This is a genomic window from Granulicatella sp. 20925_1_45, assembly GCF_041433555.1.
Classification (GTDB): domain Bacteria; phylum Bacillota; class Bacilli; order Lactobacillales; family Aerococcaceae; genus Granulicatella.
In genome coordinates this window covers 1-57,671 of the sequence record NZ_JAPWBR010000009.1, presented here as the reverse complement: position 1 = coordinate 57,671, position 57,671 = coordinate 1, and the positions used below count along the sequence as shown (strand labels likewise).

Genomic DNA, 57,671 nt, shown 5'->3' with positions numbered 1-57,671 from the left:
TTATTCGCTTTATTTGTTGTAACGGTTCTTCCTTACACACCACTAGCAGGACCATTAAAACTAGCACCGCTAAACGGACTATACTTCCTCGCATTAATTCTTATTATTGCAGGATACATGTTCTTAGTAACGATTGTTAAAAAAGCGTATATTAAAAAATATAATGAATGGCTATAATGCAAAAAGAGCTATCTTAACAGTTTGTTAGGATAGCTTTTGTTTTTAGGAATGTGCTATTCTACAAGAAGAAACTTGCATGAGGTGAGAGCATGGAGAAAATTTTATATACAACAACGGCCGTTAACGAAGACGGACTAACAGGTGTAGCGTACACTAAAGGAAATGGAGACAAAGACTTTAGCACACAGATTTCTTCGCCAAGAAGTGCAGAAGCTGGGACGAACCCAGAACAATTATTTGCCTTAGCCTATGCCACTTGCTTAAATGCTTCGATTGAATTTGTAGAAAAACGCATGAAATTAGAGCATAAGAGCAAGGTAGAAGTGAAGATTGATTTGACATTGGATTCAGAGGGAGAAGGCTATCTATTCCATCCATCCGTTTTTGTTGCGATGCCAGGTAGAGACGAAGCATTAGCCCGCGAAATTCTAGAGGCAGCAGAGCGTCAATGCCCCGTTCATAAATTATTAAAAGGAGTTACAGTTCCTCCCGTGGAACTTTCAACAGCCAATGAGTAATGTATTGTTAAGAGTAGCAACAGTAGAAGATGCAACATCTATTCAAGCCATTTATGCCCCCTATGTAGAAACGACAGCTATCACCTTTGAAGAAGTGGTCCCTAGCGTGGAAGAGTTTGAAGGACGTATCCAGAAAACATTAGAGAACTTTCCGTATCTGGTGTTAGAAGAGGACGGAGAAGTCGTCGGATATGCGTATGCTGGACGATTCTCAGCACGTGCCGCCTTTGATTGGTCGACCGAAGTTAGTATTTATATTAGCTTAAATCATCAAAGAAAAGGCTATGGTAAACTGTTATATGCCGCTTTAGAAGAAAAATTACTAGAGTTAGGCTATCAAAACATTTATGCTTGTGTAGCCGTTCCTGAAGTCGAAGATGAGTACTTAACGATGAATAGTGTAAACTATCATATATATTTAGGCTTTGAAGAATGCGGACACTTCAAAAAATGTGGCTGCAAATTCAATCGTTGGTACGATATTGTATGGCTTCAAAAACACGGAGCTACAACGATTCCAACAAAACGGCCAGATCAATTTACAGAATTATAAAGTGAAGACCCCATCAGCAAAATTTGTTGATGGGATCTTTTTTAGGTTGGCATTACCAAATATGGTAATTACCATATTTGGTAATGCTCATAAAAGATAATTATCATATATGATAATTTTGACTTATTTGAATTCATTCAGCTTTTGCTTAAAGAACACCCAGCAACATTTCGTCGATTCAGGATTCATCCGCAAGTGCTCGATTAATTGATAGGTTGGATGCCATCTGCGCAGTTGATCTGATGAGAAGTGCTCGAGAAATTCGGAGAATGGATGATCATATGGTTCTTTTGGCAGACCGCTGCAGAAGATGGAGAAGAGGCCTAGTAATTTACCAAAGGCATTTCCGAGTTCGCCTTTAGTCCAGTGAATATGACGAAGTAGCCCATCCATATGCGTCGAAGGAACTTTATGCAAGCACTCATTAGAGCGGACATTCCACTCGTGCGAGAGTTCAATGGATGGGAAGGCACCATTGAACCAGTCTTCCTCGATTTCCATTTCGATGTAGCATTTGAGAATTTCTTGCAAAGGCTGTGGACTCTCGATGCTGTTGTTTAACTTATTCGTTCTAAAATAGTGATATAGCAACTCTTCTTGAATTTGATTTACAAACTTCTCGTCAGTTAGTTTATCCGGATAAATGGTTTTAATAATGGTTTTGGAAATCGTTTGGGATAAAATCGGTAGAAGTGTACAAAATTCTAAAATAGAATGGTGCAAGTGAAGCTGTTCGAAATCGGATTTTTGCATAATCACAAAAGAATGGGTGTATTCCTGAAGAAAGACTTTGCCGAGTTGCTTTAAGCATTGATGCAGCGCAGTCATAAAATCAGTGAATACACCCAAGTTTAAGTAAGTTGTCTGTTCATTATGGAAATGACTAGGAAATGGATTTGGACCAAAGTTAATGTAGAAGTCTTGTTTTGGCAAAACGGAAGACGCAAGAGTAATCAGCTCCTCTAAAACGAGCAGCGTCTCTTCTTTTGATAAATGTAAATAGTGCACAGGAATATACGTTTGCGGGAATGACTCTAGGTAATCATTATAAAGGCGCAAGAAAGAATCTTTGCTCTCCTTGATGAGCGTGTAATAGAACTCAGTAATTTGTGGGCCAAACGAGAAGGCTAAAACGTCTTTGTAGGAGACGGTAGGTTGGTTGAGGAGTTTCTGGTAATGTAAGTGGAAATAATCTCTCAAGCTATCGAGATGAGGAATGAGATCGATGATGCTGTCGCCGCGCATGCCTTTAATCCACAGCGAGGTCAGCGCGTGGCATTCTTCGGAAAACGGTTTGTTGAAACAGCGTAGGGCGTTTTGATGACGCAAATAATAGCGACGCAGCTTCTGGAATTCTTTCTGCTGGTCATAGGACAGGGCTTGCGGGAAATCTTCAAAGTGGTGGATTAAGAAAGTGGACTCGGAAGTGCCGAGCAAGTATTCGATAATCTCTTCAAAAGACTTGTTGTACGGATTTGGATTCTGGCTGAAGAGATTGTTGTAGTAATTCTGTTGCTGCTGTTGTTCCTCAAGCAGCTGAATCTGTTTGACCAATAAGCTTAAATCTTGAGTATAGCGTTCCATTATAATACACTCTCCCAATAATGTATTTGTTACATTAATTGTAACGCTTTCATAAAGATGCGTCAATATACATTTTTATCTATTTTTTATGGAATTTAAGAAATAGGAAAGACGCTTGACTAAACTTGTAGAGTTGACCATAATAAAGAAAGTTAACGAGGAAGGAGAGGTTTCATGTCCAAGAAAACAAAAGCAACCATTGCGATTACACTAGCGATTGCAGTCATGGTTTTAATTTTTATTAGTTCAAGTATGCCTTACAAGGATCAGTCACTTGTATCTACGATTCAAAAAGGACTGCCGATGCAACCTTTTTCGGAATTATTATCCAAAATCAAATTTGAATATGCAGGACAAACCATCAGTATTCCTTCTTTAGGATATGCGCAGTTTATCGAATTTTTTATTCGTAAAGCCGCTCATTTCTTAGCTTACTTCTTCATTGGATATCAATGGACGAGAGGGTTAAGTGTTCACGTTCGTAAAAAAGGATGGCCGCAGTTCTTGGCATTCTTTATTGCAGTGCTATATGCGATGACCGATGAATTCCACCAAGGAGTCACTCCAGGACGTACACCGCTCATCCAAGATGTCTTTGTAGATGCTGTAGGTGCTGCAGTGGGTGTAGGGCTAGGAACCTTGAAAAAAATTAGATAATAAACTTAAAACGTTGAAGAGATTTTCTTCAGCGTTTTTTTGTTGTCCAAAAGACTCCTTTTCATTTTTTATCGTAGTTCTTTATGACTAGTCAAAGAGTGGGGGAAGAACGATGGAAATGAATGAATTAGCAACGGAAGTGTTCACGCAAGCCATTAAACACCAATTAGATGATATTCATTTATTACCGGTTGGAGAGGAGTATGTATTTTATTTAAGAGATGTCAATGGGTTAAAAGAGTTGAGAAGAATTTCAGATGAAGTAGCTTTGCAATTTATTTCGTACTTAAAGTATCAAGCGGGAATGGATGTCGGAGAGAGACGAAGACCGCAGAGTGGTTCCTTAACTTTTGAGATTTCAAAGGACCAGATGATTGAACTGAGATTATCAGTGATTACGAATTTTAAGCAGAAGGAATCCATGGTTATCCGGCTCTTGCATCGGTCTAAAAAAGAAAAGGCGTCGATTCGGTCGATGACTTATTTCCCAAAGGACTGGGCGCTCTTACAACAATTCCTACGCTATAAAAGCGGATTGATTTTATTTTCCGGACCGGTCAGTTCTGGGAAGACGAGTACGATGTATGCTTTGCTCAGAGGACGTATGCAAGAAAAGACGCTTCAAGTGATTACGATGGAAGACCCAGTGGAGTATCATGAGCCGATGTTTTTACAGACGGAGATTAACGAGAAGGCTGGAATTACGTACGAATTACTCATTAAGAGTTGCCTGCGTCATCACCCAGACATTTTACTCATCGGTGAAATCCGAGACGAAATGACGGCAAAGATGGCGATACGTGCAGCCTTAACAGGGCACTTAATTCTAGCGACCGTTCACGCCAAAGACTGTAATGGAGTGGTAGCAAGGCTCTTGGAACTGGGAGTTAGTAAGACAATGCTCGAGCAAACCATTATCGCGATTTGTTCACAACGCCTTCTCCCTCGGTATTGTGGACTATGTGGTAAGGAATGTGAACTTCATTGTAATCATTTAACAAACGGAGAAAAGCGAGGAACGATTTTTGAAATTGAAACTCATGAGAAGTTAGCGCATTTCTTTAAAACGAATCAATTCGGGACTGATGAAGAAAGAGTACATCCTTTTAATAAGGTATTGAGGAAGGCTTATGCATTGGGATACATTACGGACAAAACTTACGAAACCTATCAAATTATCTAAGAAATGGAAGGGGCCTGTTCAAAGTCGCTTCCTCATTCAGCTTGCTCATTTACTTCAGGAAGGGTTCAGCTTGGATGAGGCGCTCAAATTTCTAGAATATTTATTCGAAGGAGAGAAGAAAGACCTCGAACAAATGCGGGATACGCTTGGAGAAGGGCGGCGGTTTGATGAGTGCTTGAAACGGGTCGGGTACTCAGAAACGAACACCTCACAAATTTATTTATCCATGCAGTTTGGTAGCTTCGAGAATGCTTGTGCATCGATTGGAGAGTTTTTAACCAGGAAGCAAAAACAACAAAAGAAAATGCAGCAGATGATGATGTATCCTGCGTTTCTTTTTACGTTTGTTATCGGGATGGTGCTCTGTATCCGAATGCTGTTACTCGACCAACTTTCCAGCATGGTACAAGAAGAACAACTCAAGCAGTCTGGCTTCCTTTATTGGATATGGCTTGGGTTTCAAAATTTACCACAGCTGGCGTTAGGATTTCTAATAGTGCTCCTAATCATTATTTTTGCAGTTCGCTTGTATTGGAAGAGAAAGAGCACCTATGATCAGTTTCGCATGTTGATTTCACTGCCGGTCATTGGAAAGAGTGCGCAGCAATACGTGACGTTTTTGTATGCACGAGAGTTCTCGTATTTTCTCGGAAATGGGCAGTCGCTATTGTCGATGGTGTCCGAACTCAAAAAAGAAGGAACAAGCGCATTGTCGAAGATGATTGCGCAGAAACTAGAAGAACAGCTGATTCAAGGAGAATCTTTTTCTACGGCGCTTGAGAAGATGAAGCTATTCCGGCAGGAGTTTATCTGGCTGGTATTAGAAGGAGAAAAGACAAGGCAATTAGACGTGCAACTACAAGTATACGCCGACCAAATGCTCGACGAATTTACCCAAGGCATCGAAAAGAAAATCAAGTGGATTCAACCGTTACTACTTATGGGGATTGGATTCCTCATCGTTTCCATGTATCTGATCTTATTACTACCGACACTAACGATGATTGGAGGAAATTAAAATGAAAATGAAAACAAAGAAAAAAGGCTTCACGTTAATCGAATTACTCGTGTGCCTCTTTATTATTGGCTTGATGATGCTGCTACTTATTCCAAATATTGCACACCAACGAGAAGAAGCAAAGAAAAAATCGGATGCTGCTATTGTGCATATAATCGAGAACCAAAAGCAAGCGTATATGTTGGATAAGAATACAAATACTGCTCCAACAGTGGATGAATTGCTTAACCAAAAGTATATTGATAAAAACCAACTAGATGCCTATAACAAAGCAGATAAAACTGCAGTTGAAAATAATTAACATTAATTATGAAAAAAAGAGCATTTACGCTTGTTGAATGCTTAATTGCGCTCGCCATTGCTTGCTTCTTACTGATACTTACTCCGCCTTTGATTAGTCATTCCTATGTAAATTGGAAGGAAGAAGTATTTCTAAGAGAGTTTGAGCAAGTGATGGATACGGCGCAGATTACAGCTATTTCAACGGGACAAGGTTCGTTTGTAACGGTCTCAGGTGGTATCGTTGAATTAAATTGTCATGGGGCTAGAGAATTGGATAAGAAGATTCGCTTTCCGGATACGATGAAAAGTTATTCTGTTCAAACGTATGGTTTTAAACCCTATAGTGGGAATGTTAATCAGTTCTCATCCGTGACTTTTGATGGACGAAATCGCAGGTACACTTATGTTTTTCAATTAGGGGAGGCTAAGTATCATGTTGAAATTACCGAAAAGTAGAGGGTATGTATTGCTGGAAGCTTTAATCGGTCTGATGGTTTTGACCGTTATTGTGTCTTTAATCAGCTTTATGATGGGACAGCTGTATCATAGGCAACAACTTAAAGGCTGCTTTTTGGATGCTGCGGCTACTCAGTTAATGGATTTACAAGCGAGTGCTACTTATCCTGTGGCTGTTAACAAATTGCCAAGCGAAGAGTTTCAAAAGATGAAAAAAGTGACATTTGAAAAAGTAAATACAGCAGCCTCTCCAACAGTGGTGACGGTCTCTTGCGGAGAGCATGAGGAGGTGTTTCAAATCAATGCGATTACCGAGAAAAAAGTCCGGATTTCTACTCATTGAACACCTAATTGCGCTCGTGATTATCTCGATTAGTTTAGTAGCGTTTATGGGACTTTCTACGGCGTTTCTAAAAATCAAGGACCGGCTCAATGTTCCTGACGATATTAAATGGCATGTCGCCGTTCAGCAAATGAATTTTAATTATGCTGGCTTTAGGCTGACATCGTTTAATGGTTATGATCCTTATACCGCACATTTTGAAAATATGACATCTGAGAAAACAGAAGTGATTACACTCGTTTCTAGTTGGAAAGATGGCGGGAAGATTTATAAAGGAGCAGGAGGAAGTGGAGGACACCAACCATTTCTTTATGGCATTCGAAGGCTATCTATCAAAAGAAACGGGAGCAGGTTACTGATTTCGACAACGCTCAACCAAGGAAGTACTTTTCGCTTAAATTTCGCGCCAAAGAATCGAGCCATTTATGTCAAAGTGAAAGAGGCTAAGGAAAAGAAAAATGAAAAACCTTAAAAGAAAAGGAACGCTACTATTTCAGTTTCTGGCGTTACTTGCGATTGCCAGTTTCCTTATTATCGCACTACTCAAAATTCATGCCCACAACACTCTTGAATATCGCCTTCTGGAAGATGGGTATCGAATGGACATATTGCTTGAGATTGCGAGTCAGACTGTACGGCAAAAACTGTCTTTTAATGGGGACGAGATGACTTTTCCGGATACCATTCAATTTTCTAGTGGCACGGTGAGAGTAGAATGGAACGAGAAAGCACATCAATTCACCCTAAAAGCGCACCTTCCAAATGGTCACTCAAAGGAAGATACACTATATATTCAGTTTGTAAAATAGGCTAAACACTACATAGCGACTTCTTTTTGTTTTTTTCATTTTCAAGATATGGTATACTTTTCAATGAGAAAATGAAAAGATGGTGAAATAATGACACAAACAATCGGAGAAATTTTAAAAAGTGCAAGGCAATTAAAAGGCTACACTCTTGATGACTTGCAACAAATTACAAAAATTCAAAAACGTTATTTAATCGCAATTGAAGATAATGACTTCGACTTGATGCCAGGTGCGTTTTATACACGCGCATTCATCAAACAAATTGCTGATACAGTTGGATTAGATGGAGCAGCTTTATTAGAAGAGCATGCATCTGAAATTCCGCAGGCTGTTGTGAAGACAACTCCTTCTACAACATATACGACTACTTCAAGTAATCGTTCACGTTTAAATAAAAACAAGAGTAAATGGTCTTCAGTATCCAATACTCTTAAAAATTACTTCCCAACTATTTTATTGGGAATGTTCATCGTAGCGATTATTTTTGCAATCGGGCAAGCTGTATTTAGCAACCGTGCGCAACGCAATACGCCTGTAACGACACAAGCTACAACGCAAACAGCTGTTGCAGCAGAAACAACTGTTGCTACAACGACAACTGCAGCTCCAGAAGTGACAAGCGTTACTTATTCATATGCGAACGGAAATGCATTGTACTATATTGCGAATGTAAGTAAATTCCCATTAGATGTGAAAGTACTTAATGAAGCAAGAAATGCTTTATGGGCACAAATTTCAGCGGATGGTAAAGTGGTGGCAGACGGAGTTCCAGCAACAAATCAAACAGTGACTGGTTCAATTCCTGAAGGAACAACAACGATCCGTATGGACTTTGGATATACTCCATTAGGTACGATTACAGTTGGTGGTGTTGAACTAACAATTCCTGAAGGTTCAACAGCAACACGTATTTATATCACGATTCAATAGGAGAATTGCGATGAATTTACCAAATAAATTAACCGTATTGCGAATTTTCATGATTCCGGTGTTTATCATCCTCATGTGTTTTCCAAGTGAAGCGCTCGGTGTGATGAGTCTTGTAGGCTCTCAAATCAGTGTAGTTCATTTCTTGGCGATGATTATTTTCGCAGTAGCTAGTTTTACAGATTATCTTGATGGATATTTAGCACGCAAATACAAATTAGTGACAAACTTTGGGAAGTTCGCTGATCCTTTAGCAGATAAAATGCTAGTGATGACCGCATTCATTATGCTCGTGTCATTTAACTTAGCTCCTGCTTGGGTTGTGAGTATCATTGTTTGTCGTGAATTAGCAGTAACAGGGCTTAGACTATTACTGGTGACAGATGGCGAAGTCATGGCAGCTGCTTGGCCTGGGAAAGTAAAAACCGCTACTCAAATGTTGGCAATTATTTTCCTATTAACAGATGATTTGTTTTTTAAGGCCATTGGAATTCCAATCGGACAAATCTTACTTTATAGTTGTTTAGTATTTACAATCTATTCAGGTTTGGATTATTTTGTAAAGAATCGACATGTATTTGCGGATTCATTTACTAAAACAGAATAACAAACAAAGCCTGAAACAGTTGTTTTGGGCTTTTTATTTTTCGAAAAAGAGTGTAAGGAAGGCGAAATTATGAATGCTGAAATCATTGCAGTTGGTACAGAGTTACTAATGGGGCAAATTGTGAACACGAATAGTGCATACCTAGCCCAAGAATTAGCAAAAAATTCAATTCCAACATACTATCAACAAGTGGTTGGGGATAATGAAGAAAGAATGTATGAAGCGATTGAATTAGCCGCTTCAAGAAGTGAGTTGATTATTTTATCTGGAGGTCTTGGACCAACGACAGATGATATTACGAAACAAGTACTGGCGCGATTTTTAAATGTGCCACTTGTCGAAGATGAGGCAGCTCTTCAAAAAGTGATCGATTTTCACGTGCGTTCTCATCGCGACATGAGTGAAAATAATCGTAGACAGGCACTCGCATTCGAGGGCGGTACTGTTTTTGAAAATCATAATGGACTTGCAGTTGGTTGTGGTTTTGAAAAAGATGGCCGACAATTCATTGTTCTCCCTGGACCACCAAATGAATTAAAAATGATGATGCAAAAAGAAGTATTACCTTTCTTAAGAAAAAAAGTGGGCAAAGTGGATTTATTCGAATCTCGTTACTTACGATTCTTTGGAATTGGAGAATCACGCTTAGTGACTATCCTAGAAGATTTAATCGAGGGACAAACAAATCCAACGATTGCACCATATGCCGGTAAATTCGAAGTCATGTTTCGTTTAACGGCGAATGGGGAAACAGAAGAAGAGTGCAGGGACCTTCTTGACGGAATGGAACTACTCATCCAATCGCAAGTGGGAGAATTCTTCTATGGATATGGGGACCACAATTCATTACAAGAAGTGACCGTTGAGTTATTAAAAGAATCCGGACTCACGATTGCCTGTGCTGAAAGTTTAACAGGAGGATTGTTCGCAGCAAGTGTCGTGGCGTTCGAAGGAAGCTCCGCCTATTTCCAAGGAGGAACAGTTGCTTATCAACGAGAAGCGAAAGAAACGCAACTAGGAATTGACAGCACTTTACTCGATCAATACGGAATGGTGAGTGCAGAATGTGCTAAAGCGATGGCCGAACAAGCAAGACTCCATTATCAAAGTGATTTGGGAATTTCATTTACAGGAGTCGCTGGACCAAGTGAAATGGAAGGAAAAGAAGTCGGAACGATTTTCGTGGCATTAGCGTCTCAAACAGATGTAGAAGTGTTAGAATTACACCTTGCACGTACTCGTAACGACAACCGTGAATTCGCGGTACAACATGGTTGGAATTTACTTAGAAAATATTTATTAAAACAAGCTCGAATAAAATAAGAACAAATGTTCGCATATTGCTTGCGCATGGAATAGAACATAGTGTACAATATGTTTGACTTAAAATTCGTGGAGGAATTAAAACATGGCAGAAAATGAAAATCGTCAAAGAGCATTGGAAGATGCGCTAAAGAAAATTGAAAAGAGCTACGGTAAAGGTGCCGTAATGAAATTAGGAGAAAAAGTAGATACACAAATTCAAACAGTATCTTCAGGGTCTCTTGCATTAGACATCGCATTAGGTGTAGGTGGATTCCCACGTGGACGTATTATCGAAGTATACGGACCAGAATCTTCAGGTAAAACAACAGTGGCATTGCACGCTGTTGCGGAAGTTCAAAAACGTGGTGGAGTGGCAGCGTTTATCGATGCTGAGCATGCTCTAGATCCAGAATACGCAAAAGCTTTAGGCGTAAACATTGATGAATTATTATTATCTCAACCAGATACAGGGGAACAAGGATTAGGAATTGCAGATGCTTTAGTATCATCAGGAGCCGTTGACATTGTAATCGTCGACTCAGTAGCTGCGTTAGTTCCACGTGCCGAAATCGATGGCGACATGGGACAATCACACGTAGGTCTTCAAGCTCGTTTAATGTCTCAAGCATTACGTAAATTATCAGGTTCTATTAACAAAACAAAAACAATCGCAATCTTTATCAACCAAATCCGTGAAAAAGTGGGCGTTATGTTCGGAAACCCTGAAACAACACCTGGTGGACGTGCGTTGAAATTCTATGCGACTGTTCGTTTAGAAGTACGTCGTGCTGATCAAATTAAACAAGGTACTGAAATCTTAGGGAACCAAACTAAAATCAAAGTTGTTAAAAATAAAGTGGCTCCACCATTTAAAACAGCTGTTGTGGATATTATGTACGGAGAAGGAATTTCTCAACTTGGGGAATTACTTGACATGGCAGCAGACCTCGACTTCGTGAAGAAGAGTGGTGCATGGTACGCTTATAACGATGAGAAGATTGGTCAAGGTCGTGAAAATGCTAAAGCATACTTGGCAGACCATCCAGAAGTCGTTGCCGACTTGAATCAAAAAGTTCGTGCTCACTATGGCATTGGAGTAGCAGCTCCTGTCGAAGTGGAAGAAGAAGGACAAACAACTTTATTAGACTAATCAATCAAAAGAATCGAGCGCTTCAGCTCGGTTCTTTTTGTATGCAATTATGACCAACTGCTTAAGGTTTCATAAGATTGCTAGCATTTTACATTAAAATAATGTACTCTTATGGTTGGTATAATTTAAGAAAGAGGATTTTTCAATATATGTTTAAAAGAAAGCCTTATGTAGGCCTGAGTGATAAAATTCGAAATCAGAAAAATTCGCAACAAATTCTTTTGGAAAGTTCATCTTGGTTAACGATTGGGAATATCGTCTCAAGATTACTTGGAGCACTATATATCATCCCTTGGGGAATGTGGATGGGTGCCGATAGGGATAATGCGAACTACTTATATTTTATCGCCTATAATATTTATGCTTTAGTATTACAAATATCAACGGCAGGGATTCCTGTTGCGATTTCTAAAATCGTAGCGGATAACCAAGCAAGAAGAGACTATAAAACGAGTTGGCGCTTGTTCAAAGGAACGATGCTCTTTATGACATTCCTTGGAGTGGTCTTTGCGGCGGGAATGTATTTTGCAGCGCCACTTTTTGCAAAAGGAGCTACTCCTGAAGAAGTCGCGGACAGTATTATGGTCATTCGTTCGCTAACGCCTGCGGTACTCATTATTCCACCGCTTAGCTTAATGCGTGGATACTATCAAGGATATAATGAGATGGCGGCTTCTGCGAAATCTCAATTATGGGAGCAAGTCGTCCGTATCTTGTACATGTTAGGGTTAACGTATTTTGTGATGCGTGTCATCCACGGCGGATTCGTCGTCGCTGTAGCGCATTCTACGTTTGCGGCCTTTGTCGGTGCGGTCATCGCATTCTTATACTTAGCTTATAAGATGTTCCGTGACCATAAAGGGATGATGGAATTAATGGAAGAAGGGCGTCCTGAACGTCCACTAAGTTTCTGGAAAATTATTTTCGAAGTCATGCGTGAGGCGTTACCTTTCGTGTTAGTGACTTCAAGTATTCAAATCATCAGCTTGATTGACCAAGAAACCTTCCAACGTCTGGTTCCAATCTTTACGAACTTCTCGTTTGAAGAAGGGAAAGAATTGATTACTTTATTTGGATTTAATGCGAATAAGGTGATTATGATTGTCATTTCGCTTGCGATGAGTATTTCAACAGCGGCATTGCCACTACTTGCGGCTCATTATTCAGTGAATGACCGTGAAGAAGTGAAACGCGTGATTGCCAATAACCTCGGATTATTTGCTTACATCATGATTCCAGCTTCTGTAGGGATGGCGATTGTCTCAGAACCAATTTATAATGTGTTCTATTCACCAGACCCAACAGGAACGTATTTATTAATGGTTTCAAGTATCATGTGTGTGTTTTTAGGATTATTCGTAACGTTCACGTACATCCTGCAATCGATGGAACAACATATCATTGCGATTAAAGCATTAGGATTTACAGTGCTTATTAAATTGCTATGGCAACCAATGATGATTTACTTCCTAGGTGGAGCAGGTCCGTTAATTGCCAGCTCAGTAGCATTTTTTGTCGCAACACTTTATATGTGTCGTCACGTACTTCAATTAACACGATTCGATTTGAATTACGTATTGAAGAAATTCGGACAAGTACTTCTTGCTTCCCTTGCGATGGCGATTACTTCGGCACTCACTTTATACACGATTAAACATGTAATGCCAATCGGTGGCAAAGTCCGTGCACTTATTGCAGTTGTTGCTGTAGGTTTTGTCGGAGTTGTGACTTACGGATTAATTACCTTAAAGAATCGATTAGCTGATGAAATGCTTGGCGCACGCGTTGGTGGCATTCGTCGTAAATTGAGGATGAAATAATGAGATTAGATAAATGTTTAGCAGATTGTGGCCTTGGAACTCGTTCCGAGGTCAAATCTTTATTAAAGGCCAAAAGAATTACCGTCAACGGTAAAGTCGTCACCAATGGGAAAGTTCAAGTGAATCCTGAAACGGATGACATAATGTTTGATGGTGAAAAAATTCAGTATGAAGAGTTCGTCTATATGATGATGAATAAGCCTAAAGGAGTCGTTAGTGCCACAGAAGATAATCTTCATAAGACGGTTCTGGATTTAATCGATCCAGTTTATTTTAAAAAAGGAGTCTTCCCAGTTGGGCGTTTGGATATCGATACGCACGGTTTATTACTTTTGACAAATGATGGAGAATTGGCGCATCGACTTCTTTCACCGAAGAAACACGTCACAAAAATCTATCAGGCAAGAGTCGTAGGGGTGATGACAGCAGAAGATGTCACTGCTTTTGAGAAGGGCATCGTATTATCGGATGGAACGGAGTGTATGCCAGCGCGTCTGGATATTCTGAGCACTACGCAGGATGAATCGGTTGTTCAGATTCACCTGAAAGAAGGGAAATTCCACCAGGTGAAACGAATGGTCAAAGCCTGTGGGAAAACCGTTGTCGATTTGCAACGGCTCACGATGGGGCCACTCAAGTTAGATGAGAGCCTCACGTTAGGAGAGAGCAGACCTTTAACCGAAGAAGAATTAGAATCATTAATGATTCATGAATAACGAAAGCTTAGGAGAAATCCTAGGCTTTTATTTGTTATAGAAAGGGTTTAACCGCTTTTCATCCTTTTCTAAAAATGGTAAGATAAGACTATTGAATCTACTTGATAGAGATTGGAGCGATTGGATGACAATTGATTGGAAAAAAGAAGTAGAACTTCGTAAAGAAGATCTATTAAAAGATTTATTCACATTATTACGTATCGACAGTGTACGTGATGATTCTAAAGCAACAGAGGATGCACCAGTAGGACCTGGACCTAAAGAAGCACTTGAAGCATTCTTAGCAATCGGTGAACGTGATGGTTTTACAACAAAACAAGTTGGAAACTTAGCAGGACACATTGAATTTGCACCAAATCCAGACTACAAAGAAACTCTTGGTGTATTAGGTCACGTGGACGTTGTTCCAGTGGGTACTGGATGGGATACAGATCCTTTCGAACCACAAATTATTAATGATCGTATTTATGCGCGTGGTTCAAGCGATGACAAAGGACCAAGTATGGCAGCATACTACGCATTAAAAATCATCAAAGAATTAGGATTACCAGTTTCAAAACGTGTTCGTTTCATTATCGGAACAGACGAAGAATCAGGTTGGAAATGTATGGACCGTTACTTCCAAACAGAAGAAATGCCGGACTTTGGTTTCTCACCAGACGCAACATTCCCAATCATCAATGGTGAAAAAGGAATTCTTTCATTACACTATGATATTCCTGCTGGCGTTGCTGAAGGCGACTACCAATTATTAAGCTTCGATGCAGGCTTACGTGAAAACATGGTTCCTCAAGATGCCCATGCGGAAATCGTTGTTCCAAATGCGGACGAAGTGGTTGACCGCTTCTTGGCATATGTTGCTGCAAATCCTGTTGAAGGTAGTGCTCAAGTATTAGACGGCAAAGTTATCTTAGACGTTGTTGGTAAATCAGCACACGGATCGACTCCACATAAAGGAATAAACGCAGGGACACACTTAGCGAAATTCTTAAACCAATTCAACTTCAAAGGCAATGCGAAGAAGTACTTAGCCTTTGCTGCTGAAGTATTACATGAAGATACTGATGGTAAAAACTTAAAAGTGGACTACAATCATGAAGTGATGGGACCATTAACAGCGAATGCAGGAATCTTCACTTACACTCCAGAATTAGGTGGGGTAGCTGTAGTGAACTTCCGTTATCCATTAGGCGTTACTGCAGAAGGTCTTGAAATTAAGACAGAAGTTGTCGCTTCAGGTTATGGATTCACAGTTGCTCACGGTAAAGCACAAGTTCCTCACTATGTATCTCCAGAAGATGAGTTAGTGTCAACATTGTTAGACGTATATCACCGTCAAACAGGCTTACCAGCTCACGAACAATCTATCGGTGGTGGAACATACGGACGTATCTTTGAACGTGGTGTAGCGTATGGTGCGCTCTTCCCAGATTCAATCGATACAATGCACCAAGCAAATGAATTCTTCGCATTAGAAGATTTATTCAGATCAGCTGCAATTTATGCAGAAGCGATTTACGAATTAATTAAATAAAAGCGTAAGTGATTAGGAGAACGGATTTCCGTTCTCCTTTTTCTTTTAAGATGATGTTTATAAACAGATGTATCTTGCCTTATGAATGTCAAAGATACTTTTTTCTAGAGAAAAACTAAGAAGTTATAACAATTTCGGATATTTATCTACAAAAATGGAGTTTATTCAGGATTCCAATCGGTTCAGTTATTGCTTTTTTTTACAAATATCCTATACTGAAGTTAATAATGAATATGAATGATAGTTGAGAGTATAAGAATAACTCATAAATTTGATTAGAATCTTGTTGGTTAGGAAGTGGAATGATGGATTATATGAAGAAAATTTTGGAGTGGTTACCACGCAAATACTTAGTACTAATTGCTATTGGTATGTCTTTAACGGCTTTAGACGGTATTATTATTCCTTCCTTTATCTCAGGCTTAATAGATGTTTCATCCACTCAAAAAGTTGAGGATTTAGTAAAAATTTCAATCGTAGGTATTCTTAGTTATTTACTTATTCGACTTGGATTATTTATATGGGAAGATTCTCAACAAAGAATGATAAAACAATTAACATTAACGCTTAAAGAAAAAATCATTACAGCATTCTTTTACGGAAAGTTTAACCAACAGGAAGTAGAGTCAATAGTGCTTAGTGAATTAAAACTATTAGAGGAACAGGGAATCAAGTCTATCATGGGATTTTTCTATTGCCTCGTATTTGCGTTGGTTACCTTGTTGTATGTATCAGCCATAGATTTAAAGTTAGCAGCACTCTTTATTACGTTATCGTTCTTACCGATATTAGTTCCAAAACTATTTGCTAAATCTATTCGAAAGCATTCAAAGAGATGGGCTGAAGTGAACCAATTAAGTATCTTGCAACAACAAGAATATTTGAAAAGTAAGCCAATCATTAAAAACTTTTTTGTAGAAAAAATCTTCTTGAATAAGTTGATGGGAACATTGAATCAAACAGAAGAAGCCTATTTTCAAATGAATCATGTTCGATTTGCATCGAAGTTATTAGCAAATTTACTTTCAGGATTAAGTTCATTTGTGCCGTTAGCTATTGGGGTATATTTAGTTATTATTGGTGAGACTAAATTAGCCACCGTTATTGCAATTTATTTAGCTAGCGATCGTATTGTTACACCTTTACTCAATGCAATAGATTACTATCAAAGATTTAATTCAATCATTCCTGTAATTGAAAGAGTAGAAAAGTATACAGAGTTTGAATGTGATAATTCTGAAAGTAAATCTAGTATTAGTACAATATTTCCGATTGAGTTACAACAGTGTAATGTTCAAATTGAAAAAATGACTATATTAGACAAAATTGATTTAGAGATTAATGAGAATGATAGAGTACTGATTATGGGACCATCAGGCTCTGGAAAATCTACACTCTTGGAATTAATATACGGACTCTATGTATCTAAAGATGGAGTTCAAAAGTATAATGGAATTCAGAGACAATTAGTTTCAGGAGATGATTTAAAGAAACACATGGGATTCTTTACTCAGGAATCAAGGATTTTCTATGAGTCGTTAAAATTTAATATTTCTCTAGGAGAAGATTATTCTGATAGTGAAGTGACGTCTGTTCTTCAAAAAGTAGGGCTAGGTTACCTAGTCGATAGAATAGGGCTACATAATGCAGAAGTAAATCTTGATGAATCACTTTCTGGAGGAGAAAAAGCTAGAATCTGTCTAGCACGTCTATTACTTAGAAAATACCAATTGCTGTTATTAGATGAGTTTTCATCTGCTATTGATGAGGATACAACGATGATGATTAGGGAACTTCTCATTAAGGATAAAATTCCATTTGTAGAGATAGCGCATAGAGTACCAAAAGTTATCGATTTGTACAATAAACGCTATACTTTGGAGTCTGGTCGATTAAGACACTAATCATTTAGTAAAAAATCACTCAGAAACCTTGAAGTTTTTTGCTAAATCGCTATAAAACGTGCTATACTACTAATGATATTATGTGTGAAAACTGTAAATATATATATTTGGAGGCTATAGCATGGGATTTGTAATCTTTCTATTGCTAATTGTGGTACTTGGTGCCGCAGGTTATGCAACAGCAATATTCATGACAAAGAAACAAACTAAAGTAATTGAAGAATTATCAGAGAAAAAGGATAAGTTAATGGCAGTGCCAATTGCGGACACGTTCTATACTTTGAAAAACTTGAATTTAACAGGGCAAACAAAGAGAACGTACGAAACATGGCAAGCAACATGGCAAACAATCACACGATTCCGATTCCCTGAAATCGAAGCTGCATTAGTAAGTGCAGAACAATATATCCAAAAATTAAACTTCATCAAAGGAAATCAAGTGACACAACAAGCTGAAAACTTGATTGAAGAAACAAAAGCTGAAGTGGATAAAATTTACTCAGCATTACAAAAATTATTGGATAGTGAAAAACAAAACCGCGCACAGCTAGACTTATTACAAGAACGCTATGCTTCAATGCGCAAAGACTTATTAGCACATAGTTTCTCATTCGGCGAAGCGCTAGAAACGTTAGAAAAACGTTTAGCTTATTTAGAATTAGACTTCGCGAAATTTAATACATTAACAAACGAAGGCGACCACTTAGAAGCCAAAGAAGTACTTGGACGTATCGAAAACGAAATGAAAGAATTTGAGTCAATCGTTGAACAAGTTCCTCAATTATTAAAAGAAATCGAAACTGAGTACAACGAACAAGTAGAAGACTTGAAACAAGGATATGCTCGCATGGTCGAAGAGCATTACCAATTCTCTAAAATTTCAATTCCTGAAGAAATTGAAAAGATTGAAAAAACAATTGAAGTGGCACGCGGACATATCGCTGCTACAGAATTAGAAGAAGCTCGTCAACAATTAGATAAAGTAGCTCGTGAAATCGACCAACTTTACGATGTGATGGAAGCTGAAATTGAGGCACGTGAATTTGTATACCGTAACAAAGCTCAAGTTGAAAAACGCTTGAACCAAGTATTACAAAGCAACCGTTATGTGAATATCGAAGTTGACCGTGTTTCTCAAAACTATATCTTGTCAAATAACGAATTCGTTCGTGTACAAGAGTTTGCTGAGCAATTAGAAAAAGAACAAGAAGCCGTTCAATACTACAGCAAGGCGATGGAAAATCATCAAGTTCCTTACTCAGTAGTGAAAGAACATTACGAACTCGTTCTTGATAAATTAAACAGCATTGATGAAGATCAAACTGATTTAGTTAATACTTTATCTGACTTACGTAGCCAAGAAAAAGCGATTCGTGACGGATTAGATGTCTTCGAATTAGACTTACGTAATATGAAACGTACGATTGAGAAATACCACTTACCAGGTCTTCCAAAAGAGTACTTAGAATTGTTCTTTGCAACAAGTAACCGTATTGAACAATTATGGCAAAAGATGAACCGTGTGAAATTAGATATGACTGAAATTAACGCGGCGAACAACGTGATCGAAGAAGATGTTGAAAAATTAGATATCTTCACAGAACAAATCGTTGATAATGCGCAATTAACAGAGTACATGATTCAACATGCGAACCGTTACCGTTTATCACATCCTGAAATCGAAACAGCGATTGGTCGTGCACTCGACCTATTCAACCACACATTCAAATACGATGAATCATTACAAATTATTGAGTCAGCGTTAGAACAAGTGGAACCAGGTGCTGGTAACCGTGTTCGTCAAAACTACCAAGCAGAAAAGAATAATAGCATATTCTTCTAATAGATAAATGATTAAGCCACGTGGGTGAAAACTCACGTGGCTTTTTTGTATTCTTTTGAATCATCGTATCATAATCAAGTTTTATGTGTGGAAAATCTATATTTTTACGATTCTTCCAGACGTATACTAAAGATACAAATTGAAGGAGGGATTTTATGGATTTTGTATTATGGGGAAGCGTATTTTTAGCAGGCTTATTCTCGTTTTTTTCTCCGTGCGTGCTACCGCTGTTTCCAGTCTATTTTGGTGTTTTGATGAGTGAACAGGACGGACCTCACCTGAAGATTGGGAAATTAGAGATATATTGGAAGCCAATGATTCGAACGGTCATCTTTATTGCAGGCATTTCAACAGTCTTTTTCTTCTTAGGGTTTGCGGCAACTGCATTAGGAAGTCTGATTTACAATCCTTGGTTTAATATCACACTGGGAGTAGTGATTGTGCTATTGGGATTGCACCAAATGGAACTGTGCCATTTACTATTTTTACAAAAACAAAAAACAGTTCAGTTTGAAATCAAAGATAAAAAATCGCTTTGGAGTAGTTACTTATTAGGACTCAGCTTCAGCTTCGGATGGACACCTTGTGTGGGACCAGTACTAAGTGCGGTCCTAACGCTTATCTCCACGCAACAAGCCAGTATCACTTATGGTATTTTCTTACTTTGCTTATATATATTAGGATTGGCCATTCCGTTTTTAATCTTATCAGCTGCTTCAACCGTAGCATTTAAATGGTTTAACCTTGCAAAAAAACGATTATTATTACTTAAAAAAATCGGAGGACTCGTGATTGTTTTGATGGGAGCATCGATTATCTTTTCCCAACTATCACAAGTTTTCCATTAAAAATTAGGAGGAATGAAAATGAAAACAAAATTGATGATTGCATTATTTAGTACATTGCTTTTAGGAGCTTGTCAAAATTCACAAATGGGCATGGATAATAAAGACATGAAAGAAACCACTGAAATGATGAGCTCGATGAGTGGTGAAAAAATGGATAAAATGGATAACATGAGTTCAAAAGATGAGAAGATGGATAACATGAGTTCAAAAGATGAGAAGATGGACAAAAAGATGGGAGAAATGGACGATATGACACAGGCTACCTTTACAACATTAGAGGGGAAAGAAGTTTCATTAGCGGATTATAAAGGGAAAAAAGTTTATTTGAAGTTTTGGGCTTCATGGTGCCCAATTTGTCTATCTGGACTAGCGGACATTACACAACTTTCTGAAATGCCACCAAAAGATTCAGTGATTCTTACTGTCATTGCACCTGGTGTGAACCGCGAGAAATCTTTAGAGGACTTCAAAAAATGGTTTGACGGGGTAGACTACCATTCATTACCAGTACTCGTAGATAAAGACGGTCAATTCTTGAAGAAACTCGGAGTCGTTGGATACCCAACTTCAGCATTTATCGATGCTAATGGAAAAGTTGTCAGAGTTCAACCAGGACACGTTTCTAATGACGATATCGTAAAAACGCTAGAAAGCCTATAAGAAAGGAGAGTTCTCTATGGATAAAAAATTAGTGGTGACACTCTTTGCCGTAGTCATCATTCTTTTAGGAGTGCTTTATTTTGCCAAAGGAGGTACCCTTGCAAAGGATTCAAAAGCTGATGAAATCTCCAATAAGGTAACCAAACTAATGGAAACAGATAGCACTACAAGTGAAATGAAAAAGGAAGGTGAACATATGAAAGAGATATATTTAGCAGGCGGATGTTTTTGGGGATTAGAAGAATACTTTTCTAGAATTAATGGTGTTATTGATGTTGTGAGTGGATACGCGAATGGAAAGGTTGAAACGACCAATTATAAGCTCATTCATGATACAGACCATGCGGAAACGATTCATGTTACTTATGATGCTGATAAGATTTCACTTCGCGAGTTATTGTTGTATTACTTTAGAGTCATTGATCCATTTTCTGTGAATAAACAAGGAAATGATACTGGAAGACAATATCGTACGGGTATTTATTATGTTGATGAGGCAGATAGCGCCATTATTCAACAAGTCATGAAGGAAAAAGAAGAATCTTTTGGTAAGAAATTAGCCGTTGAGACGGAACCTTTGAAAAATTTCGTTATAGCAGAGGATTATCATCAAGATTACTTGAAGAAGAATCCAAATGGATATTGCCACATTGACGTTAAAAAGGCGAGTGACCCTGTAATTGATGCCAGTCTTTATCCACTACCTGACGAAGAGACTCTAAAAGCAACACTTACGAAGGAACAATACGCAGTTACTCGTGAAAATAAAACGGAAAGAGCTTTTTCAAATGAATACTGGGATAATCATGAACAAGGGATTTATGTAGATGTAGTAACCGGAGAACCGCTCTTTTCTTCAAAAGATAAATTTGATTCTGGCTGCGGCTGGCCAAGTTTTTCAAAACCAATTTCTTCGGAAGTTGTGACCTATCATGAGGATAATAGTTTTAATATGAAACGTGTTGAAGTTCGAAGTAGGGTAGCCAATTCACACCTTGGACATGTTTTTGAAGATGGTCCAAAAGAAAAAGGTGGACTTCGTTTTTGTATCAATAGTGCTTCCATCAAATTCATCCCACTCAATGAGATGGAAGCAAAGGGATATGGCTATTTAGTCGATTTCGTCAAATAACCACTCAGTGCTTCTCTAAGTTAATCTCCTTTAGAGAAGCACTTTTTTTGAGTAAAAATAGATTTAAAACCGTTATGAATAGAAGTATAATAGAGAAAGGAGGGGAATAAGATGTATTCAATCTTAATAGTTGAAGATGAACCAATTATTCGTAGAGGGATTGCATCCTTAATTGATTTTGAATCGCTGGGAATTTCAACGGTTCAGGAAGTAGAAAATGGGGAGCAAGCACTGGAAAAAATACGAGAAGAAGCGCCGGATATTTTACTGACAGATATTAATATGCCGAAAATGGATGGCATTACTCTTGCGCAATTGGTGAGGTCAGAATATCCGCAAATGAGAATTATCTTCTTAACGGGGTATGATTATGTAGATTATTTACTATCTGCAGTGAAAATTGGAGTAGAAGATTATATTTTAAAGCCAGTGACGAAATCAGAAATCGAAGCTTTATTGGTGAAAGTTGTAGCCAAGCTCAACGAAGAAAAGCGCCAACGGGAACTATTGGCATTAGCAAGTGAAGAGGACGCCTCTTCGGGAACTCTTCATTTCGAGAAGCTGATTTTAGAGCGATTATCAAATCCAAATTTAGCGCTAGGTGAACTTGCAAAGCAATTAGGATTCAGTACGAACTACCTTAGCCTTTTAATCAAAAAAGAACTTGGAATGTCCTTTCAAGAGTATGTGACCCAGCAACGGATTCAAAGAGCAAAGCGTCTCTTATTATCAACCGACATGAAGATTTATGAGGTGGCATTATCTGTTGGAATAGAAGATATGAACTATTTCTCTTATCGATTCAAGTCGATTGTCGGCGTTTCCCCTAAAAGTTTTAGAAGTGGGGCAAAAATATGAAAAAACAGTCTCTTGCAACAAGATTATTTGCCTATTTAAGTATCATGCTTTTTGCCATGGTAGTTTTAATTGGAAGCTTCTATTTTATAAAAAGTAGCGAGGTTTTTCATCGTGAAGTAGAAGACCATACCATTCATGAGATTGATACAAGTTCCAAATATATCGAACAGTACGTTTCGAATTTAAAATCTACTTCAAGATCTTTATCACAGTCGCAGGCAATAAAGGACTTTGCCAGTCAAACATCAGCTGAAAATGAAGCGGCAATCCATGAATGGCTTGAGACAATGCTGAAGAGTCATCCGGATTTTGTATCGATACGATTGGTGACGAAAGATGGAAGATTAGTTACGACCGGGATGGAAGAGGAAATGGTGACTTCAGCGGATATGATGGCCCAAAAATGGTATCAAGATGCTCTAGAGCACTCGAATGTTCCAATCATTCAGTCTATCAAGAATCAAAATAATCAAATCGTAATTTCTATTAGTCAGGAAGTTAAAAGCAACGCAGGAGAAAATCTTGGCGTTATACGCTTAGATGTGGATTATCACGAACTAGAAAAATATGTGAAAGAACTTTCTCTAGGGGAAAATGGGTATGCTTTTGTCATCCAAAAGGACGGTACACTTATTTATCATCCGGATTCGGAGGCTTTCGAGTCAGTTGATAAGCAAATGTCGGTACAAGAAATATCCAATAGTCCGATGGATTCAATGGTGTCTGATGATTTTTTTGTTCATAAAAGCCCTATTGAAAATAGCGATTGGATCTTAGTAGGTGTTAGCTCATTTAGTCGGTTTAAAGAAGACTCAGTAAAACTACTTGGGATTGTCAGTGTTGTTGGAGTGCTTAGCTTACTTATTTGTATGTTGGGTATTTTTACATTGATACGTTATCAATTACTACCTGTTAAAAGACTAGGACAAGTGATGAGACGAGTAGAAGAAGGCGACACGACTATTCGAGCAGAACAAAAAGGAGCTCAAGAATTCCAAGCGCTAGCAGGTACCTTTAATCAGATGCTCGAGAGAATCGAGACTTTAATGAAGGAAGAAAAAGAGCAAGAAGCATTGACCCGCATCTATGAATTAAAGGCGTTAACGAGTCAAATTAATCCGCACTTCTTGTATAATACGCTGGATACCATTATTTGGATGGCAGAGTTTCAAGACCATCAAAAGGTAGTAGACATTACCAAGGCGCTCTCTAATTACTTTAGACTTTCCTTGAATGCTGGAGAAGAGATAGTGACCTTACGCCAAGAAATCGAGCATGTCCGTCAATATCTGTTTATTCAAAAGGAACGATATGGAGACAAATTGGAATATGAGATTGACGAACCTGATGATATTCCTGATATCAAGCTTCCAAAAATCGTTCTGCAGCCACTCGTAGAAAATGCAATCTATCATGGAATTAAAGAGTCAGAACGCCCTGGGAAAATTACGATTACTGTGTCTAAAAGAGATACTTTTATAGATATTTGTATTGCGGATAATGGGGTAGGAATAAAAGAAAATACAACGAGCACCAAAGAACTCGGTGGTGTTGGTATTAAGAATATCCAAGAACGATTGACGCTCTTTTTCGGAGAAGCTTTCTCGATGGAAATTGAATCTGAGCCCAACGCATATACGAAAGTGTATTTACACCTTCCTTTAAAAGAAGAAGGACACGCGAATAGTTGACAAAACAAGGCGCTTTTCGTATACTTCTAAAGGTAAGCAATCGGATTGAGATTTTACATATTAGAGAGGCTTGTCTGGTGAAAATAGCCATCAAAATCGTGCTCCCGATTGAAAACTTTGTAGAAATACAAACGCCCTTCCAGCGTTATCGGAATTAGAGATGAATGAACAGCTGTTTCATTGTAAGCAAGGTGGTACCGCGGTAGGACGCCCTTGCAGCAATGGGGCAGTTTTTTTATTTACAAAAAGAAGGAGAATGAAGATGAAAAAATTATCAAGTAGCGAAATTCGTCAAATGTACCTTGATTTCTTCCAAGAAAAAGGACATAAGGTTCAACCAAGTGCGAGCTTAATTCCTGTAAACGATCCAACATTACTATGGATTAACTCGGGGGTTGCGACACTTAAGAAATACTTCGATGGAACGGAAACACCAGAAGTTCCACGTATTACAAATGCTCAAAAGAGTATTCGTACAAACGATATCGAAAACGTAGGGCATACAGCTCGTCACCATACATTATTCGAAATGATGGGGAACTTCTCAATCGGGGACTACTTCAAAGAAGAAGTGATTCCATGGGCATGGGAATTCCTAACAAGTGAAAAATGGTTAGGACTTGATCCAAATCGTCTATACGTTACTTACTATCCAGAAGATCCAGAAACAAAAACATTATGGATGGATAAAGTTGGTCTTCCAGAAGATCATATCATTCCAGTAGAAGATAACTTCTGGGATATCGGTGCTGGTCCATGTGGTCCGGATACTGAGATTTTCTACGACCGTGGAGAAAAATATAATAACTTAGCAGAAGATGATCCAGAAAACTATCCTGGAGGAGAAAACGAACGTTACTTAGAAATTTGGAACTTAGTATTCTCTCAATTCAACCATATGCCAGACGGAACTTATCCACCATTACCACATAAGAACGTCGATACGGGGATGGGTCTTGAACGTGTAGTTTCTGTTATCCAAGATACACCAACAAACTTCGAAACAGACTTATTTATGCCAATTATTAAGCAATTAGAAAGCTTAAGCGCTGGTAAGAAATACAATGAATCTAAAGAAACTGATGTATCATTCAAAGTTATCGCTGACCACATTCGTGCGGTAAGCTTTGCAATTGGGGATGGCGCGCTTCCTTCAAACGAAGGTCGTGGATATATCATCCGTCGTTTAATCCGTCGTTCAGTAATGCACGGACAACGTTTAGGAATTCAAGGATCATTCTTAACTAAATTAGTTCCAACGGTTGCTCAAATTATGCACAGCTACTATCCAGAAGTAACTGAAAACATGGAATTCATTCAAAAAGTGATTGCCAACGAAGAGGATCGTTTCCAAGAAACAATTCACGATGGTTTAGCAATCTTAGAAACTATTTTTGCGGATATGAAAGAAGCAAACGAAACAACTCTTTCTGGCGAAAATGCGTTCAAACTATATGATACTTATGGATTCCCATATGAATTAACATTAGAATACGCAAGTGACAATGGTTTCACTGTCGATGAAGAAGGTTTCCAAGCAGAAATGCAAGCACAAAAAGACCGTGCGCGTGCTGCTCGTAATACAGAAACATCAATGAACGTACAATCTGCAGTATTACGTGATATCACTGTAGAGAGTGAATTCGTTGGATATGCTTCAACAACTGAAGAAGGCGTGTTAAAAGCGATTGTTGTAGATGATGAATTAGTTGAATCTGCACATAAAGATGCGCATGCGCAATTAGTATTCGACCGTACACCTTTCTACGCTGAAATGGGTGGACAATTAGCCGACCACGGTACAATCCAAGATGCCAGCGGTACAGTTGTAGCGAATGTCTTACAAGTGAAGAAAGCTCCTAACGGACAACCATTACACACGGTTGAAGTGTTAGGCGACTTACAAGTAAACGCAACTTACACATTAGTGGTTGATGCATCTGAACGTGCGAAAATCATTAAAAACCATACAGCAACTCACTTATTACACCAAGCATTAAAAGATGTTCTAGGAACTCACGCAAACCAAGCAGGTTCTCTTGTAACACCAACTGGTTTACGTTTCGACTTCAGTCACTTCGGACAAGTTACTGCTGAAGAATTAGCTGAAATGGAACGTATCGTTAATGAGAAAATCTGGGCTGGTTTAAAAGTGTTTACGATTGAAACGACATTAGAAGATGCGAAGAGCCGTGGAGCAATGGCCCTCTTTGGTGAAAAATACGGCAACTTAGTTCGTATGGTGAACATTGGGGACTGGTCAATCGAACTTTGCGGTGGTATCCACGTTGGAAACACTCAAGACATCGGATTATTCAAGATTGTTTCTGAATCAGGTATCGGTGCTGGCGTTCGTCGTATCGAGGCTGTTACAAGTAAAGAAGCATTTGACTTATTAAGCCATCACGAAAACTTATTAAAACAAGTAGCTGGCGAAGTAAAAGCTGTTCAATTGGATACTGTTGTAGAACGCGTTGCAACTTTAGGCCAAGAGTTGAAAGAAGCAAACGGCGAAATTGCAAAACTAAAAGCGAAAATCATGAAAGCTGAAGTCGCAGATGTCTTCAATAACGTAGAAGAAGTGAACGGAACTTCATTCATCACTGTAGCTCTTGAAAACAAAGAGATGGATGAATTACGTCAATTAGCAGATACATGGAGACAAAAAGGTGCCAGCGATATCTTTGTAGTAGGTACAGCTTCACATGATAAAGCAAATCTTTTAGTAGCCGTATCGAAAGACGCAAATGCAAAAGGATTAAAAGCAGGCGATATCATTAAGGCGATTGCTCCAGCTATCCAAGGTGGAGGCGGAGGCCGTCCTGATATGGCGCAAGCAGGTGGTAAGAACCCTGCAGGTATTCCACAAGCATTCGAATTGCTAAAAGAATATTTAGCTAAATAATGATAGAAATGATGAAACCTCCCTTAGACTCCTGAGTGAGTTTTAAGGAAGGTTTTTGTTTTATAAGCAAAGGAAAGGCTTTCTAAATATTAAGAATCGGTAAGTATCGATTGTAGTTTCGCCCAAAATCTTGTAAAATGAGTATATATATTGAAATGAGGTGTCGCTATGAGTTCAATAGATGAAACAGTCCTATTTAAATTTAATGAAAAGGACGAAAAAACCGTTCAAGAAACATTAACCATCGTTTATGATGCGTTGAATGAGAAGGGATATAGTTCGATTAATCAAATCGTAGGATATTTGTTATCTGGAGACCCAGCTTATATTCCAAGACATCGTGATGCACGTAACCTAATTCGTCGCCACGAAAGAGATGAGATTTTGGAAGAACTCATTAGACATTATATCCGCTCAACAGGAAGAGATGCCTAGTATGAGGTTAATGGGATTAGATGTCGGAAGTAAAACTGTGGGCGTCGCCGTTAGTGATTTAATGGGATGGACTGCTCAAGGGGTTGAAACGATTCCGATTAATGAGAATGCTTCAGAGTTTGGGTTCAAACGTGTTGTCGAGTTAGTAGAAGAGTATGGTGTTGAAAAAATCGTCATCGGTCTTCCAAAAAATATGAATAATACGGAAGGACCACGTGTAGAAGCGTCCCGTCGTTATGGTGCAAGCCTAGAAAAACGACTCGAAATTCCAATCGTCTTTCATGATGAAAGACTGACGACGATGCAGGCTGAACGCATGCTTGTCGAAGAGGGTAATGTTTCAAGAAAGAAACGCAAACAAGTCATTGATATGCTAGCTGCAGTCATGATTTTGCAAAACTATTTAGATTTAAATGGAAATCAATAACAAAGGAAAGAGGAAAGAAAATGACAGAACATCACGATCACGATCATGAACATGATCACTTAGAAGGCCACGAAGGTCACGAACATATTACAATCATCGACGAAGAAGGAAATGAAATTTTACACGAAGTATTATTCACTTTCGAATCAGATGATTTCAACAAATCATATGTATTATGCTACCCAGCAGGAATTCCTGAAGGAGAAGAAGTAGAATTACAAGCATTCTCATATGTTGAAGGCGAAGATGGTACTGACGGCCAATTAAACCCAATCGAAACAGAAGCTGAATGGGATATGGTTGAAGAAGTATTAAACACATTCTTAGCTGAAGAAGATTTATAATCAACAATGTAGCTTGGGGGAAACCTCAAGCTTTTTTTGTTATAATAGCACTCTTTATGATAGACTTTCTTCATTTTTCAATAAGAATGAGGTATAATAACTACAACTATGGGTATCATTTGATGCCAATTTAAGGGGGAAGACAATGTCTCAAGAAGAACATAAAAAACATTCCTTAATTTCTGATACGGATACGAAACGCGATATTCGTAAAAAGGAAACTTCTATTATCAAAAAGATAATGAAATATTTTATGATTGCACTTTTAGTAATTGTCCTAGTAGGGGGATTCTTTACTTGGAATTACATTAAAGGAGAAACACAACCAGTTGATACAGCTCAAACAGAACTTGTTTCATTTGAAATTGAACAAGGCGCATCTGTCAAAGAAGTATCAAAAGCACTTGAAAAAGAAGGAATTATCCGTAATTCGAAACTCTTTAACTTCTATTTGAAATTCAAAAACGTTTCTGGATTTAAATCAGGATTGTACCATGTTTCTAAAAGTATGACGCTCGACGAAATTATTGCGGAACTTTCTGGTCAAGGAAAAGATAAAGATCAAAACGCGACTAAAGTTCTGATTCGTGAAGGGGAACAATTAACAGAAATTGCGAAAGAAGTTGAGAAATCTACAAAATACTCTGCCGAAGATTTCATGGCAAAAGTTCAAGACGAAGACTTCTTACGTTATTTAGTTCAAAAATTCCCGAAATTATTGACTCAATCATATAACGGTTACCAAGTAAAATATGTGCTTGAAGGATACTTATTCCCAGCGACATACGATATGAATGACTCAAAAACACTTCAAATGCTAATTACTGAAATGGTTGCTAAAACAGATGAAGTCATGTCGAAATACTACGATAAGATTTTAGCAAGTGACTATACTTTACAAGAAATTATGGCGTTAGCTTCTTTAATTGAAAAAGAAGGAACGAAATTAGAAGATCGTAAAAAGATTTCTAGTGTATTCCATAACCGTATTAAAGAGAATATGAAGCTTCAAACAGACGTATCTGTTCAATATGCTTTAGGCGAACATAAAGAAGCTCTTTCTTTAGAAGATTTAGAAGTAGATTCTCCATATAACTTATATCAAAACTATGGCGTAGGGCCTGGACCTTATAACAGTCCAAGTGAAGATGCAATCGTTGCAGCTATGGAACCAGCTGAAACAGACTACTTATACTTCCTAGCAGATATTAAGACAAAAGAAATCTATTATGCGAAGACGTATGAGGAACATTTAGAGTTAAAAGCTAAGTATATTGATAATAAGGAGTAGGTCATGGAAAAGAAAAAGCCAATCGTCATTGGAGTTACAGGTGGTTCTGGGAGTGGGAAAACAAGTGTGAGTCGTAAAATTTTGGCGAACTTCCCAGATTTAACGATTTGTAAGATTGATCAAGATTACTATTATAAAGATCAAAGTCATATGCCGTTTGAAGAACGGTTAAAAACAAACTATGACCATCCATTTGCATTCGATACAGATTTATTAATTGAACATATGAATAAATTAATCAATTTTGAATCGATTGAAGAACCAGTATATGATTACGAAAATCATACAAGAAGTGATAAAACCATCCATCAAGAACCAAAAGATGTCATCTTAATTGAAGGGATTTTAATTCTTGAAGATGAACGGTTACGTGATTTAATGGACATCAAGGTGTATGTGGATACAGACGATGATATTCGTATTATTCGCCGTATTAAACGCGACATGGTAGAACGTGGTAGAACGCTCGATTCCATCATCAACCAATATATGTCCGTTGTAAAACCGATGCATCACCAATTTATTGAACCAACGAAAAAATTTGCGGATATTATTATCCCAGAAGGTGGTTCAAATACAGTTGCGATTGACTTAATGACTACGAAAATTGCTTCAATTTTATCTCATTTAAATTAAATTGTTAACCCCTAGGAAAGCTTATCCTAGGGGATTTTTATGGAATAAAATTTTAAAATCGAATTAAATTTCAAATTAAGACTTGCAATCTCGGTTATAAAATGTTAAAGTTTTAGCATTGTAGATTTAGATAATCTAAAAAAACGATATAGGGGAGAATCGTATGACTGAAAAAGTATTTCCAATGACGCTTGAAGGGAAAGCAAAACTTGAAGCAGAATTAGAAGAATTAAAAGTCGTTAAACGTAAAGAAATCGTAGAGCGTATCAAAATTGCTCGTAGTTACGGTGACTTATCTGAAAACTCTGAATATGAATCAGCTAAAGATGAACAAGCTTTCGTGGAAGGACGTATTTCAACGTTAGAAAAAATGATTCGTTTTGCGGAAATCATCGATGATAACAATGTAGAAAAAGATGTTGTTTCACTAGGAAGAAAAATTACGTTTATCGAATTACCAGATGGAGATGAAGAAACTTACACAATCGTGGGTAGTGCTGAAGCAAACCCGGTTGAAGGTAAAATTTCAAATGACTCTCCAATTGCCAAAGGAATTATTGGTAAAAAACTAAATGAAGAAGTGGTGATTCCAACACCAGGCGGAGAAATGAAGATCAGAATTATTGATATTCAATCTGCGTAATTGATTCATTTGAAATAGAGAAGAGCTAGGAAATGTCCTAGCTCTTTTTTGTTGGATTTCATCCTTAAGTCTGATGGACGAGTTTTGAATTCATGATAGGATTGAACGTGAGAAGATGGTATACTAATACCTGTAATGGAGGTGAGAAGATGAAGAAAATTAAACTAGTACTAATTATTTTATTAATTGGGGTTATTGTATCTGCTTTAGAGATTACATCTAGAATAGGCCTATTCATCTTCTTTTCAATTGGTGTCGTGATTACTCTATCTAGTTTTGTTATTTTTAAACACATTAAATTTTTAAGAAATAGTGGAATGTGCTTTGGAGCATTATTTATTCTCTTACCATTACTTTCGACTTCTGGAATTTGGCTTGGAATGATTGGAGCATTGCTAATAGTACTATTTGATAAAAATGATTTCTCGATTTCTTCCATTTCGGGCTTATTTTCAAAGAGACAGAAGCAAGAGTATATTTTTGTAGATTCGCGTGAAGACACTCCTGAACCTGGCTCAATACATCGTTATGACTGGCTTGGTTCTCAAGTGATAGGAGACGAGCCATACGAATGGAATGACATTAATGCAGGACAATTTGCAGGAGATACGATTATCGATTTAGGGAATACCATTCTACCTGCTAAAGAGAATGTAATCGTGATCCGAAAAGGATTTGGTCGTGTTCGAATTCTTGTTCCGTATGGTGTTGGGGTGATGATTCATCATCATGGCTTTGGTGGACAAGTTGAATTTGAGAATCAAACCTATACACTAAGTAATGAATCGATTCAACTGTATAGTGCAGGTTATAATCGCAGTACGAAACGGGTTAAGATTTATACAACCATCGTCGCTGGGAAGGTTGAGGTGATTGAAGCATGAAGCAACGCCTCTTAAAAAGCTGGATGCTCTATTCAGCAGTGTATAGCTTTGTTAGTACCATTTTCCTATTCCTATTCCGAAAATGGATTCGCTATGAATTAGTAGAGACGCTTAGTATTCAAGAGATTCTTGGGACGATGACGTTGTTTTTGTTATTAATCTTATTACTTGGTTTGATGACAGCTGGTGCAATGATGATTTTGAATCGTCAAGCAGAACGTAAAATGGGTGAGCAATTACTAATGATTCAAAGAGCAAAGTATTCATTAGTAAAAGAAGAACAACAACCCAACTGGATTAATGAAGCAACTGTTGTAGATTTAAATGTCTTTTATGAACAGACAGCGGCTATTTCAGAACGCTTAGAAAACTTATCGCTCGAATTGCAACAATTAGGTAGTAAACCACAGTTCTTAGGGACTGAAACGAAAGAGCAGGTCATTGAACAAGAAAGACGCCGTATCGCTCGTGAATTACATGATTCTGTAAGCCAACAGTTGTTTGCAGCAATGATGATGATTTCTGCGTTAAATGAACGTGCAGACAAGTTCGATGAGAAAGAACAAAAGCAACTGAAGATGATTGAACATGTACTCTCACAAGCGCAAGCGGAGATGAGAGCATTGCTTCTACACTTAAGACCGATTTCACTGGAAAATAAATCATTGAAAGCAGGTATTGAAGGATTACTCGTCGAATTGCAAACGAAAGTACAGATGAAGATTCATTGGGATATCGAAGACGTCCAACTACCAGAAGGGGTCGAGGATCATCTCTTTAGAATCGCACAGGAACTTCTATCGAATACATTGCGTCATTCGCACGCAACCACATTAGAAGTATACTTACGTCAAACAGACTCCAATGTTCTCTTTAAAATAGAAGATAATGGAGTTGGATTTAATACGGAGGAAATTCTTCCAGGAAGCTATGGAATTAATAATATGAAAGAAAGAGTGCAAGGACTCGGTGGACAAGTGAAAATTGTCAGCTTCCCAAATCAAGGGACGACAATTGAAATTAAGATTCCGCTCAGTCGTAACATGGAGGGTGAATAATGATACATGTATTACTAGTAGACGATCATGAGATGGTACGACTTGGTGTGTCTTCTTATCTATCGATGCAAGATGATATTGAAGTGATTGATGAAGCTAAGAATGGTCGTGAAGGTGTTGAGAAAGCACTCGAATTAAAACCAGATATCATTCTAATGGACCTTGTGATGCCAGAGATGGATGGGATTGAAGCGACAAAAGAAATTCTTGAAAAGTGGCCGCAAGCAAAAATCATCATCCTAACAAGCTTTATTGATGATGAGAAAGTCTTTCCTGCTATTAACGCCGGAGCAAAGAGCTATATCTTAAAAACAGCTTCTGCTTCTCAAATAGCAAAAGCCATTCGAGATACATATCAAGGGGATGGGGTATTTGAACCTCAAGTAACGGATAAACTCGTGAACCGTATCCAAATGAAGCAGCAACATTTCTTGCATGAAGATTTAACACAACGTGAATTAGAAGTGTTACTCTTAATCGCTCAAGGAAAATCGAATCAGGAAATCGCTGACGAGTTGTTTATCACATTAAAGACAGTGAAAACGCACGTCTCAAATATTCTCTCGAAATTAGAAGTAGAAGATAGAACGCAAGCAACGATTTACGCGTTCAAACATCAATTGATTAAAATGTAACGAAAAGCCATTCTTGTTCTTGCAAGAGTGGCTTTTTTGATGAAAGTAATTTCGATAAAGGCCTGAGGGAGTCGTATTTTCTACCTTATTCTGAAAGTAGTTACTAAAAATAGAGGTAATATTGAAAATGTTTTCTGAAGTAGATATACTAAAAATGTAAGGGTTTTACTAAAAATAGAAGGAGGCTGTTTATGAGATTACAAGGTCAATTAATTGTATCATGCCAAGCATTGCCGCATGAACCATTACATAGTGATTATATTATGGCTCGTATGGCAGTTGCTGCACAGGAAGGAGGAGCGAAAGGAATTCGTGCCAATTCAGTGATTGACATCAAAGCGATCAAAGAAGCTGTCGACTTACCAGTTATTGGAATTATTAAACGTGATTATGATGATGCCGACGTCTTTATTACCGCTACGATGAAAGAAATTGACGAATTGATGACGGTGAAACCAGAGATTATTGCTCTCGATGCCACTACATCTACTCGTCCAAATGGACAAACACTTGATGATTTCTATCATGAAATCAGAGCAAAATATCCAGAACAATTACTGATGGCAGACTGTTCAACGGTAGAAGAAATGATTCATGCTGATGAACTCGGCTTTGATTTTATTGGAAGTACTTTAGTAGGGTATACAAAACAAAGTAAAGGTCACAAAATTGAAGAAAATGATTTTGAAATATTGAGAACAGTGTTAGCACGAATCAAACACCCACTTATTGCAGAAGGCAATATCGATACACCTGAAAAGGTAAAACGTGTGCTTGAGTTAGGTGCGTATAGTGTCGTTGTAGGTTCAGCGATTACTCGTCCACAACTCATCACGAAAAAATTTGTTGATGCGATTCAACAAGTAGGAAAAGATTAAACATTACTGATTTATAGTTTAAGGGGGAAAACCACATGTTTAAATTTTTACAAAAAATTGGGAAGGCCTTTATGTTGCCGATTGCCATTTTACCGGCAGCAGGTTTGTTATTAGGGATTGGTGGAGCTTTATCCAACCCGGTAACGGTGGCAACATATCCTGTATTAAATAACGATGTATTACAAGCAATCTTTAAAGTAATGAGCCAAGCAGGGGAAGTTATCTTTGCAAACCTTTCACTTCTTCTCTGTGTGGCTTATGTATCGGTTTAGCAAAACGTGACAAAGGGACTGCAGCACTTGCTGGGGTAACTGGTTACTTAGTAATGACTGCGACAATTAAAGCTCTTGTAGGATTATACATGGGTAAAGATGCTTCAATTGATACTGGGGTTATCGGAGCTGTCGTAATTGGTGCAATCGCTGTTTGGTTACATAACCGCTACAACAATATCCAATTACCACAAGTTCTTGGATTCTTCGGTGGTAGCCGTTTTGTTCCAATCGTAACTTCATTTGCATCTATCTTTGTTGGGGCTATCTTCTTCGTAGTATGGCCACCATTCCAACAATTACTAGTTTCAACTGGTGGATATATTTCACAAGCGGGTCCTATTGGTACATTCTTATATGGATTCTTAATGCGTTTATGTGGTGCAGTCGGATTACACCATATGATTTATCCAATGTTCTGGTATACAGAATTAGGTGGAGTGGAAGTCGTAGCTGGTCAAACAATTGCTGGGGCTCAAAAAATCTTCTTTGCTCAATTGGCAGATCCTAACCACGTAGGTCTATTCACTGAAGGAACTCGTTTCTTCGCTGGTCGTTTCTCAACAATGATGTTCGGTCTTCCAGCAGCCTGCTTAGCAATGTATCACTGTGTACCAAAAGCTCGTCGTAAAAAATACGCAGGTTTATTCTTAGGGGTTGCCTTAACTTCATTCATCACTGGTATTACAGAACCAATCGAATTCATGTTCTTATTCGTAAGCCCAGTATTATATGTTATTCATGCATTCCTTGATGGGGTAAGCTTCTTCATCGCAGATATTCTAAATATTTCTATTGGTAATACATTCTCAGGCGGGGTTATCGACTTCACATTATTCGGTATCTTGCAAGGTAACGATAAGACAAACTGGTTATTAGAAATTCCATTTGGACTTATCTGGAGTGGTCTATACTATGTCGTATTCAGATGGTTCATCACTCAATTCAATGTAGCAACTCCAGGACGTATTGAAGATGATATGTTATCAGATGACAAACCAGTTGTTGAAACACGCGACAGCTTGAAACAAGACAGTGTTCGTATTATTGAAGCTCTAGGTGGAGCAGAAAATATTGAAGATGTGGATGCTTGTATCACTCGTCTACGTGTATCTGTAAAAGAGGTCGACAAAGTTAATAAAGCGACATTGAAAGATATCGGAGCTGTAGATGTTCTAGAAGTTAAAGGTGGTATTCAAGCCATTTACGGTGCGAAAGCAATTCTTTACAAGAACAATATTAATGAAATTTTAGGTGTAGACGATTAGTCGTTTAAACTCACTCAAAAGATGGACTAGTCTTAACGATTAGTCCATCTTTTATTTTTTGAAAAAAGGCAAAATCTTTCCCGGAACCTGTGCTATAATGAAAGTAGTAATGCAAAGGGGAAAAGCAGATGTTGTCATTTGAGAAAAAAGTAGCACCGATGATTGAATCGATTTATGATACGTTGACACCGATTGAAAAAACGATTGCGAAATATTTCTTGAGTGTGATTCCGGAAAATGAATCGTTATCCGCACAAGAAGTATCTAAAAGATTATTCGTATCGATTCCGTCCTTAACACGATTTGCTCAAAAGTGTGGCTATAAAGGATATCGACAGTTTATTTATGACTATCAAAAAGGGAAACAAGAAGAGACAAACTTGCATAATGATTTAACCAAAATTGTGTTGGACGATTATGCAGACCTCTTAACGAAATCCTTCTCACTCATCAATGAAGCACAGCTGATTCATGTGTGTGATATGCTCAGTAAGGCTAAGCGCGTGTATATCTACGGACAAGGAAGTTCCGGGTTAGCAGCCCTGGAGATGAAGTTCAGATTTATGCGACTCGGGATGATTTGTGAGGCGATTACGGATTTACATACGATGCTGATGAACCGCGTATTAGTCGATGAAGATTGCCTAGTGATTGGAATAACGGTGTCGGCCAACGAAAGTGTTGTGAATGCCGTGAATATCGCCAAACTTCAAGGAGCGAAAACCGTTCTGATTACCTCTAAGAAGAGCGAAGAGTTGCAACAGGATTGTGACGAATTAGTGCTCATCGCGATGAAGAATGCCTTAGAGCAAGGAACGGCCATTACACCGCAATTCCCAGTTCTTGTCATTGTCGATATTTTATATAGTTACTACAAGGAAATCGATAAGGAACGCAAACGCTCGATTTTCTCAAATACATTACATGCCATTCAACCAGAATAAGGAGACGATAAAATGTTTGGATTTTTTAAAAAGAATCAAGTAGAAAAAGAAGTGCCAGTATTTGCACTAGCAGGAGGAGAAATTGTTCCCATTACACAAGTGAATGATCCAGTCTTTGCAGGCAAAATGATGGGTGACGGATTTGCGGTTATTCCAGCAAGTGGTGTGATTACTTCTCCAGTAAAAGGGGAAGTCGTAAATGTATTCCTAACACTTCACGCTGTAGGCATTCAAACTGCTGGCGGATTAGAAGTGCTTGTTCATATGGGAATCGATACGGTTGAATTAAAAGGCGGGCCTTTTGAAACGACAGTAACGGTTGGCCAAAAGGTGGATGAAAATACAGTATTATCGACTGTGGACTTAGAAGCACTAAAAGAAGCTGGTAAAGATACTGCAATGATGGTGCTCTTTACGAATATGGATAAAGTGGAATCTATTGCGGTAGCTACAGAAGGCTTAGTAGAAGGTAAAGCAGAAGTAGGGAAAGTAACATTAAAAGCTTAATCAAAAAAAAGAATCTCCGCTCGGATTTGAGCGGAGATTTTCATTTGGTTTAGAAAATACGACTGCGGTATAAACTAACTACTTTTCCTAAAATCGTACAGTTCGGTAAGATGATAGGGTCCATTGTGTCGTTTTCTGGCTCTAGGCGCACATGGTCGCTTTCAAGATAGAATCTCTTACAAGTTGCAGTGTCTTCTTCAGTCATCGCAATGACGATTTCACCATTTGAGGCAGTTGATTGTTTACGGACAATGACAGAATCGCCATCGAAGATCCCAGCATTAATCATACTGTCCCCTTTAATACGAAGCATGAATAAATCATCTGCATCGTTTTGTAAGTCTGGTGGGATAGGGAAGAAGTCACTTGCTTCTTCTACAGCGAGAATTGGTTCACCGGCTGTTACCACACCAAGCATTGGAATCGCCGTTGATTTAGCGCCGATTGCTTTGAGTCCAGCCATTGTTAATTCAATGGCACGTGGTTTACTTGGGTCACGTTGAATTAAGCCGTTTTTCTCAAGTCTTGATAAGTGACCATGAACGGTTGAAGTCGAAGAAAGCTGAACGGCGTTACAAATTTCACGCACTGTTGGCGGATAACCGTGCTCTTGAACTTCTTTATAAATAAACTGTAATACATCTAATTGTCTAGAATCTTTTAAATTTGTCATCGGAACATCTCCTTCTTTGAGACTAGTGTAACACACTTTGTAAACAGAAATCAAACAAACGTTCGTATGTAATTCAGATTTTTAGGAAAAAATGTCGTCTCGTGCTACACTAGGAGACGAAGCCAAGGAAAGGAATGACAAAAATGTTATCAGAAGAAAAATTAAACCGTATTAATGAATTAGCGAAAAAGAAAAAAGAAGGAAAATTAACTCCAACGGAAGAAAAAGAACAACAACTTTTACGTCAAGAGTATTTGGAAGCTTTTCGTGGAGGCATGCGTAACCACATCGAAGGATTAAAATTCGTCGATGAAGAAGGAAATGACGTGACTCCAGATAAACTAAAAGCGATTCAAAAAGAAAAAGGATTGCATAACCGAGACGCAGAATAGATGAGAGAAGGCTGAAAATTTCAGCCTTTTTTTGTTACAAAAAATATGTGGAACCCGTGAAGGAAATATGTATTTTGCAAGGGTTTACTATGTTTTATTTATCATAAAAATAACGGTTGCAAAAGCAGTCTTGGATTAGTAAAATAGAAGAGTAAGTTCCGATTAAGGAAAAAATATTTAAGGAGTGATTGTATGTTTGATAAAACCGATCAACTAGCAGTGAATACAATTCGTACATTGAGTATGGATGCGATTCAAGCTGCGAATTCAGGACACCCTGGTCTTCCAATGGGTGCTGCACCAATGGCTTATGTACTTTGGTCTAAATATTTGAAAGTTAACCCAAAACGTTCTAATTGGGTGGATCGCGATCGCTTTGTATTATCAGCAGGTCATGGATCTGCAATGTTATATGCCTTATTACATTTATCAGGCTATGACTTATCGATTGAAGATGTGAAAAATTTCCGCCAACTTGGAAGTAAAACACCTGGACACCCAGAAGTACATGACACTGATGGGGTAGATGCAACAACGGGTCCTCTTGGACAAGGGTTTGCAAATGCTGTTGGGATGGCCATGGCTGAAGCGCACCTTGCTGCGAAATTCAATCGTGAAGGATACCCAGTCGTTGACCACCACACTTATGTCTTATGTGGGGACGGGGACTTAATGGAAGGTATTTCTTACGAAGCAGCATCTTTAGCTGGAACGTTGAAATTAAATAAATTAATCGTGTTATACGATTCGAACGATATTTGTTTAGATGGACCTTTAAATAAAGTATTCACTGAAGATGTGAAGAAACGCTTCAAAGGGTTAGGTTGGAACTATATTCGCGTTGAAGATGGAAACGACTTAGATGAAATCGCTGAAGCTATCGAAGAAGCACAATGCCAAAAAGAAAAACCAACAATTATCGAAGTAAAAACTGTTATTGGTTACGGTGCTCCAAACCAAGGAACTAATAAAGTTCACGGGGCTCCTTTAGGACCTGACGGCATTGCTGCAACGAAAGCAAACTACGGATGGGAATATGGCCCATTTGAAGTGCCAGAAGAAGTGCAACACCGTTTCGATAAATTATTAGTGCAAACAGGCGAAATTGACTACAACGAATGGAAAACTTTATTCGAAGGCTATAGACAAGCATATCCAGAGCTTGCAAAAGAATTCGAAGATAGCTTTGCAGAAAACATTAAAGTAGACTTAGAAAAAGTATTACCTTCATATGAATTTGGTAGCCCAGCAATGGCTTCTCGTGTGACAAGCCAAGCTGCAATTCAAGAATTAGGAAAACATATTCCATTCTTCTGGGGTGGATCTGCGGACCTTTCTTCATCAAACAATACAATGAATAAAGCAGATACAGACTTCTCGCATGAAAATTACGGTGGAAGAAATATCTGGTTTGGGGTTCGTGAGTTTGCGATGGGAGCAGCCATGAACGGTATGTTACTCCATGGTGGTAACCGTGCTTATGGAGGTACATTCTTCGTATTTGCAGATTACTTAAAAGCAGCAATGCGTGTTGCGGCAATCTCTCATTTACCAGCAATCTATGTTTATACACATGACTCAATTGCGGTTGGGGAAGATGGACCGACGCATGAACCAATCGAACAATTAGCAGCGTTCCGTGCAACTCCAAACTTAAACGTGATTCGTCCTGCTGATGGTAACGAAGTATCTGCTGCGTGGAAAGTAGCTGTAGAAGCAAAAAACCGTCCATCAGTATTAGTTTTCTCACGCCAAAACTTACCAGTTCTTGAACACTCACAGGAATTAGCTTATGAAGGTGTGAAACGTGGGGCATATGTGGTTAGCCCACAAAAATGCGATACTCCAGAAGGTATTTTGATTGCGACAGGTTCTGAAGTAGCGCTTGCCATTGAAGCGCAAAAAGTTCTTGCAGAAGAAGGGATTGATGTATCTGTTGTATCAATGCCTTCAATGAATTTATTCGAAGAACAACCAAAAGTATACCGTGAAGCAGTATTACCAAGCGATGTTCGTAAACGTGTAGCCGTTGAAATGGGCGCAAGTTTCGGATGGGGTCAATACGTTGGTTTAGATGGTGCAACTGTGACAATCGACCGCTTTGGATTATCTGGCAACGGAAACAAAGTAATGGAAACATTAGGATTCACTGTAGAAAATGTAGTGAATACATTTAAATCTTTATAAAAATAAGTTAAAATATGAGATTGAAGGCCTGGGTATATCAGGCTTTCAATCTTTTTTTGTTTTTAGGAGAATGTATGAAAGAATTAAAACAGGCATTTACAATTAGTTTACCTATCTGTTAATGGAATGACCTAGTCTAGAGTTGTATCTAGGTATTTTCTAGCCTTATTTTATGGTAAAATAGAGCTACATTGATTTAGAAAGAGGCACTCTTATGAAATTATTATTCGTTGGCGATGTTGTCGGTTCTCTTGGAAGAGAGATGGTCGCACAATATGTTCCAAAATTAAAGAAAAAATATAAACCGCAAATCACCGTGATTAATGGGGAAAATGCTGCCCATGGAAAAGGAATTACGGAGAAGATTTATAAGGAGTTATTGCAGGCTGGTGCAGACGTTGTAACGCTTGGAAATCATGCCTTTGATAACAAAGCGATTTTTGATTTCATTGAAGATGCCACAAAAATGGTACGACCGCTCAATTATCCAGCAGGCGTTCCAGGAAAAGGAATCGTTTATGTAAAATGTAACGATAAAGAAGTGGCCGTCATCAACTTGCAAGGCCGAGTTTTTATGAATACGCTGGACGATCCTTTTGCCAAAATCACCGAGACGGTTGAAGAAGCTAGAAAGAGAACGCCGATTATCTTTATTGACTTCCACGCCGAAGTAACGAGTGAGAAACAAGCATTGTCTTGGTACTTGGACGGGAAAGTATCTGCCGTTATTGGAACACATACGCATGTGCCAACAAATGACGCCCGCGTTCTTCCACAAGGGACAGCCTTCCTTTGTGATGTGGGAATGACAGGTCCGTATAACGGAATTCTCGGGATGGAACGCGATATTATTATTACGAAGTTCCTCAATCAATTACCGGCACGATTCGAAGTAGCTGAAGAAGATGAAGGCCAATTAAGTGCTTGTTTGATTGATATTGACGATAAAACTGGAAAGGCGAAATCGATTCAACCGATTCGCATTACGCCAGATGCACCATTTTTTGAATAAAAAGATTAGAAAGAGAGTCAGAAATGCCACAAAAAACGAAACACACACCGATGATGCAACAGTATTTTTCGATTAAAGAAAAGTATCCGGATTGCTTATTGTTCTATCGACTAGGTGATTTCTATGAATTGTTTTATGATGATGCGATTGAAGCAGCAAGACTTCTCGAAATTACACTTACCAGTCGAAATAAAAATGCAGAGGACCCAATTCCAATGTGTGGGGTTCCTCATCATGCCGCAAAAGAATATATTAAAACGCTGATTGAACTTGGAAAGAAAGTAGCCATCTGTGAGCAATTGGAAGATCCTAAGCTGACAAAGGGAATGGTGAAGCGAGACGTTGTTCAAGTATTGACTCCAGGGACGTATACAGAATACCAAGCGCAAAATCAAAACCATTATTTAGTGTCGATTTTACCGCTTGTTGGGAAACGATTTGCACTGTCGTATGTGGATGTGTCTACAGGGGAATTGAAAGTGACACAACTCGAGAACTTGGAAGAAGTGCGTAGCGAATGCTCAAGCTTGATGAGTCGTGAAGTCGTTCTTGTCGATAGTGATGTAACAGAAGAACTTCGCCATCTCTTTACAAGCATGCAAATCTTAATTTCAACCATTGAAAAAGACCAAATTGACAGCGAAGATTGCACAGAATTAGTCTCAGAATTAGAAGATGAGGCTTCTATCCGATGCGTGCAAAATCTATTAAGCTACTTGAAACTCACTCAAAAGAGAAGTTTCTCGCACTTACAAAAGGCACAAGCGTATCAAAGTGAGTTTTATCTCTCAATGAATTATGAGACAAAACGTAACTTAGAATTAACGACGACCATTCGTGCCAATCAAAAACATGGATCACTGTTCTGGTTCTTAGACGAGACGCAAACAGCCATGGGGGGACGTCTCCTTAAACAATGGCTTGAAAAACCACTTGTATTAGAAGGGGCGATTCAAAAACGCCATGCGTTAGTGGAAACATTGAACCAACATTACTTTGAACGTACAGACTTTATTGAAACATTGAAACGTGTGTATGACTTAGAACGGATTGTTGGGAAAGTGTCATTTGGAACCGCCAATGCGCGTGACCTCTTGCAACTCAAACAAACACTTGGACAAGTGCCAATCTTTAAATCGATTGTAGATAGCTTGGATTCAGGAGAATGGAGTGCTCTTGGAGAAAACTTATTCGACATTCCTGAGTTATATGATTTAATCGACCGTGCCATCGACGAGGATGCACCTCTTACGATTTCAGATGGAAATATTATCCGTTCAGGGTACAACGCAACGCTCGATACGTACCGCGATACGATGAAGCATGGAAAAGAATGGATTGCCGCATTGCAACAACAAGAACGTGAGCAAACAGGCATCAGTTCATTGAAGATTAGTTTCAACAAAGTGTTTGGATACTATATCGAAGTGACCAAATCGAATCTATCGAAACTCGATAGCAGTCGTTATGAGCGTAAACAAACGCTGGCGAATGCGGAACGTTTTATTACGCCTGAATTAAAAGAAAAAGAAACGCTGATTTTAGAAGCGGAAGAAAAATCAAGCGCACTCGAATATCAATTATTCGTTGAAGTGCGTGAACAGGTGAAACACTATACCGCCCAGTTACAACAATTGGCAAAAACGGTCGCAACCATCGACGTCTTACAAGCCTTCAGTGTAGTGAGCGAACGTTATCACTTAGTGAAACCTACAATTTCGATGAAGAACCGTAGACTCTGGATTGAAGATGGTCGCCATCCGGTTGTTGAAAAGGTCATGGGACAATCAACGTATGTGCCAAATAGCATTTCAATGAGTCCAGAGGAACACATTCTTCTCATTACCGGGCCAAACATGTCTGGTAAATCAACTTATATGAGACAATTAGCACTCTGCGTCATCTTAGCGCAAATCGGATGTTTTGTACCTGCCAAGAGTGCAACGATTCCAGTCTTCACGAAAATCTTTACCCGTATTGGAGCTGCCGATGATTTAATTTCTGGCCAAAGTACGTTCATGGTTGAGATGATGGAGACAAACCACGCACTCAGAAACGCAGACGAAACAAGCTTATTGTTGTTTGACGAAATCGGACGTGGAACGGCTACGTATGATGGAATGGCGCTTGCTGAAGCCATCATCACGTATATTCATGAGCATTTAACAGCGAAAGTATTATTCTCAACGCACTATCACGAGTTAACACGACTCAGTGAGAAATATGCAGATTTACGCAATGTGCATGTGGGAGCCGTTGAAGAAAATGGCGAAGTGGTCTTCTTGCATAAAGTTTTAGAAGGACCAGCCGATAAGAGTTACGGGATTCATGTGGCGAAACTTGCTGGGCTACCAACAGAGCTATTGAAAAATGCCAGCACGATTTTAAATCATTTAGAAGCTAAAGGGGCCGCAAGTGAAAATAGCACCTATTTAGAACAAGTATCGCTCTTTGAAGAAGAAACAGAAAGCATGCCTGAATGGGTTCACGAGCTTAAAGGATTAAACTTAATGAGTATGACGCCAATGGATGCAATGAACATCCTGTATAAATGGCAGCAAATGGAAAAGGGTGAGTAGTGTATGGGAACAATTAAAGAATTAAGTACATTACTGACAAACCAGATTGCAGCAGGGGAAGTCATCGAACGTCCTTCGTCTGTGGTAAAGGAATTACTCGAAAACGCGATTGACGCTAAAAGTACTCGTATTGAGATTGAAATCGAAGAGAGTGGCCTTCGCAAAATTCGCATTCAAGATAATGGAATCGGGATGACGAAAGAGGACGCTCGTATGTCGATTAAACGTCATACAACGAGTAAACTCTATTCGCCGGAACAACTCTTTAGAATCCGTACACTCGGGTTTCGTGGAGAAGCCTTGGCGAGTATTACGGCCGTTTCAAAAGTGACGCTGACGACTTCAACCGGAGAAGACAGCGGCGTGGAGTTGAAGATTGAATCTGGTGAAATCAAAGAAGAGAAGACTGTTCCGCCATTAAAAGGAACGACTTTCCTTGTTGAAGATTTATTTTATAACACACCAGCTAGGTTGAAATTCGTTCGGACATTGCAAACGGAATTAGCACATATTACCGATGTCGTGAGTAAGGCGTCTCTTAGCCACCCAGAAATTGCCTTTATTTTAAAAAATGATGGCAATCTGTTACTGCAAACTTCTGGAAAAGGGGATTTGCTGCAAGCAGTCGCTGGAAATATTGGGCCCGTAAATGCGCGTAAGATGTTACCATTTCAAGGGGAAGACGAAGATTTCAAAGTGTCAGGATATACGTCGCTTCCAGAACTCACACGTTCGAACCGCAATTACTTATCGATTTTCATTAATGGACGACCAATCCGCAATATGGCTATCTCAAAGGCCATTACATTAGGATACGGTTCGACATTGATGGTGGGACGATTCCCAATTACGATTATTTCGATTGAAATGGATGTGCAACTCGTCGATGTGAACGTGCATCCAACGAAACAAGAAGTGCGAATCAGTAAAGAGCAAGAACTCTCACAGGTGATTCAAAAGGCGATTAGAGAGGCGATACAAGGCGTACAGCGCATTCCTGAGTCGATTGAAGACTTGTCCTTCAAACGTAAGGAAAATCGCGTAGAGGCTCCAAAACCTGTCCAACAAACATTGGAATGGCAATTGAAGACACCAAGCGTGGAATCTAGTCGCGTAGAAACACCTTCGTTTACTGAAAATGTAAGAGAAGAAGTCGAAGTTCTATCAAACGATGATGCGTCTGTTCAAGTAAGTCAGACAGTTGAACCAGTGGAGCAAGAAGAACTCGTGGATAGCCATGATGACCATGCAGATTACTTGAAGTTGGCAGAGAAAATCGACGCTCAACCCTTCGAGAAAGAGTTCCCAGAATTGCATTATTTTGGACAAATGCATGGGACTTACTTATTTGCACAAAACGAAAAAGGTTTGTATATGATTGACCAACATGCTGCGCAAGAACGAATCAAGTATGAACAGTTTAAAGTGGAAATCGGTCAAGTAGGCCGAGTGAGTCAACCATTGATGGTGCCAATTTTGCTAGAGTTCTCGAAGAAGGACAGCGTGAAGTTGGAAGAACGATTACCTCTTGTAGAGGAGTTTGGAATCGAGATGGAGCCGTTTGGGCAAAATACGTTCCAAATTCAATCGCATCCAGCGTGGATTAAGAAGGGGCAAGAAAAGGCGATTATCGAAGAAATTATCGATTTTATCTTGGCCGATGAAAAGATTACGGTTGCTAAATTAAGAGAAGCGACAGCGATTATGATGAGCTGTAAAGGTTCGATTAAGGCAAACCATCATTTAAGTGAATGGGAAGCACGTCAGTTATTAGTGGATTTAGCCAAATGTAAAAATCCGTATAACTGTCCGCACGGAAGACCTGTACTCGTTCATTTAACGAACAAGGACTTGGAACATCTCTTCAAGAGAATTCAAGATCCACATCAGTCGAAACGACAACAATTTGAATAGGAGAAACCACGATGGAGTTTTCAAAAGAAGAACTAAAAAAACGATTAACAGAAATTCAATATGAAGTGACTCAAAACGAAGCCACAGAAAGACCTTTTTCAGGAGAATATGACGATTTCTATGAAGATGGAATCTATGTAGACATTGTCAGCGGGGAGCCGCTCTTCAGTTCAAAAGACAAATTTGATGCAGGTTGCGGCTGGCCATCATTTTCAAAACCAATTGAAAATACAACGCTAACGGAAAAAGAAGACTTCAAATTGAACCGTAAGAGAACAGAAGTGAGAAGTGGTCAAGCAGATTCTCATTTAGGACACGTCTTCGAAGATGGTCCAAAAGAATTAGGAGGACTACGTTATTGCATCAATTCTGCCTCTCTTCGTTTTATCCCAGTTGCGAAGCTGGAAGAAGAGGGATACGGAGAATTTCTACAATATTTTCAATAAAAATCTTAACAAGCCTTATTGAAATGGAAAAACCGAGGAATTTCACCTCGGTTTTTTTGATCCTATCTGACTTTTTATGAACGTTTTATTGCGGAATGAACATAAAAAATGGTAAAATAGAGTACTCGATGATGAGTTATGATCAATATTCGAGTTGAAATAGTCAAATAAATGTGGTTATGAACGTTTTGGATTAGTAGAAATACGGTCTGAAAACAGGAATATTTCCTAAAGAAAAGTGAATGACATTAAAACGATGACCGTTTTAGTAATTCTTCTTGACAGCCGTTGGTGGGTATGGTAAATACTTGACGGTAAATAAAAGAAGGATTTTTGAAACGCCATTTTCGAATTTCTTTAGAAGCCAAAAACAAGAAGGGAAGACAAATACATGACACAATTTGATACACCAGAATACTTAGCAAAGGTGGATGCTTGGTGGCGTGCAGCGAACTACATTTCAGTAGCTCAAATGTACTTAAAGGATAACCCACTTTTACGTCGTCCAATCCAAAAAGAAGACGTTAAACTTCATCCAATCGGACACTGGGGAACAATCGCAGGACAAAACTTCATTTATGCGCACTTAAACCGTGCCATTAACAAATATGACTTAGATATGTTCTACATTGAAGGACCAGGTCACGGTGGACAAGTAATGGTTTCTAACTCTTACTTAGATGGATCTTACACTGAGTTATACCCACAAATCACTCAAGATGAAGCAGGGTTCAAACAATTATGTAAAATCTTCTCATTCCCTGGAGGAATTGCGTCTCACGCGGCTCCAGAAACTCCTGGTTCAATTCACGAAGGTGGGGAATTAGGTTACTCATTATCACATGCTACAGGTGCAATCTTAGATAATCCAAACGTAATTGCAGCAGCAGTTATCGGTGACGGAGAAGCTGAAACAGGTCCTTTAGCAGCTGGTTGGTTCTCAAACACATTTATCAACCCAGTTAATGATGGTGCAGTTTTACCAATCCTTTACTTAAACGGTGGTAAAATCCACAACCCAACTATTTTAGCTCGTCGTACTGATGAAGAATTAACTCAATTCTTCAACGGTTTAGGATGGGATCCAATCTTTGTTGAAGGAACAGATCCTAAAGAAGTTCACCCATTAATGGCTGCTAAATTAGATGAAGCTATTGAAAAAATCCAAGCAATTCAAAAAGAAGCTCGTTCTAAGAGCGCCCAAGAAGCTACAATGCCACATTGGCCAGTATTAGTAGTACGTACTCCTAAAGGTTGGACAGGTCCAAAAGAATGGAACCACGAACCAATCGAAGGAGGATTCCGTGCTCACCAAGTTCCAATCCCAGTATCTGGTGAAGCTATGGAACACATCGATGCATTAGTTGACTGGTTGAAATCATACCGTCCAGAAGAATTATTCGATGAAAATGGTAAATTAGTAGAAGAAATTGCTGCAATTTCTCCAAAAGGCCCACGTCGTATGAGCATGAACCCAATCACTAACGCAGGGGTTGTAAAACCTATGGAAATTACTGATTGGACTAAACATGCAATCGATACATCTAAACCAGGTGCTATCCAAAAACAAGATATGATCGAATTTGGTCGTTTTGCTGCTGACTTAGTGAAAGCAAACCCAGATAACTTCCGTATTTTCGGACCAGACGAAACGAAATCTAACCGTCTAAACGAAGTCTTCAAAGCAACGAACCGTCAATGGGTTGGTCGTCGTGATGAAAGCTACGATGAATGGATTTCACCAGTCGGTCGTGTCATCGACTCTCAATTATCTGAACACCAAGCTGAAGGATTCCTAGAAGGTTATGTATTAACAGGTCGTCACGGATTCTTCGCATCTTACGAATCATTCTTACGTGTAGTTGACTCAATGATCACTCAACACTTCAAATGGTTACGTAAATCTAAAACTCACGCTCCATGGCGTAAAAACTATCCATCATTAAACTTGATTGCAACATCAACAGTGTTCCAACAAGACCACAATGGATATACTCACCAAGATCCAGGTTTATTAACACACTTAGCTGAGAAAAAACCTGAATTCGTTCGTGAATACTTACCAGCGGATACAAACAGCTTGATGGCTGTTATGGCTGAAGCTTTAAGTTCAGAAGATAAAATTAACTTAATCGTTTCTTCAAAACACCCACGTCCACAATTCTACTCTGTGGAAGAAGCTAAAGAATTAGTGAGCGAAGGTTACAAAGTAATTGATTGGGCTTCAACAGTGAAAGAAGGAGAAGAACCAGACGTAGTAATTGCTGCTGCAGGTACTGAACCTAACTTAGAAGCATTAGCAGGTATTTCAATCTTGCACAAACAATTCCCAGAATTGAAGATTCGCTTCATCAACGTAGTAGATATCTTGAAATTACGTTCTCCAAAAGTGGACCCACGTGGTTTATCTGATGAAGAATTCGATAAATTATTTACTACTGACAAACCAGTGGTATTCTGCTTCCACGGTTATGAAGGTATGATTCGTGACTTATTCTTCGATCGTCACAACCATAACGTTCATATCCACGGATACCGTGAAAACGGAGATATCACAACTCCATTCGATATGCGCGTATTATCTGAAATGGACCGCTTCCACGTTGCTAAAGACGCTGCAGTTGCTGTATACGGCGACAAAGCTAGCGAATTTGCTGCGAAAATGGACGAAACTGTGGAATTCCACCACAGCTACATCCGTGAACACGGGGAAGATATTCCTGAAGTTGTGAACTGGCAATGGGAAAACGTGAATAAATAATTCATCTAACAGGGTGCCTCAGAAATGAGGCACTCTTTTTGTGCTTAGAAAAAGATATTTTATAAATGATTACTTCGGAACCTTCGGTTTCTTTTATAATCGCTGTAGTGGGGTACCGGTTCGAGCCTGAAGTCTCTCACCTTCAAAGCCTCAAAGTAGGAGTATGGAATAAATTCCTAACTCCTACTAATTCGCATTTGATACGATTCCCCACCACTGCGATTATAGAAACTCGAAGTTCCTTCGTAATCATTTATTTTTTAGTGCAGAAAAATGATCATTTCTAAGGCAACCTGGTAGTGGAGGAGGAAAGGAGAAAGTAATTACTCCAAATCCTTACGGATTTTTTTATAATAGCTGTAATGTTGTACCGGCTCGAGCCTCTATGAGTCTCTCACCTTTGGGAGTAAGACAGAAGAAAAAATAGGACTCACAGTGTGAGTCCTATTTTCTTCGTAGTCTTACCCCCGCAAGGCTGATTAGGATAAAGCAAATCACGAGTGATGAGGCTTTATCCAATCAGCTACTGCGTATAAGTATGTAAGCGAGTCTCGTTTGAAATATAATATTAATTATATTTTTGTTAGTCATTTTCAAAAAAATGAAAATATATGTGTTGACTTTCAAGAAAATGTATGTTAATTTATTTTCATCAATTAAATCAAATGGTTATTGAACTGAGGTGCGAATGACAAGAGTACAGGAAACTGGAAAGGGGATTTCGCCGAAACGTGAAAACGTTGGGGGCTGGTCATAATAGGTCAGTCACTGTCATGATATCTGCCCAGATACTCATGAAGTGCAATCAATTACCGGGCAAAAGAATGACTACTTATGACTTTTTATGGGGAATCACGGCTTTTGTTCGTGGTTCCTTTTTTGTGTGTTATGAGAGAACCAGTTTGATAATCGAGAAGGAGAGAAAGAAAATGAAAAAAATTTTAGGCGCAATTGCAGCTTTAGCAATGACAGTAGGTTTAGCAGCGTGTGGAACACCTGTTAGCCAAGGGACAGCAAACCAAAACCAATTAGTGGTTGGGATGGAAGCAGGTTACCCACCATTTAACTGGACTCAAAAAGATGACTCAAACGGTGCTGTGAAAATTCAAGGAACTGACCAATATGCTGGCGGTTACGACGTTGAAATCGCAAAACGTGTAGCTAAACAATTAGGAAAAGAATTAGTAATTGTAAAAACTGAGTGGGATGGCTTAACACCAGCGCTTGTTTCAGGTAAAATAGATGCAATCATTGCTGGTATGAGTCCTACAGAAGAACGTAAAGCAACAATCGACTTTACAGATTCTTACTACGATTCACAATTAGTATTAGTGGTTAAAAAAGGTTCTAAATACGCAAACGCTACTTCATTAGCAGATTTTTCTGGTGCGAAAGTAACAGCTCAATTAAATACTTTCCACTACTCAGTGATCGATCAAATTCCAGGCGTTGACAAACAAGCTGCTATGGATAACTTCCCAGCAATGCGTGTAGCACTTCAAGCAGGAACAATCGACGCTTACGTTTCTGAATTACCAGAAGCAATTTCTGCTCAAGCAGCAAACAGCGACTTCGTAATGGTTAAATTAACAGATGGCTTCAAAGCATCACCAGAAGACACACAAACAGCTGTTGGTGTTAAAAAAGATAGCCCATTAACAAAAGAAATCAACGAAGCATTAAAAACAATCTCTAGCGAAGAACGTCAACAAATCATGCAAGACGCAATTAAAAATCAACCTGCAGCGGAATAGGCAGAAAGACAGAAGCTAATAAAAATCTCACAGTGCGAGATTTTTATGCTTCGTAGTCTTTCGTCCGCAAAGTTTATTAGACTTTCTTGAATCGTAAGCGATGAAAAGAAAGTCAATAAACCACTGCGCCAAGGCAATCGCATAATATAGAAAACAAACATAACACACCGCCACCTCATGTGGCGTATACATACACAAAATACAGAAAGTAGGAAAATAAATGAGTATTGATTGGATTGTAAAAATCATTCAACAGAACTGGCAAATGTTTTTAACAGGTGCTTGGATTACACTATATATTTCGATTATTGGTACAATTATTGGGACATTAATCGGGATGTTCATCGGATTTGTTAAAACAATTCCACTACCAGAAAAAGGACCTAAACGTATTCTCTTAAAAATTGCAGTCATCATTTTAAACTGCTATACAGAATTCTTCCGTGGAACACCAATGATCGTACAAGCGATGGTTATTTACTACGGAACAGCCTTAATGTTTGGTATCAATTTAGATGTGACATTCGCTGCAATTTTCATCGTATCAATTAACACAGGGGCTTATATGTCAGAAATCGTTCGTGGTGGAATTATCTCTATCGACCAAGGACAATTTGAAGCCAGCCAAGCTATCGGGATGACGCACTGGCAAACAATGCGCTATGTTGTTTTCCCACAAGTACTCCGTAACATCCTTCCAGCAGTAGGGAACGAGTTCGTTATCAACATCAAAGATACTTCTGTATTGAACGTAATTTCAGTTTCAGAATTGTACTTTGCGACAAAAACAGTTGCGGGACAAAACTTCCGTTACTTTGATACATTCTTTGTCACATTAATTCTTTACTTCATTATGACATTCACAGTGACTCGTATTTTACGTTACTTCGAGCGTAAATTAGATGGTCCAGATAACTATGAAGTGATTTATTCAGATCCATTAAACTCAAACTCAATGTCAGCAGTCGAAGAAAAAACTAGACAGAAAGGAAATACAAAATGAGCGAAGCAGTAATTTCCATTCAAAATTTAAGTAAAACATTCGGGAACAATGAAGTTCTTAAAGATATTTCTTTTGAAGTCAAACAAGGTGAAGTAGTAACGATTATCGGATCAAGTGGTTCTGGTAAATCAACACTTTTACGCTGCGTCAACTTGTTAGAAACACCAACTTCAGGGGAAATTTACTACAATGGTCAAAACATTCTTGAGCATGAAAAAAGTATTTACGAATACCGTACTCACGTAGGAATGGTGTTCCAACAGTTCAACTTATTTAACAACTTAAACGTGTTAGAGAACTGTATCGTTGGACCAATGAAAGTGTTGAAAAAATCAAAAGAGGAAGCCGAAAAAATCGCAAAAGAATTCCTTGAAAAAGTAGGAATGGCTGCGTACATCAATGCAAAACCTCGTCAATTATCAGGTGGTCAAAAACAACGTGTAGCCATCGCGCGTGCATTATCGATGCAACCAGATGTATTGCTTTTCGACGAACCAACTTCAGCACTTGACCCAGAAATGGTAAACGAAGTGTTAGAAACAATGAAAAGCTTAGCGCACACAGGGCTAACAATGATCGTTGTTACACACGAAATGGGATTTGCCAAAGAAGTTAGCGACCGTGTTGTCTTTATGGATAAAGGAGTTATCGCAGAAGAAGGCACTCCAGAACAAATCTTTGAAAACCCACAAGTAGACCGTACGAAAGAATTTTTAGGACGCGTTCTAAAATAAGCGAAATATGCTATAATGAGCTAAGACAGTTTGTCTTGGCTCTTTTTTTATGCCAGACAACAGAACCAAGTTTGAAGGAGTAGCATCATGTTTGAAGTACATACATCATCACAAGAGGAGACAATGGCGCTAGGGCAACATCTAGGTGAAGCGTTATTTGAAAATAGCTGCGTGATTCTCGAAGGAGATTTAGGCGCTGGAAAGACGACTCTTACAAAAGGGATTGCCCTTGGTTTAGGGATCGACCGTGTCATTAAGAGCCCAACGTATACATTGATTCGCGAGTACCGTAAAGGCCGCTTACCGCTATTTCATATGGATATGTATCGTATTGAAGAAAGTGGTGGCGCAAGCGAAGTTGGCCTTGAAGAGTACTTCTATGCGGGTGGTGTGTGCGTCGTTGAATGGGCGCAGTATATCGAAGATGAACTTCCTTCGACATTCTTAAAGATTCAAATCGACCGTGTAGGAGACGGAGAGTCTGAACGTGTGATTCGTTTAGTCCCACACGGAAAAGAGTACGAAGAATTTATCAACAAATTGGAGGAGGCAACAGATGAGTAAAGAACGAGAAATTACATTTGCACTTCCAGAAAAAGACGATGCTAAAGCGTTATTAGATTATAGTAAAAAAGTAGGTAGTGAAACGGATTTTCTTTCCTTTGGACCAGAAGGGTTGAAGTATTCTGTGGCTCAAGAAGAGTTGTTTATTGAATCGCTCTACGAGAATGAAAATCAATATATGTTACTAGCAAAAGATGGAGATGCCATTATTGCCGTCGGTTCGATTGCTGGCAGCCTGCATCCTAAATTCTCACACCGTGGTGAATTAGGAATTAGCGTATTGAAGTCCTACTGGGGTCAAGGTATAGCGACCGTAATGATGGAAGAAATGTTGGATTGGGTGGCAGAATACTCAACGCTTGGTCGTGTTGAACTTGAGGTCGTAGCTGTGAATAAGAAAGCACGCCGACTTTATGAGAAGTGTGGATTTGAAGAAGAAGGTCGTCTTAAAAACGGTGTAAAAATCGGTGACGGATACGAAGATATCATCTTGATGGCGAGACAGATCGAACGATAATAATGAGGTGAAAGAATGAAATTTGGAATTATTGCGGCAATGGAAGAAGAAAAACGTATGCTCGAAGAAGAGATGACGATTGAAAAGAGAACAACCGTTGCCAACTGGAAATTTATCGAAGGAACACTTGAAGGGCAGTCGATTGTCCTTGTCCAATCAGGAATCGGGAAAGTCATGTCCGCACTCGCTACAGGAATCTTAATCGACCGCTTCGGAGTAGACTTGGTCATTAATACGGGTTCTGCTGGTGGTTTTGGCACAACTCTAGAAATCGGAGATATTGTCATTGGAACAGAACTTGCGTATTGTGATGCTGACGTCACAGCCTTTAATTACGTTTACGGGCAAATGCCGGGCATGCCAGCACGTTTTGCAATGAACCAAGACTTTTTACCGTCCATTGAACAAGCGATTGCTAAGGTGGATTTAAAGAGCCATACGGGCCTTATCGTTTCTTCAGATAGCTTTATTCATACTAGTGAGCAAAGAACACATATTTTAAAACACTTCCCAGATGTGATGGCTTCGGAAATGGAAGGGGCAGCAATTGCGCAAGCGTGTCACGCGTTTGGAGTGCCGTTTATCGTGATTCGTGCCATTTCAGATATTCCAGAACGCGGAACATCTGCCGTTGATTTTGATACGTTTATCGTTCAAGCTGGAAAACGATCAGCTCAAATGGTCCATCAACTATTACAAGAATGGGATGCATAAGGAAGACTACTTCCTAATAGTTGACGGAATCGTGTTAGAATAGTAGTATTAAAAGGATTACGAATAAGGAGAAGAATATGGATTATACTGTATTTTCAACAGAGTTTCCGGATGTGAAAGTTTTTTACAACGAACCACTTAAAAATTATACATTTACAAAAACAGGTGGCCGTGCTGCCATTTTGATTTTTCCAAAAGATAAAAAAGAAGCAAGCGCAGTGATGCATTGGCTTCGCGAAAAAGATATTCCAACGACGATTTTAGGAAACGCCTCGAATGTCATTATTAAAGATGGCGGAATTAGCGGTGCTGTGATTATGTTAAACGATATGTCTCATTTAACCGTATCGGGTACGCAAATCGTTGCTGAAGGCGGAGTAGCCTTAATTGATGTCTCAAAAGAAGCTGCTAAAAATGGATTAACAGGCTTAGAATTTGCTTGTGGCATTCCAGGAAGTGTCGGCGGAGCGATTTTCATGAACGCTGGGGCTTACGGCGGTGAAGTGAGTGAAGTCGTTGAGTACGTGGAAGTGATTACTCCAGATGGGGAATTCAAAACTTACACAAATGAAGACTTAAATTTCAGTTACCGTCATAGCCATGTTCAAAAAACAGGGGACCTTGTGATTGAAGTTGGATTCCGACTCAAAGAGGGCGTTCAAGAAGAGATTGACCAAAAAGTAGCGGAATTAACTCATTTACGTGAAAGCAAACAACCGCTTGAGTATCCGTCTTGTGGGAGCGTGTTTAAACGTCCAGAGGGGCATTTTACAGGAAAACTAATCCAAGACGCTGGACTTCAAGGACATCAAATCGGTGGCGTGCAAGTCTCTAAAAAGCATGCTGGATTCATGGTGAATATTAATAACGGAACAGCAACGGACTATATGGATTTAATCCGTTATGTTCAAAAAGTGATTTTAGAAAAAGAAGGCGTTGCGCTTGAACCAGAAGTACGTATTATTGGAGAAGAGCCAACATCGAAATAGGCAAAGGAGGGGTATTGTGAAAGACGGACTGTTTAAAACAATTCTCTATACCATTATTGGGATTGGAATTATGACAATGATAATGACATTAACGTCGATTACAACACCATTTGAGGGAGTATATATTCAATTCGCATATGGCTACCTTGCACTCTTTGCAGGTGTTGCTGGCGCTATTCCAGCGGCCATTGTCGGTTTTACTGGGCATGTATTATTTGATTTAATCTATACGGATCACTTGTGGCTTTCTTGGGCGCTAAGTTCAGGAGCATTAGGTTTCGTATTTGGCTTTGCGATTCGTCGCAACAGCTTACGTCAAGGAGTCTTTTCACAGCACGATATGGTACGATTTAATGTGGTGCAAGCAGCCGTAAATATTGCCATTTTTGGATTGATTGCGCCAACGTTAGATGTATTGTTCTACCACCAATCGACAACGATTGTATTTACGCAAGGCTGGATTGCAAGTGTCATCAACTTATTGACAGTAGCAATCTTTGGAACGATTTCGTTGAAGCTATATGCAAAATATAAATTAAAACAAAATAAACAGTAGAATTTAATTTTTTTGGACTCTTTGTCAAATAGGGTTGATAAAGAATCTTAGAAGGGATTAAGCAACTAACTATTGCTTAATTCCTTTTTTTGCTTGCTAAAATTTGATGCGAATCAAGACAATTTTTTTCGTTTTTTTTATAGTTTACATACTATATATGGAAAAATGTAGATTGGTAGCCACAAAATAGCTTCAAAAAATTGAAAATAATTTTTCTACAAAAACCGAGAATAATTCCTACTGATGTACTTTTCGTATATATATCTTATTGATTCGTATATAAAATATCTAAGTATCCTTAATCTGATAATGCTTTAGGATTCAGAGGAAAAACGCTCATAAGAATGGAGTATTCATCGTTATTTTAAATTAAATCAATAAGAAGCCCATTTTTTAATACTAATATTATATATTTACAAAAGACGTTATTCATTATTTGAATAGCGTTTTTTTAGTACAAATTTTTTCTGTAAAAAAGTAAAAAGTAACATATATGCTACAGTGAAGTGCACCCTGTCAAGTAGACAGGAAAATAATTAAAGTGTATGACGAGTTCATAAGAACTCGTCTTTTTATTTATGCTGGGATTTTTAACCCCATTGATAAAGTAATTCTTTTCTTATTATAGAACTGGATATACTCCTCAACTTTCTTGAAAAGAGATTCATAGGTTTTAAAATGATACAAACGATATACTTCTTCCTTTAACGTCCCCCAGAATGCTTCAATTGGTCCATTATCGATACATCTTCCAGGACGGGACATACTATGTGTTATTTGTCCTTTCTCTATAAAGTGCTTAAAGAAATGAGAAGTATATTGGAATCCTCGATCACTATGAATCATTGTTTTTGTGGGAATTATCTTCCTTTTTATTTGATTAAAAGTATCTTTAACGATTTGATTATTGTTTTGCTTAGATATTTGATATGCAACTATTTTCTTTGTGCCATAATCTAAAACAGCACTTAAATAAGCTTTGTCTCCCTTTCCATACTTCAATTCAGTGATATCCGTTAATAGTAGAGCCATTGGCTCATATTCTTTCTTAAATTCTCGATTTAAAATATTAGCTGCAGTGTATTCTTCAGTGTTCGGTTTATAACGATAACGTTTTTTTCGTATAACTGCCTTTAATCCCATTAGTTTCATAAGACGCTGAATACATTTA

At 38.6% G+C, this 57,671-nt stretch carries 54 protein-coding genes, 2 pseudogenes and 1 riboswitch (1 of these 57 running past the window's edge); of the genes and pseudogenes, 53 read left to right on the top strand and 3 right to left on the bottom strand.

The window, feature by feature from the left end; genetic code table 11:
• From mgtA to O3798_RS04395, 3 genes are all read left to right on the top strand, one after another.
• Window positions 1–177 carry the final stretch of a magnesium-translocating P-type ATPase gene (gene mgtA, locus O3798_RS04405; protein WP_371463603.1) on the top strand. It extends 2,526 nt beyond the left edge of the window, so the window shows 177 of its 2,703 coding nt (coding positions 2,527–2,703); its start codon lies off the left edge, out of view; its stop codon occupies window positions 175–177.
• 92 nt (window positions 178–269) lie between these two features.
• Window positions 270–698 carry an OsmC family protein gene (locus O3798_RS04400; RefSeq protein WP_048782292.1) on the top strand — a complete coding sequence of 143 codons (429 nt, stop codon included), beginning with the start codon at window positions 270–272 and terminating at the stop codon, window positions 696–698.
• Window positions 691–1,251: a GNAT family N-acetyltransferase gene (locus O3798_RS04395; protein ID WP_048782294.1), complete on the top strand. Its 561-nt coding sequence runs from the start codon at window positions 691–693 to the stop codon at window positions 1,249–1,251. The genes O3798_RS04400 and O3798_RS04395 overlap by 8 nt, the downstream gene beginning before the upstream one ends.
• 123 nt (window positions 1,252–1,374) lie before the next feature.
• On the opposite strand, the gene O3798_RS04390 is transcribed toward O3798_RS04395, so the two are convergent.
• Window positions 1,375–2,835, bottom strand: a complete 1,461-nt coding sequence (locus O3798_RS04390; RefSeq protein WP_048782295.1) for a hypothetical protein — start codon at window positions 2,833–2,835, stop codon at window positions 1,375–1,377.
• 174 nt (window positions 2,836–3,009) lie between these two features.
• Between O3798_RS04390 and O3798_RS04385 the strand changes: the two genes are divergently transcribed.
• The 36 genes and pseudogenes from O3798_RS04385 (at window position 3,010) to O3798_RS04210 (ending at window position 37,705) form a co-directional block, all read left to right on the top strand.
• Window positions 3,010–3,492, top strand: a complete 483-nt coding sequence (locus O3798_RS04385; RefSeq protein WP_285251885.1) for a VanZ family protein — start codon at window positions 3,010–3,012, stop codon at window positions 3,490–3,492.
• Between the two features lie 112 nt (window positions 3,493–3,604).
• Window positions 3,605–4,675: a competence type IV pilus ATPase ComGA gene (gene comGA / locus O3798_RS04380; RefSeq protein ID WP_371463591.1), complete on the top strand. Its 1,071-nt coding sequence runs from the start codon at window positions 3,605–3,607 to the stop codon at window positions 4,673–4,675.
• Window positions 4,623–5,693: a competence type IV pilus assembly protein ComGB gene (gene comGB / locus O3798_RS04375; RefSeq protein WP_371463589.1), complete on the top strand. Its 1,071-nt coding sequence runs from the start codon at window positions 4,623–4,625 to the stop codon at window positions 5,691–5,693. Before comGA ends, comGB begins: the two co-directional genes overlap by 53 nt.
• Before the next feature lies 1 nt (window position 5,694).
• Window positions 5,695–5,994 (top strand): competence type IV pilus major pilin ComGC, encoded by a 300-nt coding sequence (gene comGC / locus O3798_RS04370; protein WP_208451435.1) that lies wholly within the window; start codon window positions 5,695–5,697, stop codon window positions 5,992–5,994.
• 8 nt (window positions 5,995–6,002) lie between these two features.
• Window positions 6,003–6,431: a competence type IV pilus minor pilin ComGD gene (gene comGD, locus O3798_RS04365; protein ID WP_175814585.1), complete on the top strand. Its 429-nt coding sequence runs from the start codon at window positions 6,003–6,005 to the stop codon at window positions 6,429–6,431.
• Window positions 6,409–6,774: a hypothetical protein gene (locus O3798_RS04360; RefSeq protein ID WP_175814586.1), complete on the top strand. Its 366-nt coding sequence runs from the start codon at window positions 6,409–6,411 to the stop codon at window positions 6,772–6,774. The genes comGD and O3798_RS04360 overlap by 23 nt, the downstream gene beginning before the upstream one ends.
• Window positions 6,734–7,246: a competence type IV pilus minor pilin ComGF gene (locus O3798_RS04355; protein ID WP_175814587.1), complete on the top strand. Its 513-nt coding sequence runs from the start codon at window positions 6,734–6,736 to the stop codon at window positions 7,244–7,246. The genes O3798_RS04360 and O3798_RS04355 overlap by 41 nt, the downstream gene beginning before the upstream one ends.
• Window positions 7,233–7,583 (top strand): hypothetical protein, encoded by a 351-nt coding sequence (locus tag O3798_RS04350; protein WP_175814589.1) that lies wholly within the window; start codon window positions 7,233–7,235, stop codon window positions 7,581–7,583. The genes O3798_RS04355 and O3798_RS04350 overlap by 14 nt, the downstream gene beginning before the upstream one ends.
• Window positions 7,584–7,673: 90 nt before the next feature.
• A complete protein-coding gene (locus tag O3798_RS04345) occupies window positions 7,674–8,513 on the top strand; it encodes a helix-turn-helix domain-containing protein (protein WP_048710573.1) in 840 nt (279 codons plus the stop codon).
• 10 nt (window positions 8,514–8,523) lie between these two features.
• The gene (gene pgsA / locus O3798_RS04340) at window positions 8,524–9,117 is read left to right on the top strand and encodes a CDP-diacylglycerol--glycerol-3-phosphate 3-phosphatidyltransferase (protein WP_371463583.1); all 594 of its coding nucleotides are present in this window, start codon (window positions 8,524–8,526) and stop codon (window positions 9,115–9,117) included.
• 69 nt (window positions 9,118–9,186) lie between these two features.
• Entirely contained in the window at window positions 9,187–10,440 is a 1,254-nt protein-coding gene (locus O3798_RS04335; RefSeq protein ID WP_371463581.1) for a competence/damage-inducible protein A, read from the top strand.
• Between the two features lie 85 nt (window positions 10,441–10,525).
• On the top strand, window positions 10,526–11,572 hold the full coding sequence (gene recA, locus O3798_RS04330) for a recombinase RecA (protein WP_371463579.1): 1,047 nt from the start codon (window positions 10,526–10,528) through the stop codon (window positions 11,570–11,572).
• A 149-nt stretch (window positions 11,573–11,721) separates the two neighbouring features.
• On the top strand, window positions 11,722–13,392 hold the full coding sequence (locus O3798_RS04325) for a polysaccharide biosynthesis C-terminal domain-containing protein (protein ID WP_371463577.1): 1,671 nt from the start codon (window positions 11,722–11,724) through the stop codon (window positions 13,390–13,392).
• Entirely contained in the window at window positions 13,392–14,108 is a 717-nt protein-coding gene (locus O3798_RS04320) for a pseudouridine synthase (RefSeq protein ID WP_371463575.1), read from the top strand. The genes O3798_RS04325 and O3798_RS04320 overlap by 1 nt, the downstream gene beginning before the upstream one ends.
• A 124-nt stretch (window positions 14,109–14,232) precedes the next feature.
• Window positions 14,233–15,642, top strand: coding sequence for a dipeptidase PepV (pepV, locus tag O3798_RS04315; protein WP_371463573.1), 1,410 nt, complete (start codon window positions 14,233–14,235; stop codon window positions 15,640–15,642).
• Between the two features lie 305 nt (window positions 15,643–15,947).
• Complete coding sequence (locus O3798_RS04310) at window positions 15,948–17,546, top strand: ATP-binding cassette domain-containing protein (RefSeq protein WP_371463571.1); 1,599 nt, start codon at window positions 15,948–15,950, stop codon at window positions 17,544–17,546.
• A 121-nt stretch (window positions 17,547–17,667) separates the two neighbouring features.
• Window positions 17,668–19,389 carry a septation ring formation regulator EzrA gene (locus tag O3798_RS04305; RefSeq protein WP_371463569.1) on the top strand — a complete coding sequence of 574 codons (1,722 nt, stop codon included), beginning with the start codon at window positions 17,668–17,670 and terminating at the stop codon, window positions 19,387–19,389.
• A 155-nt stretch (window positions 19,390–19,544) separates the two neighbouring features.
• Window positions 19,545–20,237, top strand: coding sequence for a cytochrome c biogenesis CcdA family protein (locus tag O3798_RS04300; protein WP_371463567.1), 693 nt, complete (start codon window positions 19,545–19,547; stop codon window positions 20,235–20,237).
• A gap of 18 nt (window positions 20,238–20,255) precedes the next feature.
• Entirely contained in the window at window positions 20,256–20,897 is a 642-nt protein-coding gene (locus O3798_RS04295) for a redoxin family protein (RefSeq protein WP_285251874.1), read from the top strand.
• 16 nt (window positions 20,898–20,913) lie between these two features.
• Window positions 20,914–22,029, top strand: a complete 1,116-nt coding sequence (msrB, locus tag O3798_RS04290) for a peptide-methionine (R)-S-oxide reductase MsrB (protein ID WP_371463565.1) — start codon at window positions 20,914–20,916, stop codon at window positions 22,027–22,029.
• A gap of 111 nt (window positions 22,030–22,140) precedes the next feature.
• On the top strand, window positions 22,141–22,887 hold the full coding sequence (locus O3798_RS04285; protein ID WP_285251872.1) for a response regulator: 747 nt from the start codon (window positions 22,141–22,143) through the stop codon (window positions 22,885–22,887).
• The gene (locus O3798_RS04280; RefSeq protein WP_371463563.1) at window positions 22,884–24,578 is read left to right on the top strand and encodes a sensor histidine kinase; all 1,695 of its coding nucleotides are present in this window, start codon (window positions 22,884–22,886) and stop codon (window positions 24,576–24,578) included. Before O3798_RS04285 ends, O3798_RS04280 begins: the two co-directional genes overlap by 4 nt.
• A gap of 262 nt (window positions 24,579–24,840) precedes the next feature.
• Entirely contained in the window at window positions 24,841–27,483 is a 2,643-nt protein-coding gene (alaS, locus tag O3798_RS04275; protein WP_371463561.1) for an alanine--tRNA ligase, read from the top strand.
• Between the two features lie 168 nt (window positions 27,484–27,651).
• Complete coding sequence (locus O3798_RS04270) at window positions 27,652–27,918, top strand: IreB family regulatory phosphoprotein (RefSeq protein WP_048710968.1); 267 nt, start codon at window positions 27,652–27,654, stop codon at window positions 27,916–27,918.
• Window position 27,919: 1 nt separating this feature from the next.
• Window positions 27,920–28,345 (top strand): Holliday junction resolvase RuvX, encoded by a 426-nt coding sequence (ruvX, locus tag O3798_RS04265; protein WP_371463559.1) that lies wholly within the window; start codon window positions 27,920–27,922, stop codon window positions 28,343–28,345.
• Between the two features lie 20 nt (window positions 28,346–28,365).
• On the top strand, window positions 28,366–28,689 hold the full coding sequence (locus O3798_RS04260; RefSeq protein ID WP_048710966.1) for a DUF1292 domain-containing protein: 324 nt from the start codon (window positions 28,366–28,368) through the stop codon (window positions 28,687–28,689).
• Window positions 28,690–28,834: 145 nt separating this feature from the next.
• Window positions 28,835–29,980, top strand: a complete 1,146-nt coding sequence (mltG, locus tag O3798_RS04255) for an endolytic transglycosylase MltG (protein WP_371463557.1) — start codon at window positions 28,835–28,837, stop codon at window positions 29,978–29,980.
• Between the two features lie 3 nt (window positions 29,981–29,983).
• Window positions 29,984–30,616 (top strand): uridine kinase, encoded by a 633-nt coding sequence (gene udk / locus O3798_RS04250; protein WP_371445850.1) that lies wholly within the window; start codon window positions 29,984–29,986, stop codon window positions 30,614–30,616.
• Between the two features lie 163 nt (window positions 30,617–30,779).
• On the top strand, window positions 30,780–31,259 hold the full coding sequence (gene greA / locus O3798_RS04245; RefSeq protein ID WP_048710963.1) for a transcription elongation factor GreA: 480 nt from the start codon (window positions 30,780–30,782) through the stop codon (window positions 31,257–31,259).
• Between the two features lie 149 nt (window positions 31,260–31,408).
• The gene (liaF, locus tag O3798_RS04240; RefSeq protein WP_371463555.1) at window positions 31,409–32,143 is read left to right on the top strand and encodes a cell wall-active antibiotics response protein LiaF; all 735 of its coding nucleotides are present in this window, start codon (window positions 31,409–31,411) and stop codon (window positions 32,141–32,143) included.
• Window positions 32,140–33,201 (top strand): sensor histidine kinase, encoded by a 1,062-nt coding sequence (locus O3798_RS04235; RefSeq protein WP_371463553.1) that lies wholly within the window; start codon window positions 32,140–32,142, stop codon window positions 33,199–33,201. The genes liaF and O3798_RS04235 overlap by 4 nt, the downstream gene beginning before the upstream one ends.
• Window positions 33,201–33,836 (top strand): response regulator, encoded by a 636-nt coding sequence (locus O3798_RS04230; RefSeq protein ID WP_371463551.1) that lies wholly within the window; start codon window positions 33,201–33,203, stop codon window positions 33,834–33,836. Before O3798_RS04235 ends, O3798_RS04230 begins: the two co-directional genes overlap by 1 nt.
• Window positions 33,837–34,021: 185 nt before the next feature.
• Window positions 34,022–34,714 carry an N-acetylmannosamine-6-phosphate 2-epimerase gene (locus O3798_RS04225; protein WP_371463601.1) on the top strand — a complete coding sequence of 231 codons (693 nt, stop codon included), beginning with the start codon at window positions 34,022–34,024 and terminating at the stop codon, window positions 34,712–34,714.
• Window positions 34,715–34,749: 35 nt separating this feature from the next.
• Window positions 34,750–36,254: pseudogene (locus O3798_RS04220) on the top strand (PTS transporter subunit EIIC).
• Window positions 36,255–36,412: 158 nt separating this feature from the next.
• Complete coding sequence (locus O3798_RS04215; RefSeq protein WP_371463549.1) at window positions 36,413–37,198, top strand: MurR/RpiR family transcriptional regulator; 786 nt, start codon at window positions 36,413–36,415, stop codon at window positions 37,196–37,198.
• Between the two features lie 12 nt (window positions 37,199–37,210).
• Window positions 37,211–37,705 carry a PTS glucose transporter subunit IIA gene (locus tag O3798_RS04210; RefSeq protein ID WP_371463547.1) on the top strand — a complete coding sequence of 165 codons (495 nt, stop codon included), beginning with the start codon at window positions 37,211–37,213 and terminating at the stop codon, window positions 37,703–37,705.
• Between the two features lie 49 nt (window positions 37,706–37,754).
• On the opposite strand, the gene lexA is transcribed toward O3798_RS04210, so the two are convergent.
• A complete protein-coding gene (gene lexA / locus O3798_RS04205) occupies window positions 37,755–38,378 on the bottom strand; it encodes a transcriptional repressor LexA (protein ID WP_048710956.1) in 624 nt (207 codons plus the stop codon).
• 143 nt (window positions 38,379–38,521) lie between these two features.
• Here lexA and O3798_RS04200 point away from each other — a divergent pair, with 143 nt between their 5' ends.
• From O3798_RS04200 to O3798_RS04135, 14 genes and pseudogenes are all read left to right on the top strand, one after another.
• Window positions 38,522–38,770, top strand: a complete 249-nt coding sequence (locus O3798_RS04200; RefSeq protein ID WP_371463599.1) for a DUF896 family protein — start codon at window positions 38,522–38,524, stop codon at window positions 38,768–38,770.
• 192 nt (window positions 38,771–38,962) lie between these two features.
• Entirely contained in the window at window positions 38,963–40,957 is a 1,995-nt protein-coding gene (gene tkt, locus O3798_RS04195; RefSeq protein WP_371463545.1) for a transketolase, read from the top strand.
• A 214-nt stretch (window positions 40,958–41,171) separates the two neighbouring features.
• On the top strand, window positions 41,172–41,969 hold the full coding sequence (locus tag O3798_RS04190; RefSeq protein WP_371463543.1) for a TIGR00282 family metallophosphoesterase: 798 nt from the start codon (window positions 41,172–41,174) through the stop codon (window positions 41,967–41,969).
• Window positions 41,970–41,992: 23 nt separating this feature from the next.
• Window positions 41,993–44,548: a DNA mismatch repair protein MutS gene (mutS, locus tag O3798_RS04185; RefSeq protein WP_371463541.1), complete on the top strand. Its 2,556-nt coding sequence runs from the start codon at window positions 41,993–41,995 to the stop codon at window positions 44,546–44,548.
• A gap of 3 nt (window positions 44,549–44,551) precedes the next feature.
• The gene (gene mutL, locus O3798_RS04180) at window positions 44,552–46,462 is read left to right on the top strand and encodes a DNA mismatch repair endonuclease MutL (RefSeq protein WP_371463539.1); all 1,911 of its coding nucleotides are present in this window, start codon (window positions 44,552–44,554) and stop codon (window positions 46,460–46,462) included.
• A gap of 11 nt (window positions 46,463–46,473) precedes the next feature.
• Window positions 46,474–46,908: a peptide-methionine (R)-S-oxide reductase MsrB gene (gene msrB / locus O3798_RS04175; RefSeq protein WP_285252834.1), complete on the top strand. Its 435-nt coding sequence runs from the start codon at window positions 46,474–46,476 to the stop codon at window positions 46,906–46,908.
• 391 nt (window positions 46,909–47,299) lie between these two features.
• The gene (locus O3798_RS04170; protein WP_371463535.1) at window positions 47,300–49,669 is read left to right on the top strand and encodes a phosphoketolase; all 2,370 of its coding nucleotides are present in this window, start codon (window positions 47,300–47,302) and stop codon (window positions 49,667–49,669) included.
• Between the two features lie 669 nt (window positions 49,670–50,338).
• Window positions 50,339–50,482, top strand: a riboswitch (Lysine riboswitch).
• Window positions 50,483–50,634: 152 nt separating this feature from the next.
• A pseudogene (locus tag O3798_RS04165) lies at window positions 50,635–52,426 on the top strand (ABC transporter permease subunit).
• Entirely contained in the window at window positions 52,423–53,160 is a 738-nt protein-coding gene (locus tag O3798_RS04160) for an amino acid ABC transporter ATP-binding protein (protein WP_371463533.1), read from the top strand. Before O3798_RS04165 ends, O3798_RS04160 begins: the two are co-directional and overlap by 4 nt.
• An 87-nt stretch (window positions 53,161–53,247) precedes the next feature.
• Window positions 53,248–53,724: a tRNA (adenosine(37)-N6)-threonylcarbamoyltransferase complex ATPase subunit type 1 TsaE gene (tsaE, locus tag O3798_RS04155; protein ID WP_371463531.1), complete on the top strand. Its 477-nt coding sequence runs from the start codon at window positions 53,248–53,250 to the stop codon at window positions 53,722–53,724.
• Window positions 53,717–54,241, top strand: a complete 525-nt coding sequence (locus O3798_RS04150; protein WP_371463529.1) for a GNAT family N-acetyltransferase — start codon at window positions 53,717–53,719, stop codon at window positions 54,239–54,241. Before tsaE ends, O3798_RS04150 begins: the two co-directional genes overlap by 8 nt.
• Window positions 54,242–54,256: 15 nt before the next feature.
• Window positions 54,257–54,955, top strand: a complete 699-nt coding sequence (locus O3798_RS04145; protein ID WP_371463527.1) for a 5'-methylthioadenosine/adenosylhomocysteine nucleosidase — start codon at window positions 54,257–54,259, stop codon at window positions 54,953–54,955.
• A gap of 77 nt (window positions 54,956–55,032) precedes the next feature.
• Entirely contained in the window at window positions 55,033–55,944 is a 912-nt protein-coding gene (murB, locus tag O3798_RS04140) for a UDP-N-acetylmuramate dehydrogenase (protein WP_371463525.1), read from the top strand.
• Between the two features lie 16 nt (window positions 55,945–55,960).
• Window positions 55,961–56,500 carry an ECF-type riboflavin transporter substrate-binding protein gene (locus tag O3798_RS04135; RefSeq protein WP_371463523.1) on the top strand — a complete coding sequence of 180 codons (540 nt, stop codon included), beginning with the start codon at window positions 55,961–55,963 and terminating at the stop codon, window positions 56,498–56,500.
• A 576-nt stretch (window positions 56,501–57,076) separates the two neighbouring features.
• On the opposite strand, the gene O3798_RS04130 is transcribed toward O3798_RS04135, so the two are convergent.
• Window positions 57,077–57,671 (bottom strand): IS3 family transposase (locus O3798_RS04130; protein WP_371463521.1); only part of this gene is annotated, 595 nt, incomplete at its 5' end.

Coding starts and splice junctions, on each gene's coding strand:
- O3798_RS04190 (WP_371463543.1), top strand. CDS start 41,172: ATGAAATTATTATTCGTTGGCGATGTTGTCGGTTCTCTTGGAAGAGAG.
- alaS (WP_371463561.1), top strand. CDS start 24,841: ATGAAAAAATTATCAAGTAGCGAAATTCGTCAAATGTACCTTGATTTC.
- O3798_RS04310 (WP_371463571.1), top strand. CDS start 15,948: ATGGATTATATGAAGAAAATTTTGGAGTGGTTACCACGCAAATACTTA.
- greA (WP_048710963.1), top strand. CDS start 30,780: ATGACTGAAAAAGTATTTCCAATGACGCTTGAAGGGAAAGCAAAACTT.
- O3798_RS04270 (WP_048710968.1), top strand. CDS start 27,652: ATGAGTTCAATAGATGAAACAGTCCTATTTAAATTTAATGAAAAGGAC.
- O3798_RS04160 (WP_371463533.1), top strand. CDS start 52,423: ATGAGCGAAGCAGTAATTTCCATTCAAAATTTAAGTAAAACATTCGGG.
- O3798_RS04215 (WP_371463549.1), top strand. CDS start 36,413: ATGATTGAATCGATTTATGATACGTTGACACCGATTGAAAAAACGATT.
- O3798_RS04345 (WP_048710573.1), top strand. CDS start 7,674: ATGACACAAACAATCGGAGAAATTTTAAAAAGTGCAAGGCAATTAAAA.
- recA (WP_371463579.1), top strand. CDS start 10,526: ATGGCAGAAAATGAAAATCGTCAAAGAGCATTGGAAGATGCGCTAAAG.
- O3798_RS04285 (WP_285251872.1), top strand. CDS start 22,141: ATGTATTCAATCTTAATAGTTGAAGATGAACCAATTATTCGTAGAGGG.
- O3798_RS04145 (WP_371463527.1), top strand. CDS start 54,257: ATGAAATTTGGAATTATTGCGGCAATGGAAGAAGAAAAACGTATGCTC.
- O3798_RS04400 (WP_048782292.1), top strand. CDS start 270: ATGGAGAAAATTTTATATACAACAACGGCCGTTAACGAAGACGGACTA.
- O3798_RS04360 (WP_175814586.1), top strand. CDS start 6,409: ATGTTGAAATTACCGAAAAGTAGAGGGTATGTATTGCTGGAAGCTTTA.
- comGB (WP_371463589.1), top strand. CDS start 4,623: ATGCATTGGGATACATTACGGACAAAACTTACGAAACCTATCAAATTA.
- O3798_RS04235 (WP_371463553.1), top strand. CDS start 32,140: ATGAAGCAACGCCTCTTAAAAAGCTGGATGCTCTATTCAGCAGTGTAT.
- O3798_RS04395 (WP_048782294.1), top strand. CDS start 691: ATGAGTAATGTATTGTTAAGAGTAGCAACAGTAGAAGATGCAACATCT.
- O3798_RS04335 (WP_371463581.1), top strand. CDS start 9,187: ATGAATGCTGAAATCATTGCAGTTGGTACAGAGTTACTAATGGGGCAA.
- O3798_RS04355 (WP_175814587.1), top strand. CDS start 6,734: ATGCGATTACCGAGAAAAAAGTCCGGATTTCTACTCATTGAACACCTA.
- mutL (WP_371463539.1), top strand. CDS start 44,552: ATGGGAACAATTAAAGAATTAAGTACATTACTGACAAACCAGATTGCA.
- liaF (WP_371463555.1), top strand. CDS start 31,409: ATGAAGAAAATTAAACTAGTACTAATTATTTTATTAATTGGGGTTATT.
- msrB (WP_371463565.1), top strand. CDS start 20,914: ATGGATAAAAAATTAGTGGTGACACTCTTTGCCGTAGTCATCATTCTT.
- O3798_RS04385 (WP_285251885.1), top strand. CDS start 3,010: ATGTCCAAGAAAACAAAAGCAACCATTGCGATTACACTAGCGATTGCA.
- pepV (WP_371463573.1), top strand. CDS start 14,233: ATGACAATTGATTGGAAAAAAGAAGTAGAACTTCGTAAAGAAGATCTA.
- O3798_RS04320 (WP_371463575.1), top strand. CDS start 13,392: ATGAGATTAGATAAATGTTTAGCAGATTGTGGCCTTGGAACTCGTTCC.
- O3798_RS04300 (WP_371463567.1), top strand. CDS start 19,545: ATGGATTTTGTATTATGGGGAAGCGTATTTTTAGCAGGCTTATTCTCG.
- ruvX (WP_371463559.1), top strand. CDS start 27,920: ATGAGGTTAATGGGATTAGATGTCGGAAGTAAAACTGTGGGCGTCGCC.
- mltG (WP_371463557.1), top strand. CDS start 28,835: ATGTCTCAAGAAGAACATAAAAAACATTCCTTAATTTCTGATACGGAT.
- mutS (WP_371463541.1), top strand. CDS start 41,993: ATGCCACAAAAAACGAAACACACACCGATGATGCAACAGTATTTTTCG.
- O3798_RS04230 (WP_371463551.1), top strand. CDS start 33,201: ATGATACATGTATTACTAGTAGACGATCATGAGATGGTACGACTTGGT.
- comGD (WP_175814585.1), top strand. CDS start 6,003: ATGAAAAAAAGAGCATTTACGCTTGTTGAATGCTTAATTGCGCTCGCC.
- O3798_RS04210 (WP_371463547.1), top strand. CDS start 37,211: ATGTTTGGATTTTTTAAAAAGAATCAAGTAGAAAAAGAAGTGCCAGTA.
- O3798_RS04170 (WP_371463535.1), top strand. CDS start 47,300: ATGACACAATTTGATACACCAGAATACTTAGCAAAGGTGGATGCTTGG.
- O3798_RS04325 (WP_371463577.1), top strand. CDS start 11,722: ATGTTTAAAAGAAAGCCTTATGTAGGCCTGAGTGATAAAATTCGAAAT.
- pgsA (WP_371463583.1), top strand. CDS start 8,524: ATGAATTTACCAAATAAATTAACCGTATTGCGAATTTTCATGATTCCG.
- lexA (WP_048710956.1), bottom strand. CDS start 38,378: ATGACAAATTTAAAAGATTCTAGACAATTAGATGTATTACAGTTTATT.
- O3798_RS04390 (WP_048782295.1), bottom strand. CDS start 2,835: ATGGAACGCTATACTCAAGATTTAAGCTTATTGGTCAAACAGATTCAG.
- tsaE (WP_371463531.1), top strand. CDS start 53,248: ATGTTTGAAGTACATACATCATCACAAGAGGAGACAATGGCGCTAGGG.
- O3798_RS04280 (WP_371463563.1), top strand. CDS start 22,884: ATGAAAAAACAGTCTCTTGCAACAAGATTATTTGCCTATTTAAGTATC.
- udk (WP_371445850.1), top strand. CDS start 29,984: ATGGAAAAGAAAAAGCCAATCGTCATTGGAGTTACAGGTGGTTCTGGG.
- tkt (WP_371463545.1), top strand. CDS start 38,963: ATGTTTGATAAAACCGATCAACTAGCAGTGAATACAATTCGTACATTG.
- O3798_RS04295 (WP_285251874.1), top strand. CDS start 20,256: ATGAAAACAAAATTGATGATTGCATTATTTAGTACATTGCTTTTAGGA.
- O3798_RS04350 (WP_175814589.1), top strand. CDS start 7,233: ATGAAAAACCTTAAAAGAAAAGGAACGCTACTATTTCAGTTTCTGGCG.
- O3798_RS04200 (WP_371463599.1), top strand. CDS start 38,522: ATGTTATCAGAAGAAAAATTAAACCGTATTAATGAATTAGCGAAAAAG.
- O3798_RS04305 (WP_371463569.1), top strand. CDS start 17,668: ATGGGATTTGTAATCTTTCTATTGCTAATTGTGGTACTTGGTGCCGCA.
- O3798_RS04150 (WP_371463529.1), top strand. CDS start 53,717: ATGAGTAAAGAACGAGAAATTACATTTGCACTTCCAGAAAAAGACGAT.
- msrB (WP_285252834.1), top strand. CDS start 46,474: ATGGAGTTTTCAAAAGAAGAACTAAAAAAACGATTAACAGAAATTCAA.
- murB (WP_371463525.1), top strand. CDS start 55,033: ATGGATTATACTGTATTTTCAACAGAGTTTCCGGATGTGAAAGTTTTT.
- O3798_RS04260 (WP_048710966.1), top strand. CDS start 28,366: ATGACAGAACATCACGATCACGATCATGAACATGATCACTTAGAAGGC.
- comGA (WP_371463591.1), top strand. CDS start 3,605: ATGGAAATGAATGAATTAGCAACGGAAGTGTTCACGCAAGCCATTAAA.
- comGC (WP_208451435.1), top strand. CDS start 5,695: ATGAAAATGAAAACAAAGAAAAAAGGCTTCACGTTAATCGAATTACTC.